Consider the following 49,152-nt stretch of genomic DNA (forward strand, 5'->3'; position numbering starts at 1 on the left):
AGCTCAACCGCTGCGGTGGCGGGCACGATGACGGTCTGCTCGCTAAGGGCTGTGAAGATCTGCTCGACCAGCGTCTCGGGGTCGCGGCGTGAATGCGCGCGGGCGAACCGCAGCACCTTCCTTCGGCCGGCACTTCGGAGGCCGGTGGGTCCGCCGAACTTCTCCAGCAGGTCCAGCACGAGCCCAGTGGAAAGCTTCCCGCCTGCGAAGACGCGCTCGAGCGCGGGGTGGATCTGGGTGAGCAGGGACCGGATCCGGTTCAGCGCCCTTGTGGTCTCGTGGGCGAGGTCCTCATCGAACCCGGCAAGGACCTTCAGTGCGGAGAGGACCTCGCTGTCGCGATCGACCTGCCGGAGGGTGTGAGGCATGGTGCGGGCCGTGTCGGCGATGATGAAAGCATCCCGCGCATCAGTCTTTGACCTGCCCGGATACAGATCCGCGGCCTTCCGCATCGCCAATCCGGGAAGGTAGGCGACTGTGCAGCCGGTATCCCGGGCCACCGCGATCGGCAACGCTCCGATGGTGTTCGGCTGATCGACGACCAGCAGCACTTCGCCGTGGTTCTGCAGCTGGGTGAACAGCTCGCGAAGTTTGGTCTCGTCCTGCGGGAGGGGCTTGTCGAACAGCTTGTTCCCCTCCGGGTCGAGTGCGCACGCGTGGTGAGCTGTCTTCCCGACGTCCAGGCCGATCACGACCGCGAACCCTGTGTTCATGACGCTGTCCTCCGCATCACTGCTGGCCGCAGTCTCGACACCCGATGCCGGCACCCACGTTACGAAGAGACCTCAGACAGAGCTGGGCCGTGTCCCTATCAGCGGTCAACGCGTGTCTCTCGACCGGGCGGCAACACCCCCCGGACCATCAATGGCAGGGCAACAAAGCCATACCCGGCCGAGCGACCAGACCCCGTCCATCGGGGTGCTCACAAGGTAACGGGCGGGCCGGTCAGGGCCGACGGGCGCTGGCGACGCATCTACCTCGACCTGCCCGGCTCCGGGCGCACCGCCGCCCCGGTCAGGTCAGCGGCCTGGCCCTGCTCGCCCCCGTGGTCGACCCGGTTCCGCCGTCACGAAGCGCATGGACGACTACGACCTGCCGAGCCCTGGACCGGCGCTCGTGGACGTCGACGGATCGGTGCTCATCGTCGCCGCCAGTGCCGTTCACCAAAAGTTTCCTCGAAAATGGTCAAGCAAGAGTAAAGACATGGTTTAGAGTGGTCCGTGTCCAGGTGGGGCGTCGCCGACGCTCCTCCCTCCGAGACCGAGATGAGGTTCCCGCCATGCGCATCACCCGCCGTTCCGCTGCTGTCGCCGCCAGCTCCCTGTTCGCCGCTCTGGCGATCGGCGGCCTCCAGGTCCCCGCTCTCGCGGATGGCGCATCGACCGCCAGCTCCTCGCAGTCCGTGTCCCTCGGCGCCACCGTCTCTCACCTCGGTTCCGGCCTCGTGACGGCAGCTCACGCCGCCGCCGCTGCCGGTGCGCCTGCTCAGGCCGCCGCCCCGGCCGCCTCCGACGGGGTTCGCCCCCTTCCTGCCGATGCTGTCCAGGCCTCCTCGGTGGTCCCGGCTGGCGTCATCGATGAAGCGGCGGTGGCCGTGATGGTGAGCAAAGACGGCTCGGTGTCCTGCGCCTTCTGGGAGCACGGTGAAGGGCAGTGCGGAGCGCTGGCCGCCCAGGACGGGCGCCACGGTGCGGATGAGAATGGTCAGCCCAAGTGGATGCTCAGCATGACCGGCAACAACCCCATGGAGTTCTCCTCCTACGACGCCGCGGGCGACGACACCCCGTGGGGCGCGGCCGGTGGCGACATTCAGGTGGTCGAGCCCGGCCAGACGGTCACCTACGGCGACTTCGCCTGCACCGGCACCGAGGCCGGCGGCATGACCTGCTGGAACCTCACCGACAAATCCATCGACGCCCACTTCGAGGACGGCGACCTGGTGAAGTGACGCCCGTGGCCCGCTGGCTCAGCGGATTTCGAACCGCCCGTCGCCGGCGCGGTGCTCGATCTCTTCGGAGTGAACAGCATCGACACCGGCTGCGGGCGGTCCGTCATGGCAGGCCCGCTCCAGCTCATCGACGGCCTCCGTCGGCCCGCTGACCTCTGCCTCCACGCTGCCATCGGGGAGGTTGCGCACCCAGCCGGACAGGCCGAGCTGTTCGGCGGTGCGCTGGGTCCAGAAGCGGTACCCGACCCCTTGAACCCGGCCGGTGATGACGAAGCGTCTGCGGATCATGGGTCCTCCTGTTCTGAATCTGCTGGTGCGCCGACGCGCCCCGGGGCTGTCCAGGGTAAGTGCTTACGCTCTCAGCATGATGAGCCCTGATGACCGCACTCCCGAGAACCTGCCCGTCTTCGACTCGAGCGGCATGTCCCGCGTGCTCGTGGTGGTCGCCCACCCGGATGACGCCGAGTACGGCCTGTCCTGCGCCGTCAACCGGTGGACTCGCTCCGGCATCGAGGTGTCGTATCTGCTGCTCACCCACGGTGAGGCGGGGATCCGTACCATGCACCCATCGGAAGCCGGACCGGTGCGGGCAGAGGAGCAGCGCCGCGCCTGTGCGGCCGTCGGCGTCAGCGACCTTGCCATCCTCGACCACCCCGACGGCATGATGGAGCCCACCCTGCAGCTGCGCCGCGACATCGCGGAGCGGATCCGCGTCGTCCAGCCGGACACCGTGGTGACTGCCAACTTCGATGTTGAGGCGTACGGCGGCTTCAACCAGGCCGACCATCGCGTCGCCGGTCTCGCCGCGGTCGACGCCGTCTCCGCCGCGGACAACCCGTGGGTGTTCACCGATCTCGAGCTCAAACCCCACAAGGTCAGTCGCATCCTCATCCACGGTGCGGCGGCTCCCACCCACCGGATCGAGCTGGAGGAGGAGGACGTGCAGGCCGGCATCACGTCCCTCGCCGCGTACGAGGCGTACTTCGAGGCGCTGCCGGACCACCCGAAGCCGGAGCCGTTCATCCGCTCGATGGTGGAGCCGCATGGCCTCATGATCCGGGTGCAGGACCTCCGCTGAGCCGTGCCCATGGACCTGATCTTCACCCCCGGTGACATCACCGCCCTGAGCGTGGACGCGATCGTTAACGCCGCGAACTCCGGCCTGCTCGGAGGCGGGGGAGTGGACGGCGCCATCCACCGTGCCGGCGGCCCCGAGATCCTCGCCGAATGCCGACGGATTCGCGAGGAGCAGCTGCCCGAGGGCCTCCCCGCAGGCCAGGCCGTTGCAACCACCGCCGGGCGTCTCGATGCCCGGTGGGTGATCCACACCGTCGGTCCCGTCTTCGCGAAGAGTGAGGACCGCTCCGCCACCCTGGCCTCCTGCTACCGGCAGTCCCTTCTGCTCGCCGGCCGGCTCGGCGCGCGCTCGATCGCCTTCCCCGCGATCTCGGCCGGCATCTACGGCTGGCCGATGGACGATGCCGCGCGGATCGCCGTGGGCACCATCCGCTCCCTCGAGGGGGATGAGATGGTCGCGGGGGTGCAGGAAGTGCACCTGGTGCCGTTCGGTCCGCAGGCGGAGGCTGCGTTCCGCGCTGCGCTCGCAGGCTGATCGCGTGGCGCCCGACGGGGACCGCACCCCATGGCTCCGCCCCGGCGCGTGGTGTGACTGCCGTTACCCTGGAAGGGATCGTGTCATCCACTGACCCCAGGAGGGCCCATGGCCACCACAACCGTCGACAACCGCCGCTCGCCCGGCATGGCGAAAGCCGGCAAGGTCCTGATGATCCTCGGCGTCGTCATCCTGCTGCTCAGCCTCATCGTGGGCGGAATCCTCGCCTACCGCGGCGGCTCCGGAGTGGTCGAGACCATGGATGACCTCCAGACCATCAACAACGGTCAGGCCACGGTCTCGGCTGAGGAGGGCGATGTGCTCCTGCTTCTGAAGCGCGAGAGCGCAGCGACTGCCCCCAGCTGCCAGGTGACCGGCCCGGACGGCCAGGACGTCCCGTTGGAGACCCCGACCACCTCCACCACCATCAACGAGTGGAAGAGCTTCGCGGCGTTCACGCCCTCGACCTCCGGTGACCACTCCATCACCTGTGACGCCGAAGCAGCAGTCTCCCCGCCGCTGAGCGTGAGCGGCATCTTCGGCGCGGTCGGCGGCGTCCTTCTGCTGATCGGCGGCTCCCTGCTGGGCCTGTTCCTGCTGGGTCTCGGCCTGCTGCTGTGGCTGCTGGGCCGCCGCAGGAAGCAGACGGACTATGTCCAGCCGGTGCAGACCGTACAGCACCCCGGTCAGGCAACCCAGCCCGGTCAGCGCGACCAGTTCCCGAACGGCGGCCCCGGCCAGTCCCACTGATATCGGCAGTCCGCTCCAGCATGGCAGCACCCCCGTGATCCGTAGCGGATCACGGGGGTGCTGCTGTCAGGTCTGCGGGTCAGTGACCGGCAGGACTGATCAGTAGAGGTTGAGGAAGAGCTGGAGGACGCGCACGGTCTGCTCGTCGTTCAGGTCCTTCGCACCGTTGTGGGTGGCGCCCACCTCGTGCTGAAGCCCCTTCATGGTCTCGGGGCCGACGACGCCGTCCTGCTCAGCCTTGGACCACTTCTGCAGGGCGATGATGGTCTCCTCGTTCATCTCGCCGGTCTGCTCAACACCCAGCCAGTCCTGCAGGGCGGTGATGGTCTTAGGGCCCATCTTGCCGTCCACCTCGAGGGTGCCGGCGACGGACAGGTCAGGAGCGCCGACGGTGCCCTTCGACGCTCGCTTCGGCGCGTCAGACTTCTTCTGCTTCGGCTGTGCCTCCTGCTTCGGAGCCTCCTGCTTCCGCTCCTGCTTCGGAGCCTCCTGCTTGCGCTCGGGCTGAGCCTGACGCTTCTCCTTCTTCGGGGTGTCCTTCTGCTTCGGGGCGTCCTGCTTCTTCTCCTTCTTGGGCGCCTTCTCCTGCGTCTCCTTGGCCGGCTTGGACGACGTATCAGCGCCGCCGCTCAGGAACTTGCCGCAGTTCGGCCATGCACCCGCGCCCTGGTTGTCGAGCACGCGCTCAGCAACGGCGATCTGCTGCGACTTGGATGCCTGATCGGCGGTGGGGGCGTACTCGGTGCCGCCGTGGCCTGCCCAGGTCTCGGCAGAGAACTGGAGGCCGCCGTAGTAGCCGTTGCCGGTGTTGATGGACCAGTCGCCGCCGGACTCGCACTCGGCCACGCCGTCCCAGCCGGACGCAGCGTGGGCCTCCTGGCCCGAGGTGGCGATGACACCGGTGGCGAGGACGGCGCCGCCGCCCAGCGCGAGGACGATGCGACGGCTGAAGTTCGAAATGATGGAGGTGCTCATGGAGGACGGATCCTTCGTCGAATCGGGTTCGTGATGACGCCTCGACGCTACGACCCGCCCCACCCACCTCTGCAAGGACCCCGGGCAGAACTTTGGGGAGGTTTGAAGCGCCGAACCGGGGCGTGCAAAAAGCGGACCAAACCTGGGGGAGGGACGTGATGAAGTCACAAAATCCCCAGATTCCGGTCGGATTGTGCTCAGCCCCGGCCCTTCTCGGCGCTTCCGGCCCTCGCCCCAGCCCCCGCCTCGGCCGGACCCGTGACCCGGCCGAACCTGTCCCGGCGCGCCCTGCGGCTGTATTCTGACCGCTCCGAATCCCTGCCCTTCTTGGAGCCATGAGCACCGCAGCCCCACCCCGCCTGACCTCCGACGAGGTCGTCCAGTCCCTTCCGTTCCGCTGGCCCGTTCAGGGCCGCATCTTCATCATCGGCGGCCTCGGCTTCATGTTCGACGCCTGGGACGTCGCCCTCAACGGCGCGCTGATCCCCGCCGCCGTGCAGGAATGGGGCATCAGCCGCCCCGAAGCCGCCCTGCTGTCCACCGCGAACCTGCTCGGGATGGCGCTCGGCGCCATCGTCTGGGGCACGATCGCGGACCGGGTGGGTCGGCGCCGCGCCTTCTCCCTGACACTGCTCATCTTCACGGTCTTCACCGCAGCCGGCGCCCTCGCGCCGTCGTTCGCGGTGCTGGCGGCGTCCCGCTTCCTCGCCGGCATCGGCCTCGGCGGCTGCATCCCCGTGGACTACGCACTCATCGGCGAGTTCACTCCGAGGAGGGTCCGTGGTCGTGTCCTGACCGCGATGGACGGCTGGTGGCCCGTCGGTGCCGCCGCCGCGTTCTTCGTCTCCGCGGGTCTGCTCGCCGCGACCGGCACGTGGCGGCTGTCGCTCGCGATCATGATCCTGCCGGCGCTGCTGGTGTTCTGGGTGCGGCGCGATATTCCCGAATCGCCCCTGTTCCTCGCCCGGCAGGGTCGGGAGGCGGAGGCCCGAGCTGTCGTGGACAGGCTCGTGGAGGCCACCGGCGCCCCGAGGCGCGAGTATGTCGTCGCGGCTGCTGAGCTGGACACGCGTCGGCGCACGGGTAACCCCATCACCGCAGCGTTCGACCAGCTGGCGGCGCTGTGGAGGGAAGCTCCGCGCATCACCGCGGTGTCCTGGGGGCTGTTCGGCGCGATCCTGCTGGTGTACTACCTGGCGCTGAACTGGATGCCGTCGATCCTGCAGGATGCCGGCCTCGGCCGCATCGCCGCTCTGGTCTCCGGTGCGGGGATGGCGCTGGCGGGCCTCATCGGGGTGGTGGTCGCGGCTGTGCTGGTGGAGAGAGTGGGCCGACGGGTGCTGCTGGCGGCATCGGCTCCGGCCGCTGGCCTGCTGCTGGTGCTGGTGGCGGTGACGCTGGATGATCCGCGCGGCGCCGTGGTGTGGCTGCTGGTGTTCGGAGTCATCATCCAGATCTCCGTGCCCGTGCTCTACACCTACGTCTCCGAGCTGTATCCGACTCATCTGCGGGCATCCGGCTTCGGCTGGGCATCGACGATGAGTCGCGTCAGCGCCGGTGTGGGGCCGCTGCTGTTCGCCGTGGCGTGGCCCGTGATGGGGCTGGGGGCATCGTTCGCTGTGGCGCTCGCGCTGGTGGCGGCGGCGGTGATGGCGATGCTGCTGCTGGCACCGGAGACCGCGGGCCGGGACCTGCGCTGACCCGCGGTCCGGTGCCCTGCGTGGAGGGTTCAGGTGCGCCCGATGTCCGCGAGGACTTCGCGCCATTTCTCAGCGAGCGAATCGATGTTCTCGTGCGCGTTCAGGCCGGACGGCTGCGGCACCACCCAGAGCGCGGTCCCCGTCGGCCAGCGTGGGAGGTCCTCCGGCAGGGCCGACGGGTCCTGCCGCCCCAGCTGCGCCTTCGGCAGTCGGAACGCGGTGCGGTACGCGGTGATGCCGGCGATGGCGACCGCGCGCGGCCGCAGCTCCTGCACGCGGTGGACCAGTCGCACCCCTGCCGCGCGCAGTTCCTCTCGGCTGAGCTGGTCGGCGCGGGCGGTGGCGCGGCCGATGAGGTTCGTCAGGCCGATGCCGCGGCGCAGAAGTGCGAGTGCGTCCTCATCGGTGAGACCGAGGGAGCAGTCCACGACGGCGTCGGTCATGCCCGCGCGGTTGAGAGCGGGCCAGAAGCGGTTGCCGGGCCGTGCGAACGGGGCGTTCACGGCGGCGGTCCACAGCCCTGGGTTGATGCCGACGATCAGCAGGTCCAGGCGGTGGGAGGCGCCAGCGGGCAGCACATCGTCCACACCGTTCGGGTCGGCGGTGTCGACGGCGGCGAGGTCAGCCCGGGTGGGCTTCGCACCGCCCAGCGGCGACGGCCGCCGCGGCCGCAGAGCCACGGTGCGGTGCAGGTCAGTGGGGGAGGTCATGGCCCGATAGTAGTGGCCGGGCCTGGACCGGTGGGCGTGAGGTTCGTGAACCTCTGCAGATCTGCTGGTGACCGGCGCCGCGGCCGCGGATACGATGGTGACCCGACCATTCTCACCGGAGGAGACCCCGTGACCCAGGCGTACCACGCAGATTCCAGTGACCTCGAGACCAAGGAGGTCCTCACCTGGGACCTGTTCGGCACCGCGTCGCGCGAGCTGGCGCAGACGATCGCCGATTCCGACTTCGAACCGGAGATCGTCATCGCGGTGGCCCGCGGCGGACTGCTGCCCGCTGGTTCGCTCGCGTACGCCCTCGGTCTGAAGCTGGCCGACGCCATCAACGTCGAGTTCTACACGGACGTCCACGAGACGCTGCCGGATCCGGTGCTGCTGGAGCCGATGCTGGACACCAACGCCATCACGGGCAAGCGCCTGCTGGTGGTGGACGACGTCGCTGACTCCGGGCGCACTCTCGCGCTCGTGCTGGAGCTGCTGGAGGCGCAGGGCGCCGAGGCCCGCTCCGCCGTTCTCTACGCCAAGTCCGCATCCGTGGTGGAGCCCACCTACGTGTGGAAGCGCACCGACGACTGGATCGTGTTCCCGTGGTCCGCTGAGCCTCCGGTCACCCGCTCGAAGTGACCCGCGCCGGGCGCGGATCGCGCCGCCGCCCCCGATGGGCCGTGGCCGGTGCGGTCGGGATCGGTGCCGCCGTCATCGCGGCCAGTGAGGTGATCGACCAGCTCGCCTCCCGCAGCCTCGTCACCCCCACGTCCAGCGAAGCGTCCGGCGGGGGAGCAGCCGACGGGTCCCGCACCCTCATCGTCCTCGGCTACGGCCAGTCCGGCTCTCGCGCCGGGCTGATCAACCGGTTCCGGGTCCGCCAGGCGCTGCGCACTGCCTACGTGTGGGAGGCCGACGGCACCGGGCCGTGCACCCTGCTGATGTCCGGCGGCGCCGTGCGCGGTGACATCCCCGAGGCGCACCTGCTGCGTGATGAGGCCATGCGCTGCGGCTTCACCGGTGAGATCCAGCTCGATGCGCTGGCGCGCAGCACCGAGGAGAACGTCCTCAACACGCTGGCGGCGGTCGAATCATCCCGCGACGCCGCCTACATCTCCCACCCGCTGCATTCCCTCCTGGCGCGCCGCTACCTGCGCCACCTGCGACCGGAGCTGCTGAGGCGGATCCGCCGCGCCGATGACGTGCGCATCCTCGAATGGGGGCCGCTGCGGCCCATCATGACCGTGATCGGGCTGCGGGAGCTGCGACGCGTGCGCCGCCTGCACGCCGGTGCGTGAAAACCGGCCCCCGATCGGAGACGATGGAGCCATGACCCTGCCCTTCCCCGACTCCGCCCCGCCCAGCGACGGCCCCGCCCACCTGGAGGCACAGCAGCCCGTTCTGGACGAGCTGTTCGCCCACGCCTCCTCCCACGCCGGCGGCCGCGACTCGCTGCTGGACGCGATGGAGTTCGCCGGTCGCTTCCCCACCCTGTCCTGCTACAACGCGTCGCTGGTGCACCTGCAGCGGCCCCGAGCCCAGTTCGTGGCGACCCGCCGCACCTGGACGAGGGACCTGCACCGCACGATCCGCCCCGGGGCGATCCCCCTGATCGTGCTGCGCCCGTTCGGCCCCATCGACCTGATGTACGACATCGCCGACACCGACGGCCCCCACCCGGTGCCGCAGAGCGTCCTGCACCCCCTGCGCAGCCTCGGCCCCGTCACGGCGGCCGGTGCGGCGCAGCTGGTGCGCCTCATCGAGCAGGCGGGCGGCCGCGAGCATATTGCCGCCGTCTGCGCCCAGGCGGAGGAGGCGGAAGGGATACAGGGGCCGACGGACCCCGCCGATCTGATCGCCGCGGTTCTGCGCGCCCTGGCGCATGCGCTGCTGGGCCACCTCACCCCGTCGACGGAGCCGCCCGTCCAGGTCCTGCGCACCGTCACACCGCAGGGACGCCGTGAACTGGGGCCGCGGGCACAGGACTTCGAAGCGGACGCCGTGGTGGCGCTGGTGCTGCGGCGAGCGTCAGTGGAGCACCCGTCGGCCGCTATCCCGAAGGCCGACGGCGACGATGCCGGTCTGGTCGCGGCGGTGAGCCCCGAAGCGATCTTCACCGCGGTCAAGCACATCGAAGCGCTCGCGGGCAGGCGCCTGCTGGGGGAGCAGCTGCGGGCTGTTCCCCATCAGGGGGACCATCCGCAGCTGATGCCGCGCGGAGGATCGGGGAAGGCGGGGGCGGCCGAGGTGAGCCCGTGGGATCAGCCGTCGCTGTTCGACGCCTCCGGTTCCACCGCCGACCCCGACACTGCCGACCTCGAGGCCGTCGATCCCGAGGCCGAGGATGCTCCTGCCGATTCCGCTGGCGAACCTCAGGACTCGGAGGAGCCCTCCGGCCGATAGGCATGGCTGCCGGTGCCGGCGGCGGCGCCTCCCGTGCGCTCACGGCCCGCCCGGACGGTGGGAGCGCCGTCCTCGTGGCCCTTTCCGCGCAGCCTCTGGATCAGGGCGACGACGCCGACCATCACCGATCCCCAGATGATGCCGAGGATCAGCGAGCAGACCGTCTCCACCAGCCAGGAGAGGAAGCCCCCGATACCGGCGAGGCCCGCGACCGGGCCCTGCAGGGCGTGCACGAGGTTCTCCGGGGCGTGCCAGCCCAGTTCGTCGAGGCCCACGAGGATGATGTGGCCGCCCACCCACAGCATGGCGAGCATGCCGACGTACTCGATGATGCGCAGCACCACCGGCATCGCCCTGACGAGCGCTTCGCCGAACTTCGCCGCACCGGCGGAGTCCTTCGTCATCATCGCCAGGCCGATGTCGTCCAGCTTCACCAGCAGCGCCACCACGCCGTACACGGCGACGGTGATGACCACGGCCACCACGATGAGGGTGATCAGGCGTGACCAGAAGGCTTCGTCGGCGACCTCCTTCAGGGAGATGACCATGATCTCCGCGGACAGGATGAAGTCGGTGCGGACAGCGCCGCTGACCACTGACTTCTCCGCGTCCGCGCCGCGCTGCACAGCGGGTTCATCACCGGCTGTGTGATGCTCGAGGAGGCCGATGAGCTGCAGGATCTTGTGCGCCCCCTCGTAGCAGAGGTAGGTGCCGCCCATCATCAGCAGCGGGGTCAGCAGCCACGGGATGAACTGGCTGAGCAGCATCGCCAGCACGATGATGATCGCCTTGTTGATGAGGGAGCCGCGCGCGATCTTCGCGATGATCGGCAGCTCCCGTTTGGGGTCCACGCCCTTGACGAACTGCGGGGTGACGGCCGTGTCATCCACGACGACGCCGGCGGCCTTCGCGCTGGCGCGCCCGGACGCGGCGGCGATGTCATCGGCGTTCGCGGCGGCCATGCGCGCGAGTGCAGCGACATCATCCAGCAGGGCGGCGAGTCCACCAGCCATGGGCAACCCCTTCCAGAGGGAACGGTCGTGATCGAATCGTCGCCAATGGTAGCGACCGCCGGCCCCACCAGCCCGCAAGCAGCCTGGACCGCGCTGGTGATGCCCGCCACCGTGCTTGGCGCTGTCCCCACCGCGCCGATACCCTCGATCGGGGCCCGCGCCGCGGACCGGCAGAAGCGATGCGGGAGGGAGGATACGTGCACAGCGAGCAGGCGAACGAGCACGGCACCCAGCACCCGTCGGCCCCGCTGTGGGGACGCGTGGTCCTCCTCGGCTTCGGCATCTTCACCCTCGTCACCCTCGAACAGCTGCCGATCGGCCTCCTGCCGCTGATGACCTCCGATCTCCACGCCACCGACGGCGCCATCGGCCTCGCGGTCACCCTGCCGGGCATCCTCGCCGCCGTCATCGCCCTGATCCTGCCCGGCATCACCCGCGGCATCGACCGCCGGCTCATCCTCGTGGCGTCGCTCGCCGCCGTGGTGCTGTCCACGGTCGGATCGGCGCTCGCCCCCAGCACCGGCGTGCTGATGGCCTCGCGCATCCTCACCGGCTTCGCCATCGGCATGTACTGGCCGGTGATGCCGCAGGTGGCTCTCGCGCACGTGCCGCGCCGCCACAGCGCCGCCGCCCTGTCCATTGCGTTCGCCGGTGTCGGCTCCGCGGTGCTGCTCGGCATTCCGCTGTCCACATGGCTCGGCACCACGGTCGGATGGCGCGAATCGTTCCTGCTGGTCGGCGGCATCGCCGCCGTCGTCGGGGTGCTGCAGCTGCTCGTGCTGCGACCGGTCCACTCTCAGGTTGCGGAGACCGTCCGCTCCACGCTGCGGGCCCTGTCGATCCCCACCGTGAAGTACGGATTCCTGCTCGCGTGCACCGCCGTCACCGCCCAGTTCATCTCCTACGCCTACGTCACCCGGATCCTCGAGCAGCTCGGCGGCGTGCGGATCGAGCACATCTCCGCGTTCCTGCTCGCCTACGGCATCGTCGGCCTGCTCGGCAACTTCGCTGGCGGCGCCGTCCTGCACCGCAGCCCCTGGGGATCGGTGTGCCTGCTCGTGGGCGGCATGATCACTGCGCTCACCCTCATGGTCACGATCGTCCACGACCCCGTCACCGCGCTCATCGCCACCATTGTGTGGGGAGCGTTCGCCGGGATGCTGTCCGTCACCGTGCAGGGCTTCGTCCTCTCCGGGGCCGGGGACCGGGAGGACGCCGCAGTCGCCATCAACGCCTCCGCCTTCAACGGCGCGATCGCCTTGGGCGCACTCATCGGCGGCATCCTCGTGGACCGCTCCGGCATCATCGCCGCGCTCACCGCCAGTCTCGCGCTGCTCGCCGTCAGCGCTGGCATCCTGGCCGCGTTCCGGCTGCGCCAGCCCACCCGAGAGGGGGCCGACGGAGCCCCCAGTCCCACCACAGCACCCGAAGGAGGCACCGCATGATCGACGACCCCACCGACGCCGGCGACACCCGCGCCCGCGACTGGGACGAGAACGAGCCCTCCACCACCACCGGCGCCATCCCCGTGTCCACCGGCGCGATCCCCGTGGTGCCCGAGCACCCCGAAGACACCGCTGAGCCGGCGCGATCGAACTGGCTCGCCGTGGCCACCCTCGCCATCGGCATCTTCGTGCTCGTCACCATCGAAGAGCTCCCCATCGGAGTGCTCACCCTCATCAGCGACGACCTCGGGATCAGCCGCGGATCCGTCGGCCTCGCCGTCACGCTCCCCGGCGTCCTCGCCGCCGCCATCACCCTGGTCACCCCGCGCCTGTCCCGCGGCCGCGATCGACGCATCATCATCCTCGTCGCACTGGCCATGGTGATCGTGTCCTGCGTCCTCACCGCCGTCAGCTGGGACCTGATGAGCCTGCTGTTCTCCCGCGTGTTCGCCGGGTTCGGCATCGGCCTCTACTGGGCGGTGATGCCGCTGGTGGCGATGGGGCAGGTGCGCAGCGAGCAGATCCCCCGCGCCCTGACCATCGTCTTCTCCGGAGTGGGGGCCGCCCTGATCTTCGGCCTGCCGCTGGCGACCTGGCTCGGCGACTCCTTCGGATGGCGGATGGCGTTCGTGCTGGTGGGCGCGATGTCCCTGGTGGTCGGTGTGATCGTGCTGGCGATCGTGACCCCGTCGGTCTCCACCGCCGCGAGCACTGTGCGCCGAACCCTCGGGGCGATCACGCACCCCGCCATCGGCACTGCAGTGCTGCTGACCGCACTGCTGCTGACCGCGGAGTTCATCACCTACAGCTACATCCGCCCCATCCTGATCGACGTGGCCGGGGTTCCCGGCTCCTCCACGTCCCTGTTCCTGATGGTGTTCGGCACGCTCGGGCTCGTCGGCAACTTCGCCGCCGGGGCCCTGGTGTCGCGCACCCCGGTGCTGGCGATCCTGGTGCTCGCGATCGGCTCGGGACTGTCCGTCGCCGCCCTCATGTGGCTGATGCACGGTCCGATCGCTGCGGGCATCGTGCTCGCCGCATGGGGCTTCTTCTCCGGCATGATCAGCGTGTCTTCGCAGGCGATGGCGCAGTTCCGCGCCGGTGACCGCGTGGATGACGCCACCGCGCTCAACACCGCCGCCGCCACCAGCGCCATCGCGGTGGGGGCGCTCATCGGCGGTGTGCTCGTGGACTCCTTCGGCCTGCATGCCCCCATGATCGCTTCGCTCGTGCTGACGGTCATGGCCGTGGCCGTGGTGCTCGTCTTCCACCTCCGATTCGACCGCGACGGGGAGCATGAGCGGGCCTGACAGCCACAACCAGTACGCTGTGCCCCATGTCACCATCGAAGAAGAAGGCTGAGAAGAAGGCCGCGAAGAAGTCCACCACCCGCACCGACGAGCTGAAGAAGCTCGACAAGAAGGCTGCGAAGAAGGCCGCAAAGAAAGCCGAGAAGAAGAAGGCCGAGCAGAAGAAGGTCGAGAAGAAGGCGGAGAAGCTCGCCGCTGCCGGCTTCTGCGTCCAGCCGTCCCAGCGCGCGAAGGTCAGCGTCCGCGACATCGACCCGCGCTCCACGCCCGGCTTCGACGGTGACAAGGCCGCCGGTCAGGAGCTCCTCGCCCTGCAGTCCGAGCGCCTGTCCGAACTGCAGGAGCGGCTATGGGCCGCCCACTCCGGTCGCGTTCCGGGGCGCCGCGCCGGCCGCAGCGTGCTGCTGGTGGTCCAGGGCATGGACACCTCCGGCAAGGGCGGCATCATGCGCCACGTCGTGGGGGTGGTCGACCCGCAGGGCGTGGACATCACCGCGTTCAAGGCGCCCACCGAGGAGGAGAAGTCCCACCACTTCCTGTGGCGCGTCCGCCCGCACCAGCCGGAGCCCGGCATGATCGGCGTGTTCGACCGCTCCCACTATGAGGACGTGCTCATCCACCGCGTCCACGGCTGGGCCGATGACGAGGAGATCGCGAAGCGGTACCGCTCCATCAAGACCTTCGAGAAGGAGATGGCCGACGACGGCGTCATCGTCCTCAAGGTCATGCTCCACATCTCGAAGGACAAGCAGTGGGAGCGTCTCTTCGAACGCCTGCAGCGGGAGGACAAGCACTGGAAGTTCGCCGTCTCCGACCTCACCGAGCGCCGCCGCTGGGACGACTACATGGATGCGTACGACGCCGCCATCGCCGCCACCAGCACCCGCACCGCCCCTTGGCACATCATCCCCGCGGACCGCAAGTGGTACGCCCGTCTCGCGGTGCAGAACCTGCTGATCCAGGCGCTGGAGGACATCGACCCGCAGTGGCCGAAGGCCCGGTTCGATGTGGAGAAGGCGAAGCAGCGCATGCTGGACGAGCCCGGCCACCCGCTCGTGGACGATGCCACCGGCGCCACCGAGAAGTGACACGTCAGGGCTTTGTCAGCTTCATGGCTGACAGTGGCACCGGCACAGCAACCACCAGCACTCCAGGAGGATGACCATGGCCCAGATCAGTCTGCGCGGCGAGCAGGTCGAGACCGTCGGCGACCTGCCGAAGGTGGGCGAAAAGCTCCCCGACTTCACTCTCGTCGGCACCGACCTCAGCGAGATCACCAAGAACGACTTCGCCGGCAAGCGACTCGTTCTGAACATCTTCCCGTCGATCGACACGGGCGTCTGCCAGGCCAGCGTCCGCGAGTTCAATAAGAAGGCCGACGGCGAGGGCGACGTGGTGGTCCTTGCAGTCTCCAAGGATCTGCCGTTCGCCTTCGACCGCTTCTGCGGGGCCGAAGGCATCGACTCGGTCGTCTCAGCGTCCGCATTCCGCTCCGACTTCGGTGAGGACTACGGCGTCACCATGACGTCCGGCGGTCTGAAGGGTCTGCTGTCCCGCTCCGTCGTCGTCGCCGACGAGGACGCCACGATCCTGTACACCGAGCAGGTGCCGGAGATCGGCCAGGAGCCCGACTACGACGCCGCCTGGAGCGCCCTCACCGGCGAGACCCCCGGCAGCGCCGGCCTCTGACACCGACGCCCACCCGCACCGGACCCGGTGATGCGGCCCGGCGGATGCGATCTCACTGATCGACCGCCGGGCCGTTCCCTGTCTCCGCGGCTTATGGTGAAGCGATGGATCCGCTCTCCCTCGTGCTCCTGGCCGTCGCCGCAGTCGTCGCCGGTGCCATCAACGCCGCCGTCGGCTCCGGGTCCCTCCTCACCCTCCCCGTCCTGCTGGCGATGGAGGTCCCGCCCGGCGCCGCCGTGCGCACCAACACCATCGGCATGGTGTTCTCCACCATCGGCGCCGTCGCCGGCTACCGCCGCGAGATCCGCGAGGATCTGCCGCACCTGAAGCCGCTGATGGTCACCACCACGATCGCGGCGCTCGCCGGTGCCGGTCTGCTGCTCGTCACCGGCTCCGACGTCCTCGATTGGGTGGTGCCGGTCCTCATCGTGGTGGCGCTGGTGCTCGTGGTCTGCCAGCCGCTGATCGCCCGGCGCGTGCGCGCCCGCTCCGCTTCCGGTGGGGGAGGGGAGGCCGACAGGGACGAGCTCGCCGCCCGCCGCCTCCGCAGCCCGGGACTGATCGCCGCGATGAGCGGCGCCAGCCTGTACGGGGGGTTCTTCACGGCCGCGCAGGGCGTCCTGTACCTGGCGATCCTCGGGTCGTTCACGGGGAGACAGATGCGGTCGGTCAACGGCATCAAGAACCTGCTGTCCCTGATCGTGAACGTGTGCGCGGCCCTGGTGTACCTCGTCGCGTTCGTGGTGTTCGACGCCCCCGTCGTGTGGCTCGGGGTGCTCGTCGTCGGGGTCGGTTCCCTGATCGGCTCCTCCTTCGGGGCGCACCTGGCGAAGCGCATCCCCGAATGGCTGATGCGCGGCGTCATCATCGTGGTCGCGCTCGTCGCCCTGGCTCGTCAGGTCATGTGAGAAAGCGCAGGCGCCGCCGTCCCGACCCATCGGCCAGTGCGGCGGCGCCTGGTTCTGCTCACGGCGCTGGTTGCGTGATCAGCGGGTGCGCAGAGCGTCGATGATGGTGTTCAGCGTGGTGGACGGGCGCATCACGGCGGAGACGGCGTCCTGGTCCGGGAAGTAGTAGCCCTTGATGTCCACGGCCGAGCCCTGCACGCTGTTCAGCTCGTTGAGGATCATCTCCTCGCCGGCGCGCAGCTTCTCGGCGATCGGCTGGAACAGGGCCGCGACCTCCGCATCGTCCTGCCGGCCGAGCTCCTCGGCCCAGAACATCGCCAGGTAGAAGTGGGAGGCGCGGTTGTCGTCCTCCCCGGTGGTGCGACTCGGGCTGCGGCCCTCGTTCAGCAGGGTCTCCGTGGCGCGGTCCAGGGCGTCCGCGAGGATGCGCGCACGCTCATTGTCCGTGGTGCGGGCGAGGTGCCGCAGCGCCTCCGCGAGGGCGAGGAACTCACCGAGGGAGTCCCACCGCAGGTGGTTCTCCTCCACCAGCTGCTGCACATGCTTCGGGGCGGAGCCGCCGGCCCCGGTCTCGAACAGGCCGCCGCCGTTCATCAGCGGCACCACGCTCAGCATCTTCGCGCTGGTGCCGAGCTCCATGATCGGGAACAGGTCCGTCAGATAGTCGCGAAGCACGTTGCCGGTCACGGAAATGGTGTCCTCGCCGCGGCGCACCCGATCCAGCGTGTGCTGGGTGGCGGAGACCGGGTCGAGGATGCGGATGTCGAGGCCGTCGGTGTCCTCCTCGGCGAGGTAGGCGGTCACCTTTTCGATGAGGGCGCGGTCGTGCGCGCGGGAGTCGTCCAGCCAGAACACGGCGGGCATGCCGGACTCGCGGGAGCGGCGCACGGCGAGCTGCACCCAGTCGCGGATCGGGGCGTCCTTCGTCTGGCAGGAGCGGAAGACGTCTCCGGTCCTCACCTCCTGGCGGAGCAGGACGTCCCCGGCGGCGGTGCGGATCTCGACGGCGCCGTCGGAGGCGATCTCGAAGGTCTTGTCGTGGCTGCCGTACTCCTCCGCCTTCTGCGCCATCAGGCCGACGTTCGCGACGGTGCCCATGGTGGCGGGGTCGAACGCGCCGTGCTTCCGGCAGTCCTCCACGGTGGCCTGGTAGACGCCGGCGTAGGAGGAGTCCGGCAGGACCGCGAGGGTGTCCTTCTCGGTGCCGTCCGGGCCCCACATGGTGCCGCCGGCGCGGATCATCGCCGGCATGGACGCGTCCACGATGACATCGGAGGGGACGTGCAGGTTCGTGATGCCCTTGTCGGAGTCGACCATCGCGAGCTCCGGCCCCTCGTCCAGGCCCTGCTGGACGAGGTCGCAGACGCGCTGAGCGGTGGCGTCATCGAGCTGGTCGAGGCCGCCGAGGATGCCGCCGAGGCCGTTGTTGGCGGACAGGCCCGCCTTCTGCAGCGCGTCCCCGCACTCCTCGAACAGGGCGGGGAAGAAGGCGCGCACCGTGTGGCCGAACAGGATCGGGTCGCTGACCTTCATCATCGTGGCCTTCAGGTGCAGGGAGAACAGCACGCCCCGCTTCTTCGCCTCAGCGATCTGTTCGGTGAGGAACTGATCGAGCGCGGCGGCGTCCATGACGGTGGAGTCGATGATCTCACCCTCCAGCACCGGCAGGCTCTCCTTCAGCACGGTTTCGGTGCCGTCGGCGGCGACGTGCACGATGGTGAGGGTGTCGTCCTTCTCCAGGACGTGGGAGGTCTCGTTGGAGCGGAAGTCGCTGCCGTCCATGGTGGCGACGCTGGTGCGGGACTCGGCCGACCACTCGCCCATCGAATGCGGGTGGTCCTTCGCGAAGTTCTTCACCGCCTGCGGCGCGCGGCGGTCCGAGTTGCCCTCGCGCAGCACCGGGTTGACGGCGGAGCCCTTGACGGCGTCGTAGCGGGCGCGGGCGTCCTTCTCCTCGTCCGTGGTAGGGGAGGAGGGGTAGTCCGGGAGGTCGTAGCCGTCGGCCTGCAGCTCCCGGATGGCGGCGGTGAGCTGCGGGACGGAAGCCGAGATGTTCGGCAGCTTGATGATGATGGCCGACGGGTCCTTCACCAGCTGGCCGAGCTCACCGAGGGCGTCATGCACCTTCTGGTCCTCGGGGAGGACATCGGCGAAAGCGGCGAGGATGCGGGAGGCGAGGGAGATGTCGCGGGTCTGCACCTCCACCCCGGCCTGGTCGGTGAAGCCGTCGATGATCGGCAGGAGCGATGCGGTGGCGAGCATCGGGGCTTCGTCTGTACGGGTGTAGATGATGCGGGACATCGCAACTCCTGGTTCTGGCAGGTCCCTGCCAACTCGGAAATGTCTTGAGGTCAAGATATCAGGTTCGTTCGGTGCGGTCAGCCGAAGAGCCGCCGCACCTCATCCCACCGTTCCCGCGGCACCGTCTTCACCGAATCGATCGCGTCGCTGAGCGGAACGTCCACCACGGACGTCCCCCGCAGCGACACCATCCGGCCGAACGCTCCCGCGTGCACCAGCTGCACCGCGGCCATGCCGAAGCGGGTCGCCAGGATGCGGTCGTATGCGGTGGGCGCACCGCCGCGCTGAATGTGGCCGAGCACCGTGGCTCGGGATTCGATCCCGGTGCGCTCCTCGATGATCGGCGCGAGCTTCTGCGCCACCCCGCCCAGGACGGGCCGCCCGAACTCGTCCAGTTCGTAGTCGCTGAACGACTCGGACGCATCCGACGGTGTGAACCCCTCCGCCACCACCACCAGAGGGGAGCGGCGCGGCTGGCGCCGCATCCGGGCGGTGACGAAGTCGCAGATCTCCTGGATCGACAGCGGGAACTCCGGGATGCAGATGACGTGCGCGCCGCTCGCCATCCCGGAGTGCAGCGCGATCCAGCCGGCGGATCGGCCCATCACCTCCGCCACCATGCAGCGGTGGTGGGAGTCGCCCGTGGTGCGCAGTCGGTCGAGGCTCTCCGTTGCGATCTCCACCGCCGTGTTGAACCCGAACGTGTAGTCCGTGGCATCGAGGTCGTTGTCGACGGTCTTCGGCACCCCGACGATCGGGATTCCCCGCTGCGCCAACCGGTGGGCCGTGAACAGGGTGCCGTCGCCGCCGATGGCGATGAGGGCGTCGACCTCGGTCTCCTCCATGGACCGGGCGACTGCAGCGGCTCCGTCGGCCCCGCCGTGGAACGGGTTCCAGCGGGACGTGCCGAGGATCGTGCCGCCGGTGCGGCCGATGCCGCGGACCTTTCGGCGCGGAAGCGGGATCACCTCCCCGCTTTCCACGCCGCGCCAGCCGTCCACGAAGCCCACGAACTCCGATTCGTACACGGTGTCACCGGTGAGGACCGCTCCGCGGATCACTGCGTTGAGGCCGGGGCAGTCACCGCCGGAGGTGAGGATGCCGATCTTCATGGCGCCCCCGTCAGCGGCGGGAGCCGCGGTAGAACTCGATCAGAGCGCGCGTGGACTGGTCCTCGGCCTCCATTGCCGCCTGGTCACCGCTGACCGCCGGCGCGAGGTCCTTCGCGAGCTGCTTGCCGAGCTCCACGCCCCACTGGTCGAAGCTGTTGATGCCCCACACCGCGCCCTGCACGAACGTGATGTGCTCGTACAGCGCGATCAGCTGACCGAGCGTGCTCGGCGTCAGCTTCGGCGCCATGATCGAGGTGGTGGGACGGTCACCGGAGAACATCCGCGCCGGCACCAGCGCCCCTTCGGTGCCGCCCGCCTCGACCTCCTCAGCGGTCCTGCCGAATGCGAGTGCCTTGGTCTGGGCGAAGAAGTTCGCGAGGAACAGTTCGTGGACGTCCGTCTCGCCGTCCTTCAGCGGGTGGTTCGGCTCGGCGAACGCGATGAAGTCGGCGGGGATGATCCGGGTGCCCTGGTGGATCAGCTGGTAGAACGCGTGCTGGCCGTTGGTGCCGGGCTCGCCCCAGAAGATCTCCCCGGTCTCGCAGGTGACGGCGGTGCCGTCCCAGCGCACGGACTTGCCGTTGGACTCCATGGTGAGCTGCTGCAGGTAGGCGGGGAAGCGGTGCAGAAGCTGCGAGTACGGCAGCACCGCGTGGGTCTCCGCCTCGAGGAAGTTGACGTTCCAGATGTTCAGCATGCCCATCAGCAGGGGCACGTTCTCTTCGGGGGCGGCGGTGAGGAAGTGCTCGTCCATGGTGTGGAAGCCGGCGAGCAGCTCGGCGAACACCTCGGGGCCGAGCGCGACGGCCAGCGAGGTTCCGATCGCGGAGTCCACCGAGTAGCGCCCGCCCACCCAGTCCCAGAAGCCGAAGGCGTTCTTCGGGTCGATGCCGAACTCCTCCACCTTGTCCAGAGCGGTGGAGACCGCGGCGAAGTGCTTCGCGACCGCATCGTCCCGCCGGTCCTCGCCGACGCCCTTCGCCGCGAGGCCGTCCAGCAGCCAGGTCCGCACCAGGCGAGCGTTGGTGATGGTCTCCAGCGTGGTGAAGGTCTTGGAGGCGACGATGACGAGGGTGGTCTCCGGATCGAGGTCCTCGGTGGTCTGGGCGACGTCCGTCGGGTCGATGTTGGAGATGAAGCGGGCGCTGATGCCGGCGTCGGCGAGGGGGCGCAGCGCTTCGTACACCATGACGGGGCCGAGGTCGGAGCCGCCGATGCCGATGTTCACCACTGTCTCGATCCGCTTGCCGGTGACACCGGTCCATTCGCCGGAGCGGACTGCGCGCGCGAACTCGGCGATCCGATCCAGCGTTGAATGGACGTCCTCGTCGATGTTCTGGCCGTCGACCTCGAGGGCGGGGGAGGCGCCGGCGGGGCGGCGCAGCGCGGTGTGGAGGACAGCGCGGTCCTCGGTGGTGTTGATGTGCTCGCCGCGGACCATGGCGTCGCGGCGCTGCAGCACGCCGGTCTCGTCGGCGAGGCGGAGCAGGAGGCCGACGGTCTCATCCGTGACCAGGTTCTTGGAGAGGTCGACGAACAGATCGCCGGCGCTGTGGGAGTGCTTCCGGGTGCGCTCGGGATCGGACTCGAACCATTCGCGCAGGGAGCCGTAGAGCTCGGCGTCGTGCTGCTCGAGCGCGCGCCAGGCATCGGTGGTGGTGGGGTCCACAGGGGAGGCAGGAGCGGTGTTCTCAGTCATGGCGCCATTGTCGCCTCCGGATCCGGATGCCTCCTGGAGGATACTGAGGCGACGCCGGCCCGGGGAGATCGGTGGTCTGACCAGGCGGATTGGTCAAAGCGGCAACGTGTCCGGCATCATATGGCAGTTGCTCAAAGCAGAGACCCTGCCGCGGGCGACTGTCCCTGTTCCCCAAGAGAAGGCCCATCCCTGTGCTCTGGTATATCGGGCGGCGACTGCTGCAGATCATTCCGGTGTTCCTGGGTGCCACTCTGCTCATCTACCTGATGATGTTCTCCACCGGCTCCGACCCGATCCAGGCGATCGCGGGGGAGAAGGCGCTGCCGCCATCGGTGGAGGCGCAGCTGCGCGCCCAGTACAACCTCGACAAGCCCATCCTCGTCCAATGGCTCCTCTACATCGTGGGAGTGATCCAGGGCGACTTCGGCCTCAACCTCTCCGGACGCCCCATCATCGACGACATCCGTCGAGCGTTCCCGGTCACCGCGAAGCTCGCGATCATGGCCGTCATCATCGAAGCGGTCTTCGGCATCGTCGCCGGTGTGATCGCCGGCCTGAAGAAGGGAACGTGGATCGACACCACCTTCCTGATGCTGTCCCTGCTGGTGATCGCAGTCCCGACCTTCGTCATCGGCTTCGTGGCGCAGGTGATCCTCGGCGTTCAGCTGAAGCTCGTGCCGGTGAACGTCGGCAACGACCCGTCGTTCACGAACCTCCTGCTCCCGGCGACCGTGCTGGGCGCTGTGTCGTTCGCGTACGTGCTGCGCCTGACCCGCACCAGCGTCGCCGAGAACGTGCCGGCCGACCACGTCCGCACGGCGAAGGCGAAGGGCCTGTCCTCCGGCGCCCTGGTGTCCAAGCACATCCTGCGCAACTCCCTGATCCCCGTGGTCACCTTCATCGGTGCCGACCTCGGCGCCCTCATGGGCGGCGCGATCGTCACCGAGGGCATCTTCAACATCAACGGAGTCGGCTCGCTGCTGTTCCGCGCCCTGCAGCGCAGCGACAGCCCGACCACCGTCAGCGTCGTCACGCTCATGGTGATCATCTTCCTGATCTCCAACCTGATCGTCGACGTGCTGTACGCCGTTCTCGACCCGAGGATCCGCTATGCCAAGAAGTGACCAGAGCCAGTCCATGTCCCCCGAGCGCCGCACCGCCGCCCCCCACCCGGGTCAGGAGCACTACACCGCGCCGCTGTCGGAGACGCCGCTGAAGGACGTCGACGCGTTCGACGACACCAGCACCCCGCGCTCCATGTGGCGCCAGGCCGCGCACTCGCTGCTGCGCGACCCGGTGTTCATCGTCTCGGCGATCCTCATCGCCTTCATCCTGTTCGTGGTCGCGTTCCCCGGGGTGTTCACCTCGCAGGACCCGACGGCGGGCTCCCTCGCCAACGCCAACCAGGACCCGAGCGGCGAGCACCCCTTCGGCACCAGCCGTCAGGGCTACGACATCTTCTCCCGCGTCATCCACGGCACCCGCACCTCGGTGATCGTCGGCTTCTTCACCATGATCGGCTCCACCCTCATCGGCGCCGCGATCGGTGCTCTCGCCGGGTACGTCGGCGGCTGGGTCGATGAGATCGTCTCCCGCGTGGTCGACGTCTTCTTCGCCATCCCGCTGATCCTCGGTGCGATCGTCATCGGCGCCCGCTTCCAGGGCATCGACTCGATCTGGGTGGTGATCCTCGTGCTGTCCGTGTTCGGCTGGACGAACATCGCCCGCATCACGCGCGGGGCGGTCATCGGGGTGAAGAGCCAGGAGTTCGTCATGGCCTCCACGGCGCTCGGCGCCGGGAGGTTCTCCAACCTGATGCGGCACGTGCTGCCGAACGCGCTCGCGCCGATCATCGTGACCGCGACCGTGAACCTCGGCGTGTTCATCGTGGCGGAGGCGACCCTGTCGTTCCTCGGTGTGGGCCTGCCGCCCACCGTCGTGAGCTGGGGCGGTGACATCTCCACTGCGAGGACGTCCCTGACCACCCACCCGATGCAGCTGATGTACCCGTCGATCGGCCTGGCGGTGACGGTGCTGAGCTTCATCATGCTCGGCGACGCCGTCCGCGATGCCCTGGACCCGAAGGCGAAGAAGCGATGAGCCGCGAGGACGAGAAGCAGATGAGCACGACCACCACCACTGCACCGCTGCTGGAGATCTCCGATCTGGACATCACGTTCTCCACCTCCAGCGGTGACGTCAACGCCGTCCGCGGCGCATCCCTGACCGTGTACCCCGGCCAGACCGTTGCCATCGTCGGCGAGTCCGGCTCCGGCAAGTCCACCACCGCGATGTCCATCGCGCACCTGCTGCCGAAGAACGGCAGGATCACCGGCGGCACCGTCCGCTTCCAGGGAGAGGACATCACGCACCAGCGCGAACGCCAGATCATGGCGCTGCGCGGCAGCGAGATCGGACTGGTCCCACAGGACCCGATGTCGAACCTCAACCCGCTGTGGAAGGTCGGCTACCAGATCGACGAGGCGCTGCGCGCCAACGGCGTGAAGGGCTCCAAGCAGGAGATCCGTCAGCGCACCGTGCAGCTGCTGGAGGAAGCTGGCCTGCCCGATGCGGAGCGCCGGGCTCGGCAGTACCCGCACGAGTTCTCCGGCGGTATGCGCCAGCGCGCCCTCATCGCGATGGGCCTGGCGGCGCGTCCGTCGCTGCTCATCGCCGATGAGCCGACCTCCGCGCTGGACGTGACCGTGCAGCAGCAGATCCTCGACCACCTCGACACCCTCACCGGTGACCTCGGAGTGGCGGTGCTGCTGATCACCCACGACCTCGGACTCGCCGCCGAGCGCGCCCAGCACCTCGTGGTGATGTACAAGGGCCAGATCGTGGAGTCCGGCCCGGCGCTGGAGATCCTGCAGAAGCCGCAGCACCCGTACACCAAGCGGCTGATCGCTGCGGCGCCCTCCCTGGCCTCGCGGCGGCTCTCCTCCATCCACCAGCGCGAGGAGGTCGCTGAGCAGGCGCAGGAGCACGCGGCGGAGCAGTCCGCCGCCCAGGGCGATGCGGACCCGGTCAACGAGAACATCATCGAGGTCCGCAACCTCTCCAAGGTGTTCCAGCTGCGCGGCGCCTCGCCGTTCAGCACGACTCCGTTCACCGCGGTGGACGACGTCTCCTTCGACCTGAAGCGCGGCACCACCACCGCCATCGTGGGCGAGTCCGGGTCGGGCAAGTCCACCGTGGCGCAGATGGTGCTGAAGCTGCTCGAGCCCACCTCCGGTGAGATCCGGTTCGACGGCCGGGACATCGCGTCCTTCAAATCGGCCAAGGACGTTCTCGGTCTGCGCCGCCGCATGCAGCCGATCTTCCAGAACCCCTACGGGACTCTGGACCCGATGTACTCGATCTTCACCACGATCGAGGAGCCGCTGCGCATCCACGGCATCGGGTCGAAGAAGAGCCGCGACAAGAAGGTGCGCGAGCTGCTGGACCACGTCCGCCTGCCCGCCGCCATGCTGCGCCGCTACCCGAACGAGCTGTCCGGCGGCCAGCGTCAGCGCATCGCGATCGCGCGTGCTCTGGCGCTGGACCCGGAGGTCGTGGTCTGCGATGAGGCCGTGTCCGCTCTGGACGTGCTCGTGCAGGCGCAGGTCCTCGAGCTGCTCAACGACCTGCAGGCGGAGCTCGGCCTGTCCTACATCTTCATCACGCATGACCTCGCGGTGGTGCGCCAGATCGCGGACGCGACCCTGGTGATGGAGAAGGGCCGCGTGGTCGAGCAGGGCACCACGGACGAGGTGTTCCACAGCCCGCAGCAGGAGTACACGAAGCGTCTGCTCGGCGCCATCCCCGGCGGCTCGATCCCGCTGGCCGGCTCCGAGACGATCAGCGAGGACGGCTCCCAGGAGGCGGCCTCCGTCGGCCGGCCGACGGGTTCCCACCGCGCCCCCACCCACCGCGCTGACGGCTGACGCCCCGGCGGGGGAGGACAGTCGCCTCTTTCACACGCCCCGCCTCTGATGACGAGAAGCGCGCCGCGATAGACTTCCACGCGGCGCGCTTCTCGCGTCCTCGCACACGCCACAGTTAGGCCCTTCATGACTCAGACTCTGCGCACTGATCTCCGCAACGTCGCGATCGTCGCCCATGTCGACCACGGCAAGACCACCATGGTGGACGCCATGCTCACCCAGGGCGGTGCGTTCGGCGACCACGAGAAGCACGACGAGCGTGCGATGGACTCCGGAGACCTCGAGCGCGAGAAGGGCATCACCATCCTCGCGAAGAACACCGCGATCCGGTACACCGGCCCCACCGCGGCCGCCGTCGGCGAGCCCGACGGGATCACCATCAACGTGATCGACACTCCGGGGCACGCCGACTTCGGCGGCGAGGTGGAGCGTGCCCTGTCCATGGTGGACGGCGTGGTGCTGCTGGTGGACTCCTCCGAGGGCCCGCTGCCGCAGACCCGCTTCGTGCTGCGCAAGGCGCTCGCCGCGAAGCTGCCGGTGATCCTCGTGGTCAACAAGGTGGACCGGCCCGACGCCCGCATCGACCACGTCGTGGGCGAAGCGACCGACCTCCTGCTCGGCCTCGCTTCCGACCTCGCCGATGAGGTCCCCGACCTCGACCTCGACGCCGTCCTCGACGTGCCCGTCGTGTACGCCTCCGGCAAGTCCGGCCGCGCCTCCCTCAACCAGCCCGCCGACGGCGAACTGCCGGATGAGGAGACGGTGGAGCCGCTGTTCAAGACCATCATCGAGACGATCCCGGCGCCGTCCTACGACACCGACATGCCGCTGCAGGCGCACGTCACGAACCTGGACGCCTCCCCCTTCCTCGGCCGTCTCGCGCTGCTGCGCATCTTCAACGGTGAGCTCACCAAGGGCCAGCAGGTCGCCTGGGCCACCCAGCACGGCGAGATGAAGACCGTGAAGATCACCGAACTGCTGGAGACCAAGGGCCTCAAGCGCGAGCCGATGACCCGCCCCGCCCGTCCCGGGGACATCGTCGCCGTCGCCGGCATCCCGGAGATCATGATCGGTGAGACCCTCACCGACATCAACGACCCGAAGCCGCTGCCGATGATCGAGGTGGACGACCCGTCGATCTCCATGACCATCGGCATCAACACCTCCCCGCTGGCCGGGAAGAACGCGAAGGGTCACAAGCTGACCGCCCGCCAGGTGAAGGATCGCCTGGACCAGGAGCTGATCGGCAACGTGTCCCTGCGGGTGCTGCCGACCGAGCGCCCCGACGCCTGGGAAGTGCAGGGCCGCGGCGAGCTGGCGCTGGCGATCCTGGTGGAGCAGATGCGCCGTGAGGGCTTCGAGCTGACCGTCGGCAAGCCGCAGGTGCTGACCCGCGAGATCGACGGAGTCACCTGCGAACCGGTGGAGCGCCTCACCATCGACGCGCCCGAGGAGTACCTCGGCACCATCACGCAGCTGCTCGCCAGCCGCAAGGGCCGCATGGAGACGATGAACAACCACGGCTCCGGTTGGGTCCGCATGGAGTTCGTGGTGCCCGCCCGCGGTCTCATCGGCTTCCGCACCCGGTTCCTCACCGAGACCCGCGGCACCGGCATCGCCGCCTCCATCAGCGACGGCTTCGCTCCGTGGATGGGCCCCATCGAGTTCCGCTCCACCGGCTCCCTGGTCGCGGACCGTGCCGGCACGGTCACCCCGTACGCCATGATCAACCTGCAGGAGCGCGGCTCGTTCTTCGTGGAGCCCACCTCCGAGGTGTACATGGGGCAGGTCGTGGGGGAGAACTCCCGCAACGAGGACATGGACGTCAACATCACGAAGGAGAAGAAGCTGACGAACATGCGCGCCGCATCGTCGGACAGCTTCGAGAACCTGGTGCCGCCGCGCAAGCTGACCCTGGAGGAGTCCCTCGAATTCGCCAGCGAGGACGAGTGCGTGGAGGTCACCCCGGAGATCGTCCGCATCCGCAAGGTGAACCTGGATCCGACCGAGCGCGCCCGCGCCCGCTCGCGCGCCAAGAACTCGTGACCGCGCAGCCGCCGAGCGCGCCCCGTCGACCACTGGAGCGCATCGCCCAGTTCGCCACCGGGGCCGTGCTCGGCGTGCTCTCCGCCTTCGTGCTGATCGGGATGCACCGCGTCAGCGCCGAGATCGGCGGCGTCACGGTGCCCTGGGGACTCGCGTTCGGCGCCCTGTTCCAGGTCGTCGCATGCGTTCTGGTGGTCGCCTGGTTCGATGCCAAGCTCCCGCTGATCATCCTGGCGGCGGTGTTCGCGCTGCTGGCGCTCATGTTCTCCGGGCCGAGCCCCGGCGGCGGCATCCTCATGCCCGCTGAGGTCAACGGCGAGGCGCAGTACTCCGGGTGGCTGATCCAGCTGATCGGCGTGCTGATCCCGCTGATCGCCGCTGCGGGCCTGTGGGCCGTGCAGATCGCGGCGCTGCGCCGCGCCCACGAGCATTCCGCCCGGCCCACGACCGCCGACTGACGGTCGCACATCACACCGACGCGGCGCCTCCGGCGCTGGAAAAGGACCGTTTCGGTGGGACAATGGTCCGAGGGCCCCGCTGGCTGCGGGACCTCGACCGCCGCTGTTTCGAGAGGATCAACCATGACCTACGTCATCGCCCAGCCGTGTGTGGACCTCAAGGACCGCGCCTGCGTTGACGAATGCCCCGTCGACTGCATCTACGAGGGCAACCGGATGCTGTACATCCAGCCCGACGAGTGCGTGGACTGCGGTGCCTGCGAACCGGTCTGCCCGGTCGAGGCCATCTACTACGAGGACGACGTCCCCGACGAGTGGGCCGCCTACTACGACGCCAACGTCGAGTTCTTCGACGAGATCGGCGCCCCCGGCGGTGCCGCGAAGATGGGCGTGATCGATGCCGATCACCCGCTGATCGAGGCCCTGCCGCCGCAGAGCACCGAGGGCTGATCCGCCCATGACTGTGCGCCGCCCTCTCGCCAGCCGCCTGCCGGACTTCCCGTGGGACTCCCTGGAGGCGGCGAAGGCCCGGGCCGCCGCCCACAGCGACGGCATCGTCAATCTGTCGGTCGGCACCCCCGTGGATGCGACCCCGTCGGGCATCCAGGAGGCGCTCGCCGCCGCTGCGGACTCCCACGGCTACCCGCAGACCATCGGCACTCCCGCGCTGCAGGACACCCTAGTCGCGTTCGCCCGCGAGCACCGCGGCGCGCCAGCGGGCCTCGGGGCCGACGGAGTCCTGCCCACCATCGGCTCCAAGGAGCTGGTGGCGCACCTGCCGTTCCAGCTCGGCCTCGGCGCCGAGCACGCCGTGGCATTCCCGCACATCGCCTACCCGACCTATGACATGGGGGCGCGCTTCGTCGGCGCGCAGCCGCTGCCGGTGGACATCGCGCACCTCGCCGCCACCGGCGAAGCCCGTTCCGGGGCCGACGGATCCGCGCCGCTGACCGAGCAGCAGATCTCCTCGATCGCTCTGCTGTGGCTGAACTCTCCGTCCAACCCGACCGGTGAGGTCCTCGACGTCCAGCAGCTGCGCTCCCTCGTTGAGTGGGCGCGCGAGCGCGGCATCATCATCGCCAGCGATGAGTGCTACGCCCTGCTGCCGTGGACGGTGGACGAGGTGCCCAGCGTGCTGGATCCCCGCGTCAACGGCGGCGACCTGACCGGTGTGCTGTGCACCTATTCGCTGTCGAAGCAGTCGAACCTCGCCGGGTACCGCGCCGCGTTCATCGCCGGTGACCCGGCACTGATCGCGGAGATCACCGCGATCCGCAAGCAGGCCGGCATGATGATGCCCGGTCCGATCCAGGATGCGATGGTGACCGCCCTGGCTGACCTGGACTCCGTCGGCCGGCAGCACGCGGTCTACCGCGCACGCCGCGAAGTGCTCAAGCCCGCCATCGAAGCGGCCGGCGGTGAGGTGAGCGGCTCCCAGGCCGGCCTGTACCTGTGGACGTCCTTCGGGATGAGCGGTGACGACGCCGTGGAGCGCCTCGCGGACTTGGGGATTCTGTGTGCGCCCGGTAGATTCTATGGTGAGGCAGGCAACAGCTTCGTTCGCATTGCCCTCACCGAATCGGACGAGCGGATCCGTGCCGCGGCTGACCGACTCAGCACGTCACAGCTGCGACCGTAGAGCGCCATCCGGTGCGGGGCCGATCACGTTCACATAGGGGAGATACGGAAATGGCAGAGACGACCTCGGCACAGCTTCAGTACAACGGGGGCTCGATGGAGCTGCCGGTCGTCGAGGCGGTGGAGGGCAACCCCGGGATCGGCATCGGCCCGCTGCGCACCGAGACCGGTGCCGTCACCTATGACCCGGGTTTCATGAACACCGCGAACACGAAGTCCGCGATCACGTTCATCGACGGCGATGAGGGCATCCTGCGCTACCGCGGCATCCCCATCGAGCAGCTCGCCGAGCACTCCACCTACCTGGAGACCGCCTACCTGCTCATCACCGGCGACCTGCCCACCAAGAGCCAGCTGGAGAACTTCGAGGTCTCCATCCAGGAGCGCACCCTGCTCGATGAGTCTTTCAAGCGCGTGTTCGAGGCGTTCCCGCGCGACGCCCACCCGATGGCGGTGCTGCAGGCCGGTGTGTCCGCCCTGTCCACGTTCTACCAGGACTCCCTCGACCCGTTCGACACCGAAGCGGTCCGCATCTCCACCGCCCGTCTCATCGCGAAGATGCCGACCATGGCCGCCTATGCGCACCGCGTGGCGCACGGCCAGCCGCTGATGTACCCGGACAACAACCGCAGCCTGATCCAGAACTTCCTGCGCCTGATGTTCGCGTTCCCAGTGGAGGACTACCTCGCCGACCCGCTGATCGAACGCGCCATGGAGCAGCTGCTGATCCTGCACGCCGACCACGAGCAGAACTGCTCCACGTCCGCTGTGCGGCTCGTCGGCTCCGCCCAGGCGAACCTCTTCACCTCCATCTCCGCCGGTGTGGGCGCACTGTCCGGCCCCGCCCACGGCGGCGCGAACGCCGCCGTGATGAAGATGCTCGATGAGATGCGCGAGAACGACATCTCTCCGCGCGCCTTCATGGAGAAGGTGAAGAACAAGGAGGACGGCATCCGCCTCATGGGCTTCGGGCACCGGGTCTACAAGAACTACGACCCGCGCGCCCGCATCGTGAAGGGCCTCGCCGACGAGGTCCTCGAGCGGCTCGGCGTGGACGACGAGCGCCTCGACCTGGCGATGAAGCTCGAGGAGATCGCCCTCAACGACGACTACTTCGTGGAGCGCAAGCTCTACCCGAACGTCGACTTCTACACCGGCATCATCTACCGCGCCATCGGCTTCCCCACCGAGATGTTCACCGTGCTGTTCGCGCTGGGCCGCCTGCCCGGCTGGATCGCCCAGTGGCGCGAAATGGTCGCCGACCCGGAGACGAAGATCGGCCGTCCCCGCCAGATCTACACCGGTGAGACCAAGCGCGACTACCGCCAGCTGTCGGAGCGGACCGGCACCTCGGAGCTGCGCCTGGCGGAGCTGCACGAAGAGCTGAAGAAGCACGAGGCCGCGAACCCGTCCGAGTGACACCCACCCACAGCGTCCGCCCCGCGGGGCGGGGCGCCGGTGACGGGCCGCGCCGCGAAAGGCTCCCCCAGGAGATCCTCGTCCTCGTCGGTGCGGCCTTCGTCATCGCCATCGGCTTCGGGCTCGTCTCGCCCGTGCTTCCGGCCTACGCCCGCACCTTCGACGTCGGCGTCGCCGGCGCCTCCGTCATCGTGTCCGCCTTCGCGGCGTTCCGGCTGCTGTTCGCACCCGCCGGCGGCGCCCTCGCCGCCCGGCTCGGGGAGAGACGGATCTACCTCACGGGCCTGATCGTGGTGGCGCTGTCCTCACTCGCCACCGCGTTCGCGCAGAGCTACCTGCAGCTGCTGGTGTTCCGCGGCCTCGGCGGCATCGGCTCCACCATGTTCACCGTGTCCGCGATGTCGCTGCTGGTGCGGCTCGCCCCACCGAGAATGCGCGGCCGGGTCAGCTCAGCGTACGGATCCGCGTTCCTCATCGGCGGCATGGTGGGCCCGGTCCTCGGCGGCATGCTCGCCTCCTACGGTCTGCGCACCCCGTTCGTGGTGTACGCCGCCGCGCTCGCCGCCGCCGTGGCCGTGGTGGCCGTCGGCATCCGCCCGGAGGCGCTGCGGCCGAAGCCCGGTCAGCCCGCCCGGGCGGTGATGACCCCGAAGGAAGCGGTCGCGCACCCCACCTACCGCGCCGCACTGATCTCCGGCCTCGCCAACGGGTGGACGAACTTCGGCGTGCGGGTGGCGGTGGTGCCGCAGCTGGCGTTCTCACTGCGCGGGGACGCCTGGGCCGCGGGCGCGGCCCTCGCCGTCTCCGCAGTCGGCACCGCGGCGGCGCTGCAGGGCGCTGGCCGGGTGGTGGACCGACACGGCCGCAGGCCCGTCGTCATCACGGGCCTGGCGGTGATGGGCGTGGGGATGGCGGCGCTCGCCCTCACCGAACAGCTGGGGATCTGGTTCCTGCTCGCCTGCTGCCTGGTCTCCGGCATGGGGGCGGGGCTGGTGAATCCCGGTCAGCAGGCCGCAGTGGCGGACGTCGTCGGCTCGGACAGGTCCGGCAGCCGGGTCCTCGCCGTCTTCCAGATGGCGCAGGACCTCGGTGCCGTCGTGGGGCCGGTGCTGATCGGCCTGGTCGCCGATGCCGCCGGTTGGGGCTGGGCGTTCGCCCTCACCGGCGGCCTGTGCGGCCTCGCCCTCATCCCGTGGCTGAGCGCCCCGGAGACCCTCGACCTGTCAGCGACCGGTCACGCGGTCAGTTCGCGTGGAGGTCAGCGTTGAGCTGCAGCGCCTTCCGCTGATCCGCGACCGCTTCGACGGCGCCGGTGACGGAGTTGCGGCGGAACAGCAGACCGCTGCGGCCGGACAGGTCCCGGGCCTTGACCACGGTGTCGCCCGCCCCGTCGTCCCCCTTCAGGGTCACCTTCGTGCCGGCCGTGATGTACAGGCCCGCCTCCACGGTGCAGTCGTCGCCGAGGGCGATGCCGATGCCGGCCTCCGCACCGATCAGGCAGCGCTCACCAACGGCGACGCGCTGGCTGCCGCCGCCGGACAGGGTGCCCATGGTGGAGGAGCCGCCGCCGAGGTCGGAGTCGTTGCCGATCACCACGCCCTGCGAGATGCGGCCCTCGATCATGGCGGTGCCGAGGGTGCCGGCGTTGAAGTTGACGAAGCCCTCGTGCATGACGGTGGTGCCGTCGGCGAGGTGGGCGCCGAGGCGGACCCGGTCGGCGTCGGCGATGCGGACACCCGTGGGGACCACGTAGTCGACCATGCGGGGGAACTTGTCGATGCCGAACACGACCGGTGGGCGGCCGTCAGCGCGCAGCCGGGCGCGGGTCAGTTCGAAGCCGTCGACGGCGCAGGGACCCTGGTCGGTCCAGACGTTGTTCGGCAGCAGAGGGAAGATGCCGTCGAGGTTGATGGTGGTGGGCTGCACCAGGCGGTGCGAGAGCAGGTGCAGGCGCAGATAGGCGTCGGCCGTGGAGGCGGGGGCGGCGCCGGTGTCGATGGTCAGCTCCACGACCTCCTGGCTGGTGCCGCGGGCCTCGTCGGTGCGGGCGGCGGCCCGAAGGCTCGTACGGATCTCGTCGGCCTGCTCAGCGGGGGTGCTCTCGCCGAGGACGGGGGAGGGGAACCAGGCGTCGAGGACGGTGCCGCTGCGCATCGTGGCCAGTCCGATGCCGTGGGCGGTGGTCGCGGTGCTGGGGGTGCTGTTTCGCGAAGTCATGCGTTGAGTGTAATCGCGGTTTCCTATGATGATTCGTATGACTTCCGCACCCCTCACCGCTTCGCCCGCAGCCGACCCCCGCGCCCCGGAGGGGACGCACACGAGCATCGCGATCATCGGTGCGGGACCGCGCGGAGTGGTGGCGCTGGAGCGCCTGGTCGCTGCGGTGCAGGAGCCCGGATTCCGGGGCAGCCTCACGGTCCACCTGATCGACCCGTACGTCCACTCGGGCGGGTCGGTATGGCGCAGCGACCAGACCGAGACGCTGCTGATGAACACCCGCACCTGCGACACCACAATGTACCCGGACGAGTCCACCGCGCCGCGGTTCCCCATCCCCGCGTCCGCGCAGACGTTCGCGCAGTTCTGCGAGGCCGACGGATTCGAGATCGACGACTTCGCGCCGCGCCGCCAGCACGGCCGCTACATCACCGCGGTCCGCGAACAGGCGCTCGCGGACGCCGCAGCCCTGCCCGCCATCGAGATCCGCGAGTACGAGGGGAGTGTCCGCGACATCGAGCGCGGTGACGAGGACGAGCAGCTGCTGCGGATCGAACCGCGCGACCCGTCCGCGTCCCACATCGGCATCGCGGTGGACTCCGTCATCTTCGCGCTCGGGCACCTCCCCACGGAGGTCGGGATCCGGGCCCGCGCGTTCCAGGACTACGCCGCCGTGCACGACCTCGCGTTCGCCGCCCCCGCGAACCCCCTGGATGTGGACTATAAGCAGTTCCTCGGCCGGGAGAAGGTCGCGGTGCAGGGCATGGGCCTGAACTTCTACGACGCCCTCGGCATGATCGTGGAGGCCGCCGGCGGCCGCTTCGAAGCCGACGACACCGTCCCCCACGGCCTGCGCTACGTCCCCGGCGGCCGGGAGCCCGTGCTGGTGGTGGGGTCGCGCACCGGCATGGTGTACCGGCCGAAGCCGGACACGGGCCCGAACCTGCCGAAGCGGCACCGCCCCACCGTCCTCACCGACGAGGTGATCGACGAGCTGTCCGGCCGCGTCCACGGCATCGACTACGAGGACGACGTCCTGCCGCTGATCTTCCGCGAGCTCACCGACGCACTCGCCTCCCGCGGCTTCACCCCGCCGGAGTTCGACGACGTCGAAGCAGAACTGTTCCCGCTGGGCCGCCGCGCCGTCTCCGCGGAGGACGCCCACGCCCGCACCGTGGAGGTGCTGCGGGCCGCGACCGTGCGCTCCATGCGGGAGCCCGACGGGCGCTGGCTCGCCCTGTTCCGCGCCCTGACCGCGGTGAAGGACCAGGTCAACAAGCTCGCCGAGCGCGGCGCCTTCAGCACCGGCTCCTACCTCCGGGACATCCAGGGGTTCCTGCGCAATGCCCTCGCCTCGTGGACGTCCGGGCCGCCGGTGATCCGCGGCCAGCAGCTGCTGGCCCTCGTGGATGCGGGCCTGGTGGAGTTCACCGGCCCCGGCATGTACATCGGCAAGGACGTCCATTCCGGGCGGTTCCTCGTCCACGCCGGCGGCACGTCCGCGCACCTGTGCGACGGCCTGCTCATGGCGCACCTGCCGGCCGTGGACCTTGACGCCTACACCTCGCCCCTCATCCGCTCGATGGTGCGCCGGGGCGATGTGGTCAACGCCCGCCTGGCTACCCCGCAGCCCGACGATGCACCCGCCACCGGATCCATCGAAGTGGCCGAGCGCCTCTTCCCGGTCACCGCTGCCGGTGACGCGGTGGCGGACCGCTTCTTCCTCGGCGTGCCCGTGACGGCGGCGCAGCCGGGCAGCGCGATCACGGCGGCGCCCGGCACCGGCGCGCCCCTGCTGCGTCTCGCGGAGCAGGCGGTGGAGCGCCTGCTGGTCGCCGAGGGGCACATCGACGCACGCGAGGAGACGCTGTCCGCGTTCGCGACGCTGCGACCCGAACCCGAAGGCGTGCCGCTGGCCGACGGCGAAGAGCTCGACCTGCGCCCCACCGAGCCCGCCCCTGCCGTCGCCGACCCGGAGTCAGCACCTCCGGCCCGCGGCGTGAGGGGCCGATTCCTCACCGTCGACGGCGACCTCACCTCCCTCACTCGTCAACTGATCGACATCGAATCCGTCTCCGGCAATGAGACCGCTCTCGCCGACGCCGTCGAGGACGTCCTGCAGCGCTGCGACCACCTCACGGTGGAGCGCGACGGCGACACCCTCTGCGCCCGCACCAGCCTCGGCCGACCCACCCGGGTGCTGCTCGCCGGACACCTGGACACCGTCCCCGTCGCGGGCAACCTCCCGGCGACCCTGCGGGTGCGCAACGGCGTGGAGGAGCTCGCCGGCCGCGGCGCCGCCGACATGAAGGCCGGGCTCGCGATGATGCTGCAGGCGGCGGTGCTGCTGCAGGACCCGTCGGCCGACATCACCCTGATCTGCTACGACCACGAAGAGGTCGCCAGCGAGCTCAACTCCCTCACCCGCATCGCCGCCACCCGCCCCGAATGGCTGCAGGCGGACTTCGCGATCCTCGGCGAACCCACCAACGGCGGCATCGAGGCGGGATGCAAGGGCACGCTGCGCGTCATCGCCCGGGCCACCGGCACCGCCGCGCACTCCGCGCGCGACTGGGTGGGCCACAACGCCGTCCACGACCTCGCGCCCGCCCTGCAGCGCCTCGCCGACTACGAGGCCCGCCGCGCCGTCATCGACGGCCTGGAGTACCGAGAAGCGCTCAACGCCGTGGGCATCGGCGGCGGCATCGCCACCAACGTCATCCCCGACTCCGCCCACCTCACCATCAACTACCGCTTCGCCCCCGACACCAGCCCGGAGCAGGCCGAAGAGCACGTCCGCGAAGTCCTCGCCGGCCTCGACCTCGACATCGATGTGGATGATGCCGCCGCCGGTGCCCTGCCCGGCCTCACCCACCCGATGGTGCGCTCCTTCACCGACGCCCTGCGCCGCACCAGCGGCGGCGACCCCGTCGTGGAGGCGAAGCAGGGGTGGACCGATGTCGCCCGCTTCACCCAGCTGGGGGTGCCGGCGATCAACTTCGCGCCCGGCGACCCGCTGCAGTGCCACACCGACGACGAGCACATCCGCACCGACCAGCTGGATCCCTGCTACCGGGCGCTCGAATCGTTCCTGACAGGCCGCTGAGCGGGACCGTTAGGCTGGGGGCCATGTCAGAGACCAAGCAGAACGGCGACTACCGTAAGGGCCCGGTGGTCCTGCGGGGGTCCCAGCGACCCGACCGCACCACCGACCAGAACCTCCTCGAAGAGACCGCACCCGGCAGCTGGGTGCACTCCGACCCGTGGCGCGTGCTGCGCATCCAATCGGAGTTCGTGGAGGGCTTCGGCGCCCTCGCCGAACTCGGCCCCGCCGTCTCCATCTTCGGCTCCGCCCGCATCCGGTCCGAGCATGAGGACTACACGAAGACCTACGAGATCGCGAAGCGCATCGGCGACCGCGGCCTCGCCGTCATCACCGGCGGCGGCCCGGGCGTGATGGAAGCCGGCAACAAGGGTGCTCGCGACTCCGGCGCCGTCAGCGTAGGCCTCGGCATCGAACTGCCCTACGAGCAGGGAATGAACCAGTACGTGGAGCTCGGCGTCAACTTCCGTTACTTCTTCGCCCGCAAAACGGTCTTCATCAAGTACTCCCACGCCTTCGTGGTGATGCCCGGCGGCTTCGGCACCTTCGATGAGCTGTTCGAGGCGCTCTGCCTCATCCAGACCCACAAGATCCAGAAGTTCCCCCTCATCCTTGTGGGCAGCGAGTACTGGGCGGGTCTGCTCGACTGGATCCGGGGGCCCGTGTGCGACTACGGCGCGATCTCCCCGGGCGACCTCGACCTCATCCACGTGTGCGACACGGTCGATGAGGTGGATGCGGCGCTGCAGGAGCACTGCGCCCAGTACCGCGACGGCCAGCGGAAGGCCTGAGGAGCGCCGCCATGGTGTGGGTGCTCATCGGCTGCGCCGTCCTCGCCGCGGTCCTCTTCGCCGCTCTCGCCCTGGGTGTTCTGCCCGACGGGATGCAGCGTCCCCGTCCCCACCACCAGGCGATGGTGGAGCGGGTGCGGGGCGGCCCGACGGGGCCCCACAGCGGCTCGGATCACACTGTGATGCCTGACAGGCAGGCACAGGAAGATGACGGATAATGGACGAGTCCGCAGATTCTGAGCATGAAGGGGGCCCACATGGCCGCTATGAAACCCCGCACCGGCGACGGTCCGATGGAAGTCACGGAAGAAGGGCGCAGCCTCGTCATGCGCATGCCGCTCGAAGGCGGCGGCCGTCTCGTCGTGGAGATCAACCAGGACGAGGCCACCGAACTGCGCGACGCCCTCAACGGCGTCATCAAGGCCTGAGCCTCACCTTCGACTTCCCGTGCGCTGACGCACGAACGGATCCCCCTGACCGCTGAGCCCGCGCACCGGGCTCGCCGCCAGGGGGATCCGTTGCGTTCAGCGGCGCACCGCGGTCAGCACACCGTCGCCGGAGGAGCTGAGCGAGGACAGGAACTGGTCATCGTCATGCACCGCCCGCAGCAGTGACCGGATCGCCTGCGTGGTCGCATCTCGCGCCACCGGGTCCGCCACCCGGTCATGGAACAGCACATTGGTCACCACCGTGACCCCACCGGAGCGCAGCACCCGCGCCGACTGCGCGAACAGCTGCGCGGCCTGCGGGTGGTCCGCGGAGAACACGACCATGTCATAGGCGCGGTCCGACAGCCGCGACACCACATCCAGGGCCTGGCCGGCGATGGTCCGCACCCGGTTCGTGCGGATCCCCGCCTCGTCGAACGCCGCCCGGGCGGCCCGCTGGTTCTCGCGCTCGTAGTCGATGGTGGTGAGGACCCCGTCGGCCGTCATCCCGGAGAGCAGGTACAGCGACCCCACGCCGCTGCCGGTGCCGATCTCCACCACCGACTGGGCGCGCACCATCGCCGCGGAGGTGCGCAGCTGGGCGGCGGCGCCCCGCAGCAGGGGAGCGACCCCCAGCTCGTTGCCGCGCTCGCGGGCACGGGCCAGCAGCCCGGGGACGGGGAAGAGTTCGTCCTCGTCGATGAACTCTTCGCCAAAGGCCCACGATGCGATCTTTCCGGACGCCACGAGCGCACCGCCTTCCTGTCGGGATCGATACGTCCCCAGGGTAGTGCACCCGTGGGTCACGATCCGCGCACATGCCCGTCCGGTCAGCGAGCACGGTGATGTCCCTGGCATAATGGCGAGGACTCTTCTCGACGAATGGTGGGACAAGCGTGCAGATCTTCGGGCTGAACGGCTGGGAGCCGGTGGTTCTCATCCTGGTGTTCCTCCTGGTCATCGGGCCGCAGCGCCTCCCCGAGTACACCCAGAAGGCCGTGCAGGGCATCAAGAAGCTGCGCCGCTGGGCGGATGAGTCGAAGGCCAGTCTCGAGGACGAGATGGGCATCGCGGTCGACGACCTGAAGAAGTACGACCCCCGCCAGTACGACCCGCGCCGCATCGTCCGCGAAGCGTGGGACTCCACCGGCATCGAAGACGACTTCCGCTCCGTCGGTGACGCCGCGAAGCGCGCCACCACCCTGTCCGGCTCCACCGCGGTGGACGCCTCCGGGGCGGCCGCTGGGGCCGGTGCCGCCACCGCGAATCGCGGCGCTGCCGAGGCACCCGTCATCGAGGGCACCCCGTACGATCCCGAAGCGACCTGAGGGCCCCCGCCGATCTGCGGCGAGGCCGCGGGATCACATGACGGTGAGCTTCAGCTTCCTGCCCGCAAGGCCCCGCGGCTTCGCCACCGCGGATGCGATCCGCAGGAACTCCTGCGCCGCCGGCGACGTCGGATCGGACACCACGATCGGGGTGCCCGCATCGGAGCCCTCCCGCACGGGCTGTTCGAGGGGGACCTGGCCGAGCAGCGGCACCCGTCGGCCCTGAGCGGACGACAGCTCATCGGCGACGCGCTCACCGCCGCCGGCACCGAACACCTCCATGCGGGTGCCGTCCGGCAAGTCCATCCAGCTCATGTTCTCCACCACGCCGATCACCGACTGCTGCGTAGAGGAGGCGAGCGACCCGATCCGCAGCGCCACATCCGAGGCCATCGAGTTCGGGGTGGTCACCACCATCAGCTCCGCCGACGGCAGCAGCTGTGCCACCGAAATCGCCACATCGCCCGTCCCGGGCGGCAGGTCCAGCAGCAGGAAGTCGAGGTCGCCCCAGAAGACGTCGGAGGCGAACTGCTCGATCGCGCGGTGCATCTTGGGGCCGCGCCACACCACGGCCTGCCCCGGCGGCACGAACACGCCGATGCTCATCACCTTCACACCGTGCGCCTCCGGGGGCATCAGCAGGTCGTTCACCTTCGTCGGCTGGTCGGTGACGCCGAACATGCCGGGGATGGAGAAGCCGTGGATATCGGCATCCAGCACCCCCACCCGATGGCCGAGGGAGGCGAGAGCGGCGGCGAGGTTCGCGGTGACGGTGGACTTGCCGACCCCACCCTTGCCGGACGAGATGCCGAGCACCCGGGTGAGGGAATCGGGCCGATTGAACGGGATCTCCCGTCGGCCCTGGCGCAGCGAATCCACGAGGCGCTTGCGCTGCTCCTCGCTCATCGTGCCGGACTCCACCCGCACCTCGGTGAGGCCGGGCACCGTCGCGGCCGCTTCGGCGGCCATCCGTTCGATGTTCGAGCGCATCGGGCAGCCCTCGATGGTCATCAGCACCCGGATCTCCGCCGCGCCGCGCTCGTCCACCGTGATCGACTCCACCATGTCCAGTTCGGTGATCGGCCGGCCGATCTCCGGGTCGATGACGGAGTTCAGGGCTGTGCTGATCTGCTGAACGAGCTCAGCGGTCACGGGGTGCGTCCTCCTTCGGGGCGTCGGGTCGGGGCATGTCGCTCAGAGCGCTGCGGAGCTCTTCGCGGACGATGCGGCGGATCGCGTCGGTGTCGGGGCCGACGGGTGCCGGCGCCCGATGCGTCGACGCTGCGGCGGGGGCCGGCACGCGCGGGTCGCCCTGCTGGGCGTCGGTCAGCTCCTCCAGCAGGTCGCGCAGCTCACCGCGGACGTAGTCGCGGGTGGCGACGTCGTTCACCGCGAGGCGCAGCGAGGCGATCTCCCGGGTGATGAAGTCGGTGGTGGCGTGCGCGCTCTCCGCACTGTGGCGGTCCGCTTCGGCCTGCACGCGGTCGCGGTCGTCCTGCCGGTTCTGCGCGAGCAGCAGCAGGGGAGCGGCGTAGGACGCCTGCAGCGACAGCATCAGGGTCAGCAGGGTGAAGTTGAGGGCGCGCGGATCGAACTGCAGAGTCTCGGGCAGCAGCGTGTTCCAGCCGAGCCAGACACCGCAGAAGATCGTCATGCCGATGAGGAACCCGGGGGTGCCCATGATGCGGGCGATCCACTCGGCGGCGCGGCCGAACGCGTCGCCGTCGCTCTGCCCGCCCTTCGGGGCGCGGTGCAGACTGAACGCGCGGCGCTGCACCACGGGGTCGTCCACCTGCGGGATCTGACGCTTCTTCGCCATCGGGCTCACCGCCCTTCGCTGTTGGATCGGTTGACTTCGGCTGCGATCTCCCGCAGGTCCATCTGGCCGGTGACGGCGGCGTCCACATCGTCCTGTTCGCGCCAGTCCTCCGGGAGGACATGGTCGAGGACGTCATCCACGGTGACGGCGCCGAGCAGGTGGTTGTGCTCATCCACCACCGGCAGGGACACGAGGTTGTACGCGGCCATTTCGCGGGTCACTTCGCTGAGCGAGGAGTCCGCGGAGAGCTCCGGGTAGTCGGAGTCGAGGATCTCACCGACGGGCCGCTCCGGGCGCTCCCGCAGCAGGTGCTGGAAGTGGACGGCGCCGAGGAACCGGCCCGTCGGGGTCTCCAGCGGCTGCCGGCACACGTACACCATGGCGGCGAGGGCGGGGGAGATCTCCTGGCGGGAGATCATCGCCAGGCACTGCGCAACCGGCGCCTCGGGCGACACCATGATCGGCTCGGTGGTCATCATGCCGCCGGCGGTGTACTCGTCGTACTCCAGCAGACGCCGCACATCAGCGGCCTCCTCCGGCTCCATCAGCTGCAGGAGGGCTTCGCCGAGCCGCTCGGGGACCTCCTGCAGGAGGTCGGCGGCGTCGTCGGGGTCCATCACGTCCAGCACGTCCGCGACGCGCTTCGTGTCCAGCCCGGACACGATCTCCACGCGGGTGTCCTCCGGCAGCTCCTCCAGCATGTTCGCCAGACGCTCATCGGAGAGCTCCTCGGCGACCTCCCGCCGACGCTTCGGATCCATCTCGTGGACGAGGTCCGCGAGGTCGGGGATCTTCAGGTCCGAGTAGGAGGCGAGCAGCAGCTGCGCGGACTGCTCAGCGGCGGAGCCCAGCAGGCCCGTGGCCTCGTCCCAGTCGACGGTCATGGTCTCGCCCCGGCCCACGAGCTTGGACAGGGCCCCGCCGTGGCGGCGGCGCCGCACGAACAGGCGCGACACCTCCCATTCGCCGGGGCGCTTCTGCTCCAGGGCGACGTCCTGCACAGTCGCCTCGCCGGACCCGTCGGTCAGGGTGACCACGCGGTCCAGCAGGTCGCCGATGACGAGCACCTCGCTGCGGCGCATCTCGAAGCGGCGCGGGTTCAGCTCGCCGCGCATGATGACCTGTCCGGTGCTGATCGACATCACGCGGGTGGCGCCGAGGAAGATCCGCCTGCGGCCCGGGATCTCCACCACGAAGCCGACGGCGCGGGCGGGGCGCCGGTCCTGCGGCACCAGGACGACATCGCGGATGCGGCCCACCTGGTCACCGATCGGGTCGAAAACCCCCGTGCCGGCGAGGCGCGCCGCATAGAACCGCGAGGAGGCCGCCGGGCTGCTCACAGCAGCTCCGCCATCCAGGCCTCCACCTCGTCGGGCGTGCGGGCCAGAGCGGCGGACATGTTGACGGCGCCGTCGGCGGTGACGAGGATGTCGTCCTCGATGCGCACACCGATGCCGCGCATCTCCTCCGGTACGAGCAGGTCGTTGTCCATGAAGTACAGGCCCGGCTCGATCGTGAAGACCATGCCCTCTTCGAGCTCGGCATCCAGGTACATCTCGCGGCGCGCCTGCGCGCAGTCGTGCACGTCCATGCCGAGGTGGTGGCTGGTGCCGTGCACCATCCAGCGGCGGTGGAACTGGCCCTCGGGGCTGAGGGACTCCTCCGCGGTGCCCGGCAGCAGGCCCCATTCCTCGAGCGCGGCTGCGATCACCTTCATCGCCTCGTTGTGGAGGTCGCGGAACTTCAGGCCCGGCTTTGCGATGGCGAAGGCGGCGTCCGCGGCCTCCAGCACGGTCTCGTAGACCTTGCGCTGCACGGGGGTGAAGGTGCCGGAGATCGGCAGGGTGCGGGTGATGTCGGCGGTGTACAGGGAGTCCACTTCGACACCGGCGTCCACGAGGATGAGGTCGCCGTCCTTCACCTGGCCGTTGTTGCGGATCCAGTGGAGGGTGCAGGCGTGGTTGCCGGCGGCGGCGATGGTGTCGTAGCCGACCCCGTTGCCGTCGGCGCGGGCGGTGCGGGCGAAGGTGGTCTCCACCAGGCGCTCACCGCGGTGGTGCTTCTTCGCCTCGGGCAGGATCTGCACGACCTGCTCGAAGCCGCGGATGGTGAGGTCCACGGCGAGCTGCATCTGGTCGATCTCGAACTGGTCCTTCACCAGGCGCGCCTCGGACAGGGTCTGCTGCGTGTGGGCGTGCAGGTCCGCTTCCTCCTCGCCGGTCGGCAGGCCGTTCTGGGAGCGGATCTCGGAGACCATCGACTGGACGGACTGGTCCACGTTCGGCACCACGGTCAGGTTGAGCGAGCCGCCCACGTCCTTGGCGATGGCGTCGCGGAGGTCGTCGATGTGGCGGCACGGCACACCGATCTGCTGCTCGACCTCCTCGAGGGTCGGGCGGCGGCCCACCCACAGTTCGCCGTAGCGGGAGTCGGCGTAGAACTCGTCGGTGTCGCGGCCGGAGCGGGGCCGGAAGAAGTAGGTCGCCTCAGCGCGCTCAGGGTCCTCGGCCGACGGCTCCACGACGAACACCGAGTCCGGCTCCTCATCGGTGCCGAGACCGGAGTAGTAGGCGAAGCCGGTGTCGGGTCGGAACGGGTAGTCCGTGTCGTTGGAGCGGACCTTGAAGTTGCCGGCAGGCATGACGATCCGCGTGTTCGGCAGTGCCTTCACGAGGGCGTCGCGACGCGCCGGAGTGAACGCGGCGACCTCGCGGCGCTCAGCGGGCGGGACGGACTCATCCCAGCCCTTGGCGATGAATGCGCGGAACGCCTCGTTGGCGGGTCGCTGAGAACGGGTGTCTCCGCGCTTGGACAGGTCGTCAGAACGGGTCTTCTCGTTGGTACTCACCCCTCGATGATCCCATGGGGTGCTGAGTGAGGCAGAATCGGGGTATGGACCGGATCGATCTGCACGCCCATTCCTGCGTCTCCGACGGCACGGACACCCCCGCCGAGCTCATCGCGGCCGCCGCGGCAGCCGGCCTGGACGCGGTGGCGATCACCGATCACGACACCGTCGACGGCTGGGACGAGGCGGCCTCCGCCGCCGCGGAGCACGCCATCGCTCTGGTGCGCGGCATCGAGGTGACCTGCCGCCACCAGGAGCGGTCTCTGCACCTGCTGGCGCTGCTGGTGGACCCGTCGGAGGGCACCGCCCTCGCGCAGCGCCTGGCGAGCCTGCGCGCCTCCCGCGTGACGCGCGCGCAGCGGATGGTGGAGCTGATCGCCGCGGACTACCCCCTGACCTGGGAGGACGTGCTGGCCGCCTCCACGCGCGACGGCGTTTCTCCCCGCACGCTCGGCCGCCCCCACATCGCGGATGCACTCGTCGCCGGCGGGGTCGTGCCCGACCGATCCGCCGCGTTCGCCGACATCCTCACCCGCAGTGAGTACCGCGTGGACAACGAGGAGTACCCGGCCCAGGAGGCCATCGCCGACATCCACGCCGCTGGGGGCGTGGCGATCGCGGCGCACGTGCTGTCGGGGGCGCGGGTGCGGGGCCCGAAGCGGGAGGTGGGCGACCGGCTGGAGTCCCTGATCGCCGCGGGGGTCGACGGATTCGAGGTCGACCATCGCGAGCACGACGACGCGGAGCGGGCCCTGCTGCGCGAGATCGTGTCCTCCCACGGGCTGATCGGCACCGGCGGGAGCGATTATCATGGCTCCGGCAAGCCCAATTCCCTGGGTGAGAACCTCACCCCGGCCGCGTCGCTGGCAGCGATCAGCGAACGCGCCACGAGCACCACCGGAGTCCTGCACCCGTGACCTTCATCGACGTCGCCTTCCTGACCAGCGTCTTCGTGACGCTCTTCGTGATCGTCGATCCGCCGGGCACGATCCCGATCTTCATGGCGCTGACGGGGTCGATGACCGCGAAGCAGCGGTCGAAGGCGGCGTGGACCGCGACCGGCGTCGGCATGCTGATCATCGTCATCTTCGCGGTGTTCGGCCAGTTCATCCTCGGCTACATGCACATCTCACTGTCGGCGCTGCAGGTGTCCGGTGGTCTGCTGCTGCTGATCATCTCGCTGCAGCTGCTGACGGGCAAAGAGGACGAGATGGCGGCGTCCGATGGTGTGAATGTGGCGCTGGTGCCGCTGGGCACTCCGCTGCTGGGCGGCCCCGGCGCGATCGTGGCGGTCATGCTGTTCGCGCAGCAGGCGCAGGGGTCGATGCCGCGCACCATCGGCCTGGTGGTGGCGCTGCTGACGATCGCCGCGATGATGTTCCTGTTCATGCGGTTCAGCGGGGTCATCTCCCGCATCCTCGGCAAGGGCGGCGTCACCCTCGTGACGCGCGTGGCGGGCGTTCTGCTCGCCGCGATCTCGGTCCAGATGATCGCCGATGGCGCTCAGGCGTTCCTCACCACCTGGGGTCTCATCCCCGAGGCCTGACCGGGACCGCTGCGCGTCCCGCTCTCGCCGCACCGGCTAAGACCGCTTCGAGGGGGCGGTGGGAGAGACCGCGCCGCCACGCGGGGGCCGACGGGTGCACCCGCAGCGTCAGCAACACGAACTGCAGCGCGTACAGGCTCAGTGCGGTCCGTCGCTCGGGGCGGTGTGCGCGATCACCATCGAAACAACGGCCGCACCGCGCGCCCAGTCCAGGGCGAGAACGCGGTGCGGCCGAATGCTGTGCTCGGTCGCGGGGAGTCAGCTGCCGGCGGACTCGCCGCCTGTGCGCTTCTGCGCCACGACTTCGCCGTTGACGCGACGGGTGCGGGTGCGGCTCCGTCGGCGACGACGGCGCGCAGGCGCCTCCTCGCCGGTGCCCGCCTGCTCGGTGCGCTCAGCACAATCGCCGCCCCGGCCACCACGACCGGCATCGCGGCCGCCACGGGAGCCGGTGCGTCCACCGCGGCCTCCGCGACCGCCGGCACGGCTGCGGGAGTCGGGACCGCCGAGGTCCTCCAGGACCTCCGCGTCCAGGCCCTCGCGGGTGCGCTTCTCCTTCGGCAGCTTGCCCTTCGCGCCCTCGGGGATGTCGAGGTCGGTGAACAGGTGCGGGGAGGTGGAGTAGGTCTCCGGGACCTCCAGCGGCAGGCCGAGCTGCTTGGCGATCAGGCCCCAGCGCGCCAGGTCCTCCCAGTCCACGAACGTGACGGCGGTGCCGCGCTTGCCCGCACGGCCGGTGCGGCCGGTGCGGTGCAGGTAGGTCTTGTCGTCCTCGGGGCAGGTGTAGTTGATGACGTGGGTGACGTCCTCCACGTCGATGCCGCGCGCGGCGACATCGGTGGCGACGAGCACGTCGATCTTGCCGTTGCGGAATGCCCGCAGTGCCTGCTCACGGGCGCCCTGGCCGAGGTCACCGTGCAGGGGAGCGGCGGCGAAGCCGCGGTCCTGCAGATCGCCGGCAGTGCGGTCAGCGTCCCGCTTCGTGCGGGTGAACACGATGGTCAGGCCGCGGCCCTCCGCCTGGAGGATGCGGGCGAGGACCTCGTTCTTGTCCAGCTTGTGCGCCTGGTAGATGACCTGCTTGATGTCCGCCTTCGTGCGGGCGGTGTCACCGGGGTCCGCGGCGCGGATGTGGGTGGGCTGGGACATGAAGCGGCGCGCCAGCGACATGATCGCGGCCGGCATGGTGGCGGAGAACAGCATGGTCTGCCGCTTCTCCGGCACGGCGCGCAGGATCTTCTCCACGTCCTCGAGGAAGCCGAGGTCGAGCATCTCATCGGCCTCGTCGAGCACCGCGACCTTCACCTTGGACAGGTCCAGATGCTTCTGGCGCATGAGGTCGATGAGGCGACCGGGGGTGCCCACCACGACCTCGACGCCCTTGTTCAGGGCCTCGACCTGCGGTTCGTAGGCGCGGCCGCCGTAGACGGTGAGGACGCGCACGGAGCGGTTCGCGGATGCGATCGAGAGGTCGGAGGAGACCTGCACGGCGAGTTCGCGGGTGGGGACAACGATCAGGGCCTGCGGGGCGCCGTCGGTGGTGGGGCCGTCCTCACCGGGGCCGACGACGGCTTCGAGCGCGGGAATGCCGAAGCCGAGGGTCTTGCCGGTGCCGGTCTTGGCCTGGCCGATGATGTCGCGGCCGCGGAGGGCGACCGGCAGGGTCATGGCCTGGATGGGGAAGGGGGTGGTGATGCCCTTGGCTTCCAGGGCGGTCACGATGTCGTTGCGGACACCGAAGTCCGCAAAGGTCTCGGTTGCTGTCACAGGTTCAAGCTCTCTTCATCAGGAGAGGAAGCCCACGCGTCGAGGCTCCTCCGTCGACAGGTCGACGTAGGCGATCTTCGCCCCGGGAACCAGCACGACGCGGCCCTTCGGGTCCTCGAGGCGCAGCAGCGAGGATTCGGCGACGGCGGTCTCGATCAGCGCCGTCAGGTCCTCAGCGGACTTCTCGCTCTCCACTGTGATCTCACGAGGGCTGTGCTGCACACCGATGCGAAGTTCCATGGATCTTCCTTCAATTCACAATCGTGCGCCCGCTCAACCGCGGCGCCGAGGACGGTCAGTCCGGGCGGCGGCGGGAGGGGCGCTGGCCGTGCGCAGGTGTGCGCACGATTTTCGTACCAGTGGCCAGTCTACAGCTCACTCGTCATCGAACTCGGGTGCGCCCTGGAACGACATCACACCGTAGGTAAGCAGCTGCACTGTCTCGTCGATAGCGGCCTGCAGAGCGTCCGGGTGCAGCTCATCGGGGCCGGAGTCCGCCAGCTGGTGCGCGGAGGACTGGATGGAGCCGGCGAAGATGCGGCCGAGGGTGAGGGCTGTGCGGCGCTCCACGTCCCGGGTGGCGGTGAACACCTCCGCGATCGCGAGCGCGCCCTCGTCCTGGATGCGGCGGATCTCGGTGTGGACGTCGTCGGAGATGTACTCCTTGCCGAAGAACATCTGCATCGTCTGCCGGTGCGTGGCCACGAGGTTGAAGTACATGGTGACGCCGGCGCGGACCCGGTCCTCGGTGGTGCCGCCGTAATCGGAGTAGGAGGCGATCTGCTCGCGCAGGTACTCGCCGATGCTGGCGATCACCGCGACGTACATGTCCTCCTTGGACGCGAAGTGCTGATACAGCACCGGCTTGGTGATGCCCGCGGCGCTGGCGATGTTCTCCATCGACGTGGGATGGAAGCCCTTCTCGCCGAACTTCTGCGTGGCGATGTCGATCAGCTGGGCGCGGCGCTGAGCGCGCGGCATGCGTTTGGTCAAGGGACTCCCCTCTCACTGTGCTGCCAGGACCGTCCGGGTGCGTAGAATCAGGAGCCGCTGTCGGGCGGGCGGGGCAGCAGCGTCCGGTGACTCCGGCTGCTGCCCTCATCGTAGGGTGTTTTCGGCGGCGAGGACGCCTGTGCGCCCGATCTGTGGTGCGTGTTACCGAATGGCCCGGCGATAAGTTACCGGCGGGCCCGAGCCGAGTGATCGGAGGAGAGGGTGCGGATGCTTCCCCCGCGGGCCGATCGCCCCGCCGAACTGCTCGATGCGGACGCGCTCAGCGACGGACAGCGCGAGGCCCTCGCCGTCCTCGAGGACGACGGTGACGCCCTCGTCGTCGCCGCACCCCGGTCCGGCGCCACCTCCCTCATCGTCACCGCTGCGGCCCGCGCCATGGGCACCGACGACATCCTCGTGCTCGCTCCCACTCGTGCCCGCTCCGCCGCGATCCGCACCGCCCTGATGGCGGTTCAAGTGGCGGCGGGTCCCACCCCGCCGGTGCCGCCGCTGCCGGCCTGCGCAACGCCGACGGCGGCGGCGTTCGCCGTGGTCGCCGACCGCAGCGCCCGCACTGGCCGTGGTGACCCGACCCTCGTCACCGGCGCTGACCAGGACGCCCTGCTGGAGGAGGTCCTCCGCGATCCAGCGCTCGACTGGCCCACCTCCCTGCAGGGCGCGGTCCACGAACTGCCGGGCTTCCGCACGGAGGTGCGCGATGTCATCGCCCGCGCCGCCGAACGTGGCCTGGGCCCCGAGGATCTGGCCGAGCTGGGCCGACGAGCGCACCGGCCCGTGTGGTCGACCACCGCCGGTGTGTTCGAGGCGTACCGGGACGTCCTCGCCCTGCAGGCCGCCACCGCTGTCGACGCGGGCCCCCGCCTGGACGGTGCCGGCCTAGTGGACGCCGCGGTCCAGGAGATCGAGGCGGGCCGCGCACCGTCGCCGGATGTGCTGCTCGTCGATGACCTGCACGACTTCACCCGCGCCGGTGTGCGGCTCATCCAGGCGCACCTGCGCGCCGGTGCCCGCGCCCTCATCACCACCAGCGCCGACCAGGCCACCGAGACGTTCCGCGGCGGCATGCCGGAAGCGGCCGGCCTCCTGCTGGAATCAGCCCCGCGCCCCCTGCACTCGGTGACCCTCACCGAGGCGTTCGACCAGGACGGGGCGATCACGGTGTTCACCGACCGGATCCGCTCCCGCCTGCCGCTGCACGGGGCACCGGCCGCCACCCGTCGGCCCCGCGC

At 69.6% G+C, this 49,152-nt stretch carries 46 protein-coding genes and 1 pseudogene; 30 read left to right on the top strand and 17 right to left on the bottom strand.

The window, feature by feature from the left end; all coding sequences use genetic code 11:
- On the bottom strand, positions 1-713 hold a 713-nt coding region (locus tag MHY20_RS07775), incomplete at its 3' end, for an IS110 family transposase (protein ID WP_239376042.1).
- Positions 714-1,279: 566 nt separating this feature from the next.
- Here MHY20_RS07775 and MHY20_RS07780 point away from each other — a divergent pair.
- Positions 1,280-1,948 (top strand): hypothetical protein, encoded by a 669-nt coding sequence (locus MHY20_RS07780; RefSeq protein WP_239376044.1) that lies wholly within the window; start codon positions 1,280-1,282, stop codon positions 1,946-1,948.
- Between the two features lie 18 nt (positions 1,949-1,966).
- On the opposite strand, the gene MHY20_RS07785 is transcribed toward MHY20_RS07780, so the two are convergent.
- The gene (locus tag MHY20_RS07785; protein ID WP_239376046.1) at positions 1,967-2,236 is read right to left on the bottom strand and encodes an acylphosphatase; all 270 of its coding nucleotides are present in this window, start codon (positions 2,234-2,236) and stop codon (positions 1,967-1,969) included.
- Positions 2,237-2,312: 76 nt separating this feature from the next.
- Between MHY20_RS07785 and MHY20_RS07790 the strand changes: the two genes are divergently transcribed.
- The 3 genes from MHY20_RS07790 (at position 2,313) to MHY20_RS07800 (ending at position 4,310) form a co-directional block, all read left to right on the top strand.
- Positions 2,313-3,026, top strand: a complete 714-nt coding sequence (locus MHY20_RS07790) for a PIG-L family deacetylase (protein WP_239376048.1) — start codon at positions 2,313-2,315, stop codon at positions 3,024-3,026.
- Between the two features lie 9 nt (positions 3,027-3,035).
- Positions 3,036-3,560 (top strand): O-acetyl-ADP-ribose deacetylase, encoded by a 525-nt coding sequence (locus MHY20_RS07795; protein ID WP_239376050.1) that lies wholly within the window; start codon positions 3,036-3,038, stop codon positions 3,558-3,560.
- Between the two features lie 108 nt (positions 3,561-3,668).
- Positions 3,669-4,310: a hypothetical protein gene (locus MHY20_RS07800; RefSeq protein ID WP_239376052.1), complete on the top strand. Its 642-nt coding sequence runs from the start codon at positions 3,669-3,671 to the stop codon at positions 4,308-4,310.
- 99 nt (positions 4,311-4,409) lie between these two features.
- Here MHY20_RS07800 and MHY20_RS07805 read toward each other — a convergent pair whose 3' ends face one another.
- Positions 4,410-5,285 carry a transglycosylase family protein gene (locus MHY20_RS07805; protein ID WP_239376054.1) on the bottom strand — a complete coding sequence of 292 codons (876 nt, stop codon included), beginning with the start codon at positions 5,283-5,285 and terminating at the stop codon, positions 4,410-4,412.
- A 335-nt stretch (positions 5,286-5,620) separates the two neighbouring features.
- On the opposite strand from MHY20_RS07805, the gene MHY20_RS07810 reads away from it, so the two are divergent.
- The gene (locus tag MHY20_RS07810; protein WP_239376056.1) at positions 5,621-6,985 is read left to right on the top strand and encodes an MFS transporter; all 1,365 of its coding nucleotides are present in this window, start codon (positions 5,621-5,623) and stop codon (positions 6,983-6,985) included.
- Between the two features lie 29 nt (positions 6,986-7,014).
- Here the strand turns inward: MHY20_RS07810 and MHY20_RS07815 are convergent, their stop codons facing one another.
- Positions 7,015-7,695: a mismatch-specific DNA-glycosylase gene (locus MHY20_RS07815; RefSeq protein ID WP_239376058.1), complete on the bottom strand. Its 681-nt coding sequence runs from the start codon at positions 7,693-7,695 to the stop codon at positions 7,015-7,017.
- A gap of 129 nt (positions 7,696-7,824) precedes the next feature.
- On the opposite strand from MHY20_RS07815, the gene MHY20_RS07820 reads away from it, so the two are divergent.
- The 3 genes from MHY20_RS07820 to MHY20_RS07830 are packed head-to-tail and all read left to right on the top strand — an operon-like array spanning position 7,825 to position 10,098.
- Positions 7,825-8,334, top strand: coding sequence for a phosphoribosyltransferase (locus tag MHY20_RS07820; protein ID WP_183375125.1), 510 nt, complete (start codon positions 7,825-7,827; stop codon positions 8,332-8,334).
- A gap of 41 nt (positions 8,335-8,375) precedes the next feature.
- The gene (locus tag MHY20_RS07825; protein ID WP_239376060.1) at positions 8,376-8,993 is read left to right on the top strand and encodes an ElyC/SanA/YdcF family protein; all 618 of its coding nucleotides are present in this window, start codon (positions 8,376-8,378) and stop codon (positions 8,991-8,993) included.
- 31 nt (positions 8,994-9,024) lie between these two features.
- Entirely contained in the window at positions 9,025-10,098 is a 1,074-nt protein-coding gene (locus MHY20_RS07830; RefSeq protein ID WP_239376062.1) for a hypothetical protein, read from the top strand.
- On the opposite strand, the gene MHY20_RS07835 is transcribed toward MHY20_RS07830, so the two are convergent.
- Positions 10,068-11,111: a DUF808 domain-containing protein gene (locus tag MHY20_RS07835; RefSeq protein ID WP_239376063.1), complete on the bottom strand. Its 1,044-nt coding sequence runs from the start codon at positions 11,109-11,111 to the stop codon at positions 10,068-10,070. The two genes, MHY20_RS07830 and MHY20_RS07835, sit on opposite strands and share 31 nt — an antisense overlap.
- A 197-nt stretch (positions 11,112-11,308) precedes the next feature.
- On the opposite strand from MHY20_RS07835, the gene MHY20_RS07840 reads away from it, so the two are divergent.
- The 5 genes from MHY20_RS07840 (at position 11,309) to MHY20_RS07860 (ending at position 16,463) form a co-directional block, all read left to right on the top strand.
- On the top strand, positions 11,309-12,556 hold the full coding sequence (locus MHY20_RS07840) for an MFS transporter (RefSeq protein ID WP_239376064.1): 1,248 nt from the start codon (positions 11,309-11,311) through the stop codon (positions 12,554-12,556).
- Entirely contained in the window at positions 12,553-13,866 is a 1,314-nt protein-coding gene (locus tag MHY20_RS07845; protein ID WP_239376065.1) for an MFS transporter, read from the top strand. The genes MHY20_RS07840 and MHY20_RS07845 overlap by 4 nt, the downstream gene beginning before the upstream one ends.
- A gap of 26 nt (positions 13,867-13,892) precedes the next feature.
- The gene (locus tag MHY20_RS07850) at positions 13,893-14,954 is read left to right on the top strand and encodes a PPK2 family polyphosphate kinase (RefSeq protein ID WP_239376066.1); all 1,062 of its coding nucleotides are present in this window, start codon (positions 13,893-13,895) and stop codon (positions 14,952-14,954) included.
- A gap of 76 nt (positions 14,955-15,030) precedes the next feature.
- A complete protein-coding gene (tpx, locus tag MHY20_RS07855) occupies positions 15,031-15,555 on the top strand; it encodes a thiol peroxidase (protein WP_183375111.1) in 525 nt (174 codons plus the stop codon).
- A 104-nt stretch (positions 15,556-15,659) separates the two neighbouring features.
- Positions 15,660-16,463, top strand: coding sequence for a sulfite exporter TauE/SafE family protein (locus MHY20_RS07860; protein WP_239376067.1), 804 nt, complete (start codon positions 15,660-15,662; stop codon positions 16,461-16,463).
- 78 nt (positions 16,464-16,541) lie between these two features.
- On the opposite strand, the gene MHY20_RS07865 is transcribed toward MHY20_RS07860, so the two are convergent.
- From MHY20_RS07865 to pgi, 3 genes are all read right to left on the bottom strand, one after another.
- On the bottom strand, positions 16,542-18,764 hold the full coding sequence (locus tag MHY20_RS07865) for an NADP-dependent isocitrate dehydrogenase (RefSeq protein ID WP_239376068.1): 2,223 nt from the start codon (positions 18,762-18,764) through the stop codon (positions 16,542-16,544).
- 77 nt (positions 18,765-18,841) lie between these two features.
- Complete coding sequence (locus MHY20_RS07870; protein ID WP_183375105.1) at positions 18,842-19,876, bottom strand: ATP-dependent 6-phosphofructokinase; 1,035 nt, start codon at positions 19,874-19,876, stop codon at positions 18,842-18,844.
- Between the two features lie 10 nt (positions 19,877-19,886).
- Positions 19,887-21,575, bottom strand: a complete 1,689-nt coding sequence (gene pgi, locus MHY20_RS07875; RefSeq protein WP_239376069.1) for a glucose-6-phosphate isomerase — start codon at positions 21,573-21,575, stop codon at positions 19,887-19,889.
- 191 nt (positions 21,576-21,766) lie between these two features.
- On the opposite strand from pgi, the gene MHY20_RS07880 reads away from it, so the two are divergent.
- The 9 genes from MHY20_RS07880 to MHY20_RS07920 all read left to right on the top strand — a co-directional run bounded on the left by MHY20_RS07880 (position 21,767) and on the right by MHY20_RS07920 (position 32,330).
- Positions 21,767-22,699 (top strand): ABC transporter permease, encoded by a 933-nt coding sequence (locus MHY20_RS07880; protein WP_239376071.1) that lies wholly within the window; start codon positions 21,767-21,769, stop codon positions 22,697-22,699.
- A gap of 13 nt (positions 22,700-22,712) precedes the next feature.
- A complete protein-coding gene (locus MHY20_RS07885; protein WP_239376093.1) occupies positions 22,713-23,675 on the top strand; it encodes an ABC transporter permease in 963 nt (320 codons plus the stop codon).
- Positions 23,672-25,501 carry an ABC transporter ATP-binding protein gene (locus MHY20_RS07890; protein ID WP_239376073.1) on the top strand — a complete coding sequence of 610 codons (1,830 nt, stop codon included), beginning with the start codon at positions 23,672-23,674 and terminating at the stop codon, positions 25,499-25,501. Before MHY20_RS07885 ends, MHY20_RS07890 begins: the two co-directional genes overlap by 4 nt.
- 126 nt (positions 25,502-25,627) lie before the next feature.
- Positions 25,628-27,547, top strand: a complete 1,920-nt coding sequence (gene typA, locus MHY20_RS07895; protein ID WP_183375097.1) for a translational GTPase TypA — start codon at positions 25,628-25,630, stop codon at positions 27,545-27,547.
- Positions 27,544-28,005 (top strand): hypothetical protein, encoded by a 462-nt coding sequence (locus MHY20_RS07900; protein ID WP_183375095.1) that lies wholly within the window; start codon positions 27,544-27,546, stop codon positions 28,003-28,005. The genes typA and MHY20_RS07900 overlap by 4 nt, the downstream gene beginning before the upstream one ends.
- 123 nt (positions 28,006-28,128) lie before the next feature.
- Positions 28,129-28,455 carry a ferredoxin gene (gene fdxA, locus MHY20_RS07905; protein WP_183375093.1) on the top strand — a complete coding sequence of 109 codons (327 nt, stop codon included), beginning with the start codon at positions 28,129-28,131 and terminating at the stop codon, positions 28,453-28,455.
- Positions 28,456-28,462: 7 nt separating this feature from the next.
- Positions 28,463-29,644: a succinyldiaminopimelate transaminase gene (gene dapC / locus MHY20_RS07910; protein WP_239376075.1), complete on the top strand. Its 1,182-nt coding sequence runs from the start codon at positions 28,463-28,465 to the stop codon at positions 29,642-29,644.
- A gap of 50 nt (positions 29,645-29,694) precedes the next feature.
- Positions 29,695-31,062: a citrate synthase gene (locus MHY20_RS07915; protein WP_183375089.1), complete on the top strand. Its 1,368-nt coding sequence runs from the start codon at positions 29,695-29,697 to the stop codon at positions 31,060-31,062.
- Complete coding sequence (locus MHY20_RS07920) at positions 31,059-32,330, top strand: MFS transporter (RefSeq protein ID WP_239376077.1); 1,272 nt, start codon at positions 31,059-31,061, stop codon at positions 32,328-32,330. Before MHY20_RS07915 ends, MHY20_RS07920 begins: the two co-directional genes overlap by 4 nt.
- On the opposite strand, the gene dapD is transcribed toward MHY20_RS07920, so the two are convergent.
- Entirely contained in the window at positions 32,305-33,279 is a 975-nt protein-coding gene (dapD, locus tag MHY20_RS07925) for a 2,3,4,5-tetrahydropyridine-2,6-dicarboxylate N-succinyltransferase (protein ID WP_239376079.1), read from the bottom strand. The genes MHY20_RS07920 and dapD overlap by 26 nt on opposite strands.
- Before the next feature lie 37 nt (positions 33,280-33,316).
- Between dapD and dapE the strand changes: the two genes are divergently transcribed.
- The 4 genes from dapE to MHY20_RS07950 are packed head-to-tail and all read left to right on the top strand — an operon-like array spanning position 33,317 to position 37,601.
- Positions 33,317-36,385: a succinyl-diaminopimelate desuccinylase gene (gene dapE / locus MHY20_RS11775; protein WP_311199384.1), complete on the top strand. Its 3,069-nt coding sequence runs from the start codon at positions 33,317-33,319 to the stop codon at positions 36,383-36,385.
- Positions 36,386-36,408: 23 nt separating this feature from the next.
- A complete protein-coding gene (locus MHY20_RS07940) occupies positions 36,409-37,173 on the top strand; it encodes a TIGR00730 family Rossman fold protein (RefSeq protein WP_239376081.1) in 765 nt (254 codons plus the stop codon).
- Positions 37,174-37,184: 11 nt separating this feature from the next.
- The gene (locus MHY20_RS07945; protein ID WP_183375083.1) at positions 37,185-37,391 is read left to right on the top strand and encodes a hypothetical protein; all 207 of its coding nucleotides are present in this window, start codon (positions 37,185-37,187) and stop codon (positions 37,389-37,391) included.
- 39 nt (positions 37,392-37,430) lie between these two features.
- Complete coding sequence (locus tag MHY20_RS07950) at positions 37,431-37,601, top strand: DUF3117 domain-containing protein (RefSeq protein WP_183375082.1); 171 nt, start codon at positions 37,431-37,433, stop codon at positions 37,599-37,601.
- Positions 37,602-37,697: 96 nt separating this feature from the next.
- Here MHY20_RS07950 and MHY20_RS07955 read toward each other — a convergent pair whose 3' ends face one another.
- Positions 37,698-38,348 carry a class I SAM-dependent methyltransferase gene (locus MHY20_RS07955; RefSeq protein WP_183375081.1) on the bottom strand — a complete coding sequence of 217 codons (651 nt, stop codon included), beginning with the start codon at positions 38,346-38,348 and terminating at the stop codon, positions 37,698-37,700.
- Between the two features lie 149 nt (positions 38,349-38,497).
- On the opposite strand from MHY20_RS07955, the gene MHY20_RS07960 reads away from it, so the two are divergent.
- Positions 38,498-38,929 carry a translocase gene (locus tag MHY20_RS07960; protein ID WP_239376083.1) on the top strand — a complete coding sequence of 144 codons (432 nt, stop codon included), beginning with the start codon at positions 38,498-38,500 and terminating at the stop codon, positions 38,927-38,929.
- A 33-nt stretch (positions 38,930-38,962) separates the two neighbouring features.
- Here MHY20_RS07960 and MHY20_RS07965 read toward each other — a convergent pair whose 3' ends face one another.
- From MHY20_RS07965 to MHY20_RS07980, 4 genes are read right to left on the bottom strand one after another with little or no spacing between them, the layout of a single operon-like run.
- The gene (locus MHY20_RS07965) at positions 38,963-40,081 is read right to left on the bottom strand and encodes an Mrp/NBP35 family ATP-binding protein (RefSeq protein WP_239376085.1); all 1,119 of its coding nucleotides are present in this window, start codon (positions 40,079-40,081) and stop codon (positions 38,963-38,965) included.
- Complete coding sequence (locus MHY20_RS07970; protein WP_239376087.1) at positions 40,071-40,748, bottom strand: DUF1003 domain-containing protein; 678 nt, start codon at positions 40,746-40,748, stop codon at positions 40,071-40,073. The genes MHY20_RS07965 and MHY20_RS07970 overlap by 11 nt, the downstream gene beginning before the upstream one ends.
- A gap of 5 nt (positions 40,749-40,753) precedes the next feature.
- A complete protein-coding gene (locus tag MHY20_RS07975; protein WP_183375076.1) occupies positions 40,754-42,088 on the bottom strand; it encodes a CBS domain-containing protein in 1,335 nt (444 codons plus the stop codon).
- The gene (locus tag MHY20_RS07980; RefSeq protein WP_239376089.1) at positions 42,085-43,596 is read right to left on the bottom strand and encodes an aminopeptidase P family protein; all 1,512 of its coding nucleotides are present in this window, start codon (positions 43,594-43,596) and stop codon (positions 42,085-42,087) included. The genes MHY20_RS07975 and MHY20_RS07980 overlap by 4 nt, the downstream gene beginning before the upstream one ends.
- Before the next feature lie 44 nt (positions 43,597-43,640).
- Between MHY20_RS07980 and MHY20_RS07985 the strand changes: the two genes are divergently transcribed.
- Positions 43,641-44,513 carry a PHP domain-containing protein gene (locus MHY20_RS07985; RefSeq protein WP_239376090.1) on the top strand — a complete coding sequence of 291 codons (873 nt, stop codon included), beginning with the start codon at positions 43,641-43,643 and terminating at the stop codon, positions 44,511-44,513.
- On the top strand, positions 44,510-45,142 hold the full coding sequence (locus MHY20_RS07990; protein WP_183375070.1) for a MarC family protein: 633 nt from the start codon (positions 44,510-44,512) through the stop codon (positions 45,140-45,142). The genes MHY20_RS07985 and MHY20_RS07990 overlap by 4 nt, the downstream gene beginning before the upstream one ends.
- A 258-nt stretch (positions 45,143-45,400) precedes the next feature.
- Here the strand turns inward: MHY20_RS07990 and MHY20_RS07995 are convergent, their stop codons facing one another.
- The 3 genes from MHY20_RS07995 to MHY20_RS08005 all read right to left on the bottom strand — a co-directional run bounded on the left by MHY20_RS07995 (position 45,401) and on the right by MHY20_RS08005 (position 47,902).
- Positions 45,401-46,909: a DEAD/DEAH box helicase gene (locus MHY20_RS07995; protein WP_239376091.1), complete on the bottom strand. Its 1,509-nt coding sequence runs from the start codon at positions 46,907-46,909 to the stop codon at positions 45,401-45,403.
- Positions 46,910-46,927: 18 nt separating this feature from the next.
- On the bottom strand, positions 46,928-47,149 hold the full coding sequence (locus MHY20_RS08000) for a DUF3107 domain-containing protein (protein ID WP_183375066.1): 222 nt from the start codon (positions 47,147-47,149) through the stop codon (positions 46,928-46,930).
- A 135-nt stretch (positions 47,150-47,284) separates the two neighbouring features.
- Positions 47,285-47,902: a TetR/AcrR family transcriptional regulator gene (locus tag MHY20_RS08005; protein WP_239376092.1), complete on the bottom strand. Its 618-nt coding sequence runs from the start codon at positions 47,900-47,902 to the stop codon at positions 47,285-47,287.
- Positions 47,903-48,130: 228 nt separating this feature from the next.
- Here MHY20_RS08005 and MHY20_RS08010 point away from each other — a divergent pair.
- Positions 48,131-49,152: pseudogene (locus MHY20_RS08010) on the top strand (DNA helicase); the annotation flags it as partial.

It is taken from the genome of Helcobacillus sp. ACRRO, from assembly GCF_022347125.1.
Lineage (GTDB): Bacteria > Actinomycetota > Actinomycetes > Actinomycetales > Dermabacteraceae > Helcobacillus > Helcobacillus massiliensis.

Coding starts and splice junctions, on each gene's coding strand:
- MHY20_RS07790 (WP_239376048.1), top strand. CDS start 2,313: ATGATGAGCCCTGATGACCGCACTCCCGAGAACCTGCCCGTCTTCGAC.
- MHY20_RS07845 (WP_239376065.1), top strand. CDS start 12,553: ATGATCGACGACCCCACCGACGCCGGCGACACCCGCGCCCGCGACTGG.
- MHY20_RS08000 (WP_183375066.1), bottom strand. CDS start 47,149: ATGGAACTTCGCATCGGTGTGCAGCACAGCCCTCGTGAGATCACAGTG.
- MHY20_RS07835 (WP_239376063.1), bottom strand. CDS start 11,111: ATGGCTGGTGGACTCGCCGCCCTGCTGGATGATGTCGCTGCACTCGCG.
- MHY20_RS07815 (WP_239376058.1), bottom strand. CDS start 7,695: ATGACCTCCCCCACTGACCTGCACCGCACCGTGGCTCTGCGGCCGCGG.
- tpx (WP_183375111.1), top strand. CDS start 15,031: ATGGCCCAGATCAGTCTGCGCGGCGAGCAGGTCGAGACCGTCGGCGAC.
- MHY20_RS07805 (WP_239376054.1), bottom strand. CDS start 5,285: ATGAGCACCTCCATCATTTCGAACTTCAGCCGTCGCATCGTCCTCGCG.
- MHY20_RS07970 (WP_239376087.1), bottom strand. CDS start 40,748: ATGGCGAAGAAGCGTCAGATCCCGCAGGTGGACGACCCCGTGGTGCAG.
- MHY20_RS07810 (WP_239376056.1), top strand. CDS start 5,621: ATGAGCACCGCAGCCCCACCCCGCCTGACCTCCGACGAGGTCGTCCAG.
- MHY20_RS07885 (WP_239376093.1), top strand. CDS start 22,713: ATGTCCCCCGAGCGCCGCACCGCCGCCCCCCACCCGGGTCAGGAGCAC.
- dapD (WP_239376079.1), bottom strand. CDS start 33,279: ATGACTTCGCGAAACAGCACCCCCAGCACCGCGACCACCGCCCACGGC.
- dapE (WP_311199384.1), top strand. CDS start 33,317: ATGACTTCCGCACCCCTCACCGCTTCGCCCGCAGCCGACCCCCGCGCC.
- MHY20_RS07915 (WP_183375089.1), top strand. CDS start 29,695: ATGGCAGAGACGACCTCGGCACAGCTTCAGTACAACGGGGGCTCGATG.
- MHY20_RS07865 (WP_239376068.1), bottom strand. CDS start 18,764: ATGTCCCGCATCATCTACACCCGTACAGACGAAGCCCCGATGCTCGCC.
- MHY20_RS07945 (WP_183375083.1), top strand. CDS start 37,185: ATGGTGTGGGTGCTCATCGGCTGCGCCGTCCTCGCCGCGGTCCTCTTC.
- MHY20_RS07890 (WP_239376073.1), top strand. CDS start 23,672: ATGAGCCGCGAGGACGAGAAGCAGATGAGCACGACCACCACCACTGCA.
- MHY20_RS07830 (WP_239376062.1), top strand. CDS start 9,025: ATGACCCTGCCCTTCCCCGACTCCGCCCCGCCCAGCGACGGCCCCGCC.
- MHY20_RS07940 (WP_239376081.1), top strand. CDS start 36,409: ATGTCAGAGACCAAGCAGAACGGCGACTACCGTAAGGGCCCGGTGGTC.
- typA (WP_183375097.1), top strand. CDS start 25,628: ATGACTCAGACTCTGCGCACTGATCTCCGCAACGTCGCGATCGTCGCC.
- fdxA (WP_183375093.1), top strand. CDS start 28,129: ATGACCTACGTCATCGCCCAGCCGTGTGTGGACCTCAAGGACCGCGCC.
- MHY20_RS07795 (WP_239376050.1), top strand. CDS start 3,036: ATGGACCTGATCTTCACCCCCGGTGACATCACCGCCCTGAGCGTGGAC.
- MHY20_RS07850 (WP_239376066.1), top strand. CDS start 13,893: ATGTCACCATCGAAGAAGAAGGCTGAGAAGAAGGCCGCGAAGAAGTCC.
- MHY20_RS07860 (WP_239376067.1), top strand. CDS start 15,660: ATGGATCCGCTCTCCCTCGTGCTCCTGGCCGTCGCCGCAGTCGTCGCC.
- MHY20_RS07985 (WP_239376090.1), top strand. CDS start 43,641: ATGGACCGGATCGATCTGCACGCCCATTCCTGCGTCTCCGACGGCACG.
- MHY20_RS07950 (WP_183375082.1), top strand. CDS start 37,431: ATGGCCGCTATGAAACCCCGCACCGGCGACGGTCCGATGGAAGTCACG.
- MHY20_RS07780 (WP_239376044.1), top strand. CDS start 1,280: ATGCGCATCACCCGCCGTTCCGCTGCTGTCGCCGCCAGCTCCCTGTTC.
- pgi (WP_239376069.1), bottom strand. CDS start 21,575: ATGACTGAGAACACCGCTCCTGCCTCCCCTGTGGACCCCACCACCACC.
- MHY20_RS07870 (WP_183375105.1), bottom strand. CDS start 19,876: ATGAAGATCGGCATCCTCACCTCCGGCGGTGACTGCCCCGGCCTCAAC.
- MHY20_RS07785 (WP_239376046.1), bottom strand. CDS start 2,236: ATGATCCGCAGACGCTTCGTCATCACCGGCCGGGTTCAAGGGGTCGGG.
- dapC (WP_239376075.1), top strand. CDS start 28,463: ATGACTGTGCGCCGCCCTCTCGCCAGCCGCCTGCCGGACTTCCCGTGG.
- MHY20_RS07800 (WP_239376052.1), top strand. CDS start 3,669: ATGGCCACCACAACCGTCGACAACCGCCGCTCGCCCGGCATGGCGAAA.